Source organism: Polaromonas sp. P4_H1 (assembly GCF_056400945.1).
In genome coordinates this window covers 1-56,705 of the sequence record NZ_JBFUKG010000004.1, presented here as the reverse complement: position 1 = coordinate 56,705, position 56,705 = coordinate 1, and the positions used below count along the sequence as shown (strand labels likewise).

Below are 56,705 nucleotides of genomic sequence, written 5' to 3'. Positions count from 1 at the left end.
ATGGCACAGCGCCGGCACGTACCGTGTCTCCGACGGTCGCGGCGGCGCAGGGAGTGGCAACCAGCGCTTTGCTCCCCTGAATAGCTGGCCGGACAACGTCAACCTCGACAAGGCGCGCAGGCTGCTTTGGCCGATCAAGCAGAAGTATGGCCGCAAACTCTCCTGGGCCGACCTGATGATCCTCGCTGGCAACGTCGCTCTGGAATCGATGGGATTCAAGACCTTCGGTTTCGCCGGTGGACGTGAGGACATCTGGGAACCGGAAGAAGACGTCTACTGGGGCTCTGAGAACACCTGGCTGGGTGACAAGCGCTACTCCGGCGACCGGGATCTCGAAAATCCGCTCGGTGCCGTGCAGATGGGTCTGATTTACGTCAATCCGGAAGGCCCGAACGGTAACCCGGATCCGATCGCTGCGGCGCGGGATATCCGCGAGACCTTCGCTCGCATGGCGATGAACGACGAAGAGACGGTTGCGCTCATCGCTGGCGGTCACACCTTCGGCAAAACCCACGGCGCCGGCGATGTGAAACATGTGGGGTCCGAGCCGGAAGCTGCCGGCATCGAGGAGCAGGGCCTGGGCTGGAAGAGCGGCTTTGGCACCGGCAAAGGGGGTGACACGATCAGCAGCGGCCTGGAAGTTACCTGGACCAGTTCGCCAACAAAGTGGAGCAACAACTTCTTCTCGAACCTGTTCGGCTACGAATGGGAACTGACGAAGAGCCCCGCCGGTGCGCATCAGTGGAAACCGAAGCTTGGCGCGGGCGCCGATACAGTGCCGGATGCCCACGACCCGTCGAAGCGTCACGCGCCTTCCATGCTGACCACGGACCTCTCCCTGCGGCTCGACCCTGTCTACGAAAAAATTTCAAGGCGCTTTCATGAGAATCCGGATCAGTTCGCGGACGCATTCGCCCGGGCGTGGTTCAAACTGACGCACCGCGATATGGGCCCCCTGTCGCGTTATCTTGGCCCGCTCGTTCCCAAGGAGCAGCTGCTGTGGCAGGACCCCATTCCCGCAGTGGATCACAAATTGATCGACGAGCAGGACATTGCCGCCCTGAAGGCCAAGATCCTCGCATCTGGCCTGTCCATCTCCCAACTGGTCACCACGGCCTGGGCGTCTGCTGCAACGTTCCGCGGCAGCGACAAGCGCGGTGGAGCGAACGGCGCGCGTATTCGCCTGGCGCCGCAGAAGAATTGGGAAGTCAACCAGCCGGCTGAACTGGCAAAGGTCCTGCAGAAGCTGGAAACGATCCAGAAGGACTTCAACAGCGCACAGTCTGGCGGCAAGAAGGTTTCGCTTGCAGACCTGATCGTTCTGGGTGGCTGCGCAGCCGTCGAGGCAGCAGCGAAGAAGGCCGGCCAAGACGTGAAGGTTCCCTTCTCGCCGGGGCGCGTGGATGCGTCGCAGGAGCAGACCGATGTGGACTCGTTCGCCGTACTGGAGCCGGCCGCAGACGGGTTCCGCAACTACGCCCGCAAGGGACTCGAGGAATCGGCGGCTGAGCTGCTGGTGGACAAGGCGCAGTTGATGACGCTGACCGCCCCTGAGATGACGGTTCTGATCGGCGGCCTGCGCGCCCTGAATGCGAACGTCGGCCAGTCCAAACACGGTGTTTTCACCAAGCAACCCGAAACATTGACCAATGACTTCTTCGTGAATCTCCTCGACATGAGCACGAAGTGGCAGAAGTCCGCCACCTCTGAAGGCGTGTTGGAGGGGCGCGATCGGGCAACGGGCGAGCTCAAGTGGACGGGCACCATCGTGGATCTCGTCTTCGGTTCGAACTCCCAGCTCCGAGCCCTCGCGGAAGTCTATGCGTGCAGCGACTCGCAGAAGTCATTCGTGCGTGACTTTGTGGCGGCCTGGAACAAAGTGATGAACCTTGATCGCTTCGACCTTGCGTGATCTCAGAGGGGCGTAACGACGTACGAACATGAAAAATCTCCTTTTGAAGATGCTGTAGCGGGCGCTCTGCTTCAGAACGGATAGGCCATCCGTAGCATTGCAAAATGGCAGCTGCCTAACTGGGCCTGATCTCGACGGAACTCAACACGCCCGACAGGCCAAACGCGCTGTTGGGCTAACTGCCCGCGGTGATCAGAACGATCTTCGCCAGCTTGCTCTGGGCCGAGGGCGGTCAACGGGTCGGCGGTTGATTCTCCGCCTTATATGCGACCAGAAACGCGTCGGAAGCCACCTGATCGGCCAGGGCCCTCAAGTTCGCAGCCGAGGCAGACCCCAGAACGACCTCCACTTGGTCGTTTGCTGCTGCCCAGCGCACTATGCCTTCTGAAAGCCGGGTCTTGCCAAGCGAAGTGAGAACGCCGTGTTTGGTCCGCCGGTCTTGGGCGTCCTGACGCAGCTCAACAATTCCGTCGCGCACCAGAGGCCTTAGCGCATGGGTCAGGGCCGAAAGTTGGATGGCGAGCAGGGCTGCCAGATCCTGCAGCGTCGGTCCTTGTTGATCGGCGCCCGTGAGCCTGTGTATTCCTGCGATGAGCGCGAGCTGCGTGGCTTTGAGGTCCAACGGTGCCAGCGCTTCGTCATACAGCTGCTCAAGTCTGCGAGCCGCAAGGCGCAGTGGTGTGATCGTGCAGGCCCGTCCGCCCAAGATGTCCTGCTCATCTGCGGCGGGCTTATCCGGGCTGTTTTTCGCATCAATAAGATTTGAGAGATTTGAGGTAATACCCATAATTTCAAAATGGTTGAGTGCTGCACCATCGGCAATCCGCTGGCGATCAACTTTATACTTGAGCCCTCAACTTTTTAGTTGAGCCCTCAATTTTATTGGAAAACTATCAAATGACAAATACCAGTTCCAGGAAAGTCGCTCTTGTCACAGGGGCTTCTTCCGGCATCGGAGCCGTCTATGCGGATCGCCTTGCCGCGCGTGGATACGATCTTATCCTTGTCGCCCGGCGCGCTGACCGCCTGGAAGCCCTCGCTGCGCAAGTCTCTAAGGCACACGGCATCAAAGCTGAGCCCATCTCGGCCGATCTGACCCAAGACCAGGACTTGGCGCGGATCGAGAAGGTTCTGGCCACCAATGGGGATGTGCGCGTCCTGGTGAACAACGCCGGTATTGCGCGCCTGGCGCCGGCTGCGCAGACGTCTGCGAACGACGCGCAATCCCAAATCGCCCTGAATATCACAGCGCTGACGCGCCTGACGCAAGCTGCGGTGCCCGCCTTCGTGGCGAGGAACCAGGGCTTGATCATCAATATCGCATCCGCTCTGGCCGTCCACTCACTGCCAATCAGCGCCATCTACAGCGGCACCAAGGCCTTCGTATTGCAATACAGCAGAGGCCTGCAGGAAGAGCTGGCCGGCACCGGGGTGAAGGTTCAGCTGGTCTTGCCCGCATCCACAGCCACCGACCTCTGGGATCTGTCGGGCGTTCCGCTGGCTGCCCTCAACAAGAATACCCTGATGACGACCGAACATATGGTCGATGCGGCGCTCGCGGGCCTGGATCAGGGCGAAGCTGTCACATGGCCGTCGGTCGCCGATGCAAGTCTGTGGGACAAGTACGAGGCAGCACGCTCCGAACTGTTCGCGGGCACCCAAGCCGGAACGCCAGCCCCTCGTTACAAGATCGGTTGATTCCCGCTAACTGAACGTCACTGATCTTCCTTTCTCTCCTTTTCATTTCCCCAAGGACAGCCCATGCTTTTCGACGCCTTCTCCCTGCGTGCCACCCAGCTCAGCAATCGCGCGGTGATGTCGCCGCTCACGCGCAGCCGCGCAAGCGACAACAACACGCCCAACAGCCTGATGGCGACGTACTACGCCCAGCGCGCGAGCGCCGGCCTCATCATCACGGAAGGCACCTCACCTTCGCCCAACGGCTTGGGTTATGCCCGCATCCCCGGCCTGTTCAACGACGCCCAGGTGCAAGGCTGGAAGCTGGTGACCGACGCCGTCCATGCCAAAGGCGGCAAGATCGTTGTGCAGCTGATGCATACCGGGCGCGTGAGCCACCAAGCCAACCTGCCGGCGGGCGCCGAAGTGCTTGGACCTTCACCCGAGACCTGCCCTGGTGAGATGTGGACCGATACGCAAGGCAGCCAGCCGCACACGCCGCCGCGCGCCATGACCGAGCTCGACATCCAGGCGGTGACCGGCGAGTACGCAACGGCCGCGCGCCTTGCCATCCAGGCCGGCTTTGACGGCATCGAGTTGCACGCGGCCAACGGTTACTTGCTCGAGCAATTCCTGAATGCCAACATCAACCGCCGCGCCGATGGCTACGGCGGCACGGCCGAGGGACGCAACCGGCTGGTGCTTGAGGTCGCCCGTGCTGCCGTGAAGGAGATCGGCGCTGAGCGGGTCGGCATCCGCCTATCGCCTCACGGCGTGGTCAATAGCACCGGCGCATTCGAAGGCGTGGACGAACAGTACCTGGCGCTGGTGAAGCAACTCTCCGCGCTCGGCCTCATGTACGTTCACGTCCTGGACCACTCGGCCATGGGCGCCCCGCCCGTCCCGGCGAAGCTGAAGGCCGATTTGAAGGCTGCATTCGACGGCCCCTTCATCCTCGCCGGCGGACAGGACAAAGCCAGCGCACAACAGGCACTGAGCGAAGGCCGCGCAGACCTGATCGCCATAGGCAGGCCTTTCATCGCCAACCCTGACCTGGTCGAGCGCTTGCGCCAGGACGCGCCGTTGAACGCTCCTGCCCCGGACACGTTCTACACACCCGGCGCCAAGGGCTACACGGACTATCCGGTGCTCGCAGCTTAAGCATCCACCGTCCAGATTGGCAACCGGCCTCAGTCTCACTGTTGAATTGCGCTGAAGCTTGATCTAAGGGGGTGCGGATAAAAACTTGGACTTACGGCATAAACCAGTCCAAGTTTTTGTCCGCATCCCCGAGTTTTCCATCGAATCTTGACCCACATTCTTTGTGAGCACAGCGCGTATTCCGCGTAATTAAAGTCGTAAATGGCACCGTAGCATCCATGCGAGTTCGCGGCGTTTCGATTTAACAACATGACAGCATAAAGTCGGAAACAAGTTAAATTTACAGTTTGCACACGGCTAGCCAAGCTGAGTCGGCCGCATTCGCGGGCAGTAGCTGGACGGAGTGCTCGATCAGGCGTGCGCCGAGCCCACGGAAACTCCACGCGAGAGCAGTTGGCGGGGTTGGCGTAAAGCCTGCCTCGCTTCGAACCTCCGCGCGACGAAAGTAGTGGGCTCGTGATCATTGATCATGCCGCCTGCCTGCATCGAGGCATGACGGACTTTGCTACAGAGAGGTATGAAGAGGCTCGATTAAGCGACCGGTCTTGCCGCACGCGTTTCTCAAGAATCTCCTCATCCCCGTTTAGATCATCCTGCGTTGCCAGGCACAGGCGTGTTGAGGAGTTGCTGCTCCCACAGGAACGCAATACCGCTACCGCCGGCATGTTGCGTGATCACTTGCCTCAGTGCGGCAGCTTGTTCGGCCCTGGCCCAGTCGCGCTGCCATTCGGCAGCCAGCGCCAGCCAGGTCATCATGTTCGCGCCGGCTGCGATCATGCGCTGGATGGCGACCTGATGGGCCTCGATGGAAACGCCGCCCGACGCATCGGTGATCACGGTAACGTCCCAGCCTTCGCCGAGGGCCTGGATTGCCGGCATCGCGACACACACCTCGGTCCACAGGCCAGCGATGATCAGCTGTTTGCGCCCCGTCGCCTTCACCGCGTCCACCACCTTCTTGTCCTCCCACGTGTTGATGAACGTACGGTCAATCACCTCATGGCCGGGGAACACATCGGTGATCTGGGGAAAGAGGAGTCCTCCCCTTTCGGCGACCACTGACGTCAAGATGGTGGGGACGCCAAAGGCCTTGGCGGCCTTGGCCAGACCCGCCGTGTTGTTGATCACCATCTGCGGTTCATGGCTGTTCACGTTCGCGAGTTGGTAGGGCTGGTGGTCGATCAGAACGAGTACGGAGTCTTCCGGACGAAGAAGCGAAGCAAGGCCGTTGCGAAAAGTCATTGGTGAATCCTTTGTCGTGGTCGTGAGGGGTGGTTTCGGGGGAGATTGCGCCATCGGCGACGTCCCTGACGGCTATTTTGCCGTTCCCCTTCTCGATGCGGTAGTACCATTCCGTGGCGAGCTGTGTCGCGAAACGGGGAACGCCGAAGTGGACATCGAGGAACTGCAGACATTCGTGGAAGTTGCTGATGCCGGGGGAATTTCGCCTGCCGCACTCCGGCTCGGCGTCGCCAAGTCGATCGTCAGTCGCCGGCTCTTTCGGCTTGAAGCAGAACTGGGTGTTCAGTTGCTTGCGCGATCCACCCGCGGAGCTGCCCTCACAGAAGCCGGGGCCACGTTCCGGGACTATGCTGCGCGGGTCTGCGCGGAGATCGACGTGGCCAGGGAAATGATCCTGCCCGCAGGTGATCTTCGCGGACGCTTGCGAATTGCTGCACCGCTTTCTTTCGGCCCGACGCACTTTGCGCCCGTACTCGCGGAAATGGCTCGACGCCACCCTCAACTGCAGATTCAGACGTGCTACAGCGATCGCTTCGTTGATCTCATCGCGGAGGGTTACGATTGTGCGATACGGGTTGGCTATCTTCCCGACTCCAACTTGATTGCGAGACGCATTGGCCCGATCCATGGGAAGCTCGTCGCAAGTCCGGACTATGTCAAGGCGCATGGATCGCCTGAGACGCCTGAAGAGCTCGTCGCCCACGAGGCTCTCATGCAGGGCACCGAAGCCTGGCAACTCATGGATGGCGACAAGATCATTACGGTTCGTCCACAGGGGCGCTTTAAGGCCGACAACGGCACAGCGTTAGTCGCCGCTGCGGCAGCAGGACTCGGGATCGCCTACTTGCCCGATTGGCTCACCCATGAATATGTGGCCTCCGGGGCACTCGTGCCGATCATGCCCCGTCATCCACCGCCCCCGGCAGGTGCTTACGTCATCCGACCGCCAGGTCAGCATCCCGCACGGAAGATAAGGGTCCTCACCGAACTCCTGATCGAATATTGCGACCGCTTTCTGCCCCCCCTGCGGGAGCTACCCCTGTCTGAGCGGTGCACCGATCGTTGAATGGAGTGAACCCCATGGACTTGTTGAATTGGGGTGAGCCTCTCTGGTCCAGCCCGAGGGGGTCACCCCATACGGCGACAAAACATCCCGCAAACCCGCACCAATGCTAGAGCCGTGTTTACGACTTTAATAACTTGTTTACGACTTTAATTATTCTGAGCAATTAAAGTCGTAAACACGGGCCTAGCATCCATGCGGGTTTGCGGCGTTAAAAATTTGCAACAAGCAAAGCTGAAGTCGTAAACACGTTCGGCAGCCTGCACGTCTGTCTCGACGTCAACACCAAAAGACAACCGGACCCAACCGAGACTTCTCGCTGGAAAATGCCCTTCGCGGAAATAGGTGCAGTCGACGGTGTTGAAGGCCGAAGTTGGCCAAACCGCTCAGCCCGTCTCCCGCGCGGGGCCGGGCTGGCGGTTCCCCACCGTCACCCGGCGGCAGGCCCGGGCTAGATAGCAGGCAGTCGTGGTGCCGGTGACGCCAGCACCAGGACCAACAACTATGCCAAGTTCCCTTGGCAAAGGTACTTGGTGTGCAGGTACTCGTCCAGGCCCCAATGCGAGCCTTCACGGCCATAGCCGGATTCCTTTACGCCGCCAAAAGGAGCTGCCTGCGCGGCGATGGCACCCTCGTTGATGCCGACCATACCGGTCTCCAGCGCAGACGCCACGCGCCAAATGCGCTTGACGTCTTGCGAGAAGAAATAGCCGGCTAGGCCGTAGGGTGTGTCGTTGGCCTGCTCCATCACCTCCGCTTCGTCTGCGAAGCGGAAGATCGGCACCACCGGACCAAAGGTTTCCTCGCACGACAGTTCCATCTCGCGCGTGGCGTTGATGAGCACCGTGGGCGCGTAGTAATTGGGACCGCGGGCGGTTTCGTTGCGAACCCTTTGGCCGCCCACGACCACCTTGGCGCCTTTGGCCACGGCATCGTTCACGTGCCGCTCGATCTTGTCCACCGCACGGGCGTTGATCATCGGGCCGATCTCGGCCTCGGACCAGTCGGCCGGCCCTACCCGCAACGCGCCCACGCGCGCGGCCAGCTTGTCGACGAAGCGATCATGTACAGCGGTATGGACGTAGACGCGGTTCGGGCTCACGCAGGTCTGCCCGGCGTTGCGGAACTTGGCCGCCATCAGGCCCTCGACTGCGGCGTCCAGGTCCGCATCCTCGAACACGATGAAGGGCGCGTTTCCGCCCAGCTCCAGCGACAGCTTCTTCAGCGTCGCGGCGGAATCGCGCGCCAGCAACTTGCCCACTGGGGTGCTGCCCGTGAAGCTGATTTTTCGCACCCGTGGATCGGCCAGCCATTCGCCCACGACTTGCGGGGTACGTTCGCGCGAAGCCGACACGATATTGAGCACGCCCGGCGGCACGCCGGCTTCCTCGGCCAGCTTGACCAGGGCCAGCGCCGTGAGTGGCGTGTCCTCCGCCGGCTTGGCCAGCACCGTGCAGCCGGCGGCCAGCGCAGGCGCGATCTTGCGCGCGATCATCGCAGCCGGGAAGTTCCACGGCGTGACCACCGCCACGACGCCGACGGCTTCCTTCAGAACGATATATCGCTTGGAATTCACCGGTGCCGCGATCACTTCGCCGTTGGCACGCACGCCCTCCTCGGCAAACCATTCCACGTAGCCGGCGCTATAGGCGATTTCGCCGCGTGCCTCGGCCAGCGGCTTGCCCTGTTCGCGCGAAATCAGTTGGGCGAGCGGCTCCACGTCACGCTCGATCAATGCGTGCCACTTCTTGAGGATGAGGCAACGCTCACGCGGCGGGCGCGCCTTCCAGGCCGGCAGCGCCAAGGCGGCGGCATCCGCGGCCAGCCGCGCGTCGGCAGCGGCGCCTTCGCTCACTTGCGCAATCAGGCTGTCGTCGGCCGGATTGCGGACCTCGAAGCAGCGCTCGTCCTGGGCGGATTGCCAGCGGCCCGCGATGTAGTGTTGTGTGTTCATATTTAACCCTCTCTCAATAAATCAATAAATCAATAAAGCCAATGCCGTCGGCATCACGCAGTCACGGTGGAACGCGGCTTTACCCTGTCAGACAAGTTCTTCAGCATGTCGCGAACCGTCGCCGCAAGGTCGTACCTCGGAGCCCAACCCCAGTCGCGCCGCGCGCAACTATCGTCGATCGAATCGGGCCATCCGCTGGCGATCGCCTGACGAAAATCGGGCTCGTACACGATCTCGAAGTCCGGCAGGTGCTTTCGTATTTCCTGCGCGATCTCGCGGGGCGTGAAGCTCACACCGGCGAGGTTGTAGCTGCCGCGTTCGGTGATGGCCGAACTGGGGGCTTCCATCAACTCCAGGGTCCCGCGCACCGCATCGTCCATGTAGAGCATGGGCAGGGGTTCATCCTCGGCGAGGAAGCAGGTGTAGCGTTCCCCTTTGAGGGCCGCATGGAAAATGTCGATCGCATAGTCGGTTGTTCCACCGCCGGGGCTCGCCTTGTAGGAAATGAGTCCCGGATAGCGCAGGCCGCGGACATCCACACCATGGTTCTCGCAGTACCAGCGGCACCAGCCCTCGCCGGCCAGCTTCGAAATGCCGTAGACAGTACTGGGTTCCATGACCGTGCGTTGAGGCGTGGCATCAGCGGGCGTCGTCGGACCGAAGGCGGCGATGGAACTCGGCCAGAACACCTTGTCCAGCTTGTGTTGCCGCGCAACCTCCAGGACGTTCAACAGGCTGCCCATGTTGAGCCTCCACGCCCACTCGGGTGCGGTTTCGCCCGTCGCCGACAAGGCTGCCGCGAGATGGTAGATCTGGGTAATGCGATGCCTCTCGACTACTTGCGCGAGTTGGCCGCCGTCCGTGGCATCCAGCATCTCATACCGGAGATCGGCGTGTCGGCCCACCTCCAGACGGTCGCTGCCCACCACGTTGTCCGCGCCGTAGCACTCCGCCAAAGCGGCCGAGAGTTCGGTTCCCAACTGGCCGTTGGCGCCGATGACGAGAATGCGAGGTGATCCAGTCATGGGAGCACCCCCAGCTCTTTACCGGCCTGCGCGAAGGCGCTCAATGCGGCGTCCAGTTGCGCACGGGTGTGCTGTGCGCTGATCTGGACGCGGATGCGGGCTTGGCCCTTGGGCACGACCGGGTAGAAGAATCCGGTCACGTAAACCCCGAGTTCCAGCAGCCGACGCGCCAATTTCTGGGACAGCTCCGCATCGTGGAGCATCACCGGGATGATCGGGTGTTCGCCGGGTTTCAGCTCGAAACCGCATGCCGCGAGTCCGGCGCGGAAGTGCCGCGTGTTGTCCTCCAGGCTGTCGCGCAGCTCCGTGCCGGCTTCCAGCAGGTCGAGCACCTTCAAGGTCGCGCCGACGATCACCGGCGCCAGGCTGTTCGAGAACAGATAGGGCCGTGAGCGCTGGCGCAGCAACTGAACGACTTCCGCTCTGGCGCTCGTGAACCCACCGGATGCACCGCCAAGCGCCTTGCCGAGGGTGCCCGTGATGATGTCGACCTTGCCGAAGACACCCCGGTATTCGTGGGTGCCACGCCCCCGCTTGCCGAGAAAACCGGTGGCGTGTGAGTCGTCAACGCCCAGCACGGCCCCGAACTCGTCGCAAACGGCCCGGATTTCGTCCAGGCGGGCGATGGTCCCGTCCATCGAGAAAACCCCGTCGGTGAACACCAGCTTGTACCGGGCTCCCGCTTCATCCGCCGATTTCAGTTGTTCGCGCAGATCCATCACGTCGTTGTGCCGGTAGCGATAACGCCTGGCCTTGCACAAACGGATGCCATCGATGATGGACGCGTGATTGAGCTCGTCGCTGATCACCGCATCGTCGGGCCCGAGCAATGTCTCGAACAGCCCACCATTGGCATCGAATGCCGATCCGTACAGGATGGTGTCTTCAGTTCCGACAAATTGCGAGAGCCGCGCTTCGAGCGTTTTGTGGACGTCCTGCGTTCCGCAGATGAACCGGACGGAACTCAGGCCAAATCCGCGCGCAGCGAGCGCGGCGTGTGCGGCCGCTATGACCTCGGGGTGAGATGACAGGCCCAGATAGTTGTTCGCGCAAAGGTTAATCACTTCCCGCCCGTCGGTGGTTGCGATCCGGCTTCCTTGCGGGGATTGGATCGGGCGTTCGAGCTTGAGCAGGCCGGCGACCTGTATGTCCTCGAGTTCGTCCCTCAAGGAGGCGTAGAAATCTGTGGTGGTTCTCATGATGGGTGGTCAGGGCCCGGGTCAGCCCAAAGTCCTTTCTGGAAGATAGAAAATTCCCGCGCCGGCGGCATCGCTTATGCGCTGGCGCAGAACCTGCTCGAAATGGCTGGGGTCATGTACCTTCAAAACGGTGGCTTCGCGGGGTATGTAGCAGTCCCAGAGCCGCGATACCCAGAAGCGCAAGGCCGCGGCTCGCTCAAGGGCCGGCAACAGACGCCGTTCTTCAGCCACGAGCGGGCGCACCGACTGGTAAGCGGCCAGGAATGCAGCCCTTCGCACTGGGTCGATGCGTCCGTTCCCCAGATCCACGCACCAGTCGTTGAGACAGACACCGATGTCGAACAGGAAGGTGTCGCAACCCGCAAAGTAAAAATCGAGGAAACCGCTCAGGCAGCCGCCCTCGAACATAACGTTGTCGCGAAAAAGGTCGGCATGTACCGGCCCGCGTGGCAGTGCTGCGTAGTCGGGGGATGCGGCGATCCCCGTCTGGAAGTCCAGTTCGTCCAGCAACAGCTTGCACTGGTCCTCGCCGACGTATGGCAGCAGAACCGGCACGGTTTCAGTCCACCACGGCAGGCCGCGCAAGTTGGGCTGATGGCGGGCATAGTCCTTGCCGGCCAGGTGCATTCGCGCCAGCATTTCGCCCACTGCACCGCAGTGCCGAGCGTCGGGCGCCAGTTCACTCTTTCCTCGCAACCTTCCCACCACTGTCGCCGGCTTGCCCTTGAGACGGTGCAAGATGCGGCCTTCCACGTCCGGCGCCGGCTTGGGCACCGGAAGGCCGCGACTGGCCAGATGCTGCATCAAGTGGAGGTAGAACGGCAGCTGTTCCCACGCCAGGCGTTCGAACAGCGTCAGCACGTACTCGCCGCGATCCGTGTCCACGAAGTAGTTGGTGTTCTCAATGCCGCCACTGCAGACCGCCATGGCCTGCAGATTGCCGAGACCCACCCGCCGCAGGAAGGCGGCAGCCTCGTCGTAGGGCACTTCGGTGAAGACAGCCATGCTTCAATCAGGACAGGTGTGCGGCGACGAATGCCTTGACCCGCGCCGCGTCGGCCGGGAGAACCGTCACGCGCTTGGGCAGGTCTTCGATGCCCCGGAACCGCGCGGGCCGGTCCGGCTCGTGGCCCAAAGCTTCTACGATGGTTGCCGCGAACTTGATCGGCAGCGCCGTCTCCAGCACGATCATCGACACACCGGGCTGCACGAAGTGGCGCGCCACTTTCAGGCCGTCGGCCGTGTGGGTGTCTATGGTCGCGCCAAAGCGCCGGTGCGTGTCGCGTATCGTCGTCAGGCGGTCGGCGTGCGTGCTCTTGCCGCTGAGGAATCCGTAGCGCGCGCGGGCCAGCGCGAAGGCTGGGTCGGCACTCAGGTCGAAGCGGCCGTTCTTCGCAAGCGCCTCGCCGAACAGGCGCTTGACCGTCTCCGCATCGCGGCCCAGCAGGTCGAACACGAAACGCTCGAAGTTGCTGGCCTTGGAAATGTCCATCGACGGACTGGAGGTCTCGTAGGTGTCGGCGCCGCCGCGCATCCGATAAACACCGGTTCGGAAGAATTCGTCCAGCACATCGTTCTCGTTCGTGGCCGCCACCAGCTTGGAAATCGGCAGGCCCATCATGCGCGCCACATGGCCAGCGCAAATGTTGCCGAAGTTGCCCGACGGCACGGTGAAGCTTATCTGTTCGGTGTTGGATCTCGTGGCCTGGAAGTAGCCGGCGAAGTAGTACACCACCTGGGCCATGAGGCGCGCCCAGTTAATCGAGTTGACCGTACCAATTTTGTACTTGCGCTTGAAGGCCAGGTCGTTCGACACGGCCTTGACGATGTCCTGGCAGTCGTCGAACACGCCCTCGATCGCGAGGTTGTGGATATTGGCATCCTGCAGGCTGAACATCTGCGCCTGCTGGAACGGGCTCATGCGGCCATGCGGTGAGGTCATGAAGACGCGCACGCCCTTCTTGCCGCGCATGGCGTACTCCGCGGCGCTACCGGTGTCGCCGGAAGTAGCGCCCAGGATGTTCAGCTCCTCGCCGCGTCGGCCCAGTTCATACTCAAACAGGTTACCCAGCAGCTGCATAGCCATGTCTTTGAATGCCAGCGTGGGACCGTTGGAAAGGGCTTGCAGGTACACGCCCTCTTCCAGTTGCTTGAGCGGCACGATCTCCTTCGTGCCAAAGACTTGCTCGGTATAGGTCTTGCGGCAGATTGCGCGCAGGTCCTCGGCCGGGATGTCGTCGATGTAAAGCGAGAGGACTTCAAAGGCGAGTTCCGCATACGGCAGGTCGCGCCACTTGGACAGCTGCCCGGGCGTGACCTGTGGGTATTGCTCCGGCAGGTACAAGCCGCCGTCGGGCGCCAGGCCCTCCAGCAGGATTTCGCAGAAGTGCTTGCGGTCGGGGTGACCGCGAGTGGACAAGTACAGCATCGTAGGTTTCATTTCTTGACGAGGGTTCCGTTCAACGCAGGGCCATTTGCGCGACGGCTGTAAACCAACGCACGCCGCACGCCAGAACGTCGTCGTTGAAGTCGTACGAGGGGTGGTGCAGCGGGGCGGCATGGTTCGTGCCTCGCTGGCCGAGCCATAGGTAGGCCCCGGGCCGCTGCTGGAGCATGAATGCAAAGTCTTCCGATGTGAATGCCGGCGCAGCAGCCACTTGTACTTCCAGGCCGACGCTGCGCGCTGCTTCGAGTGCGAGCTGCGCGTGCTCAGGGCTGTTGACCGTAGCGGGGTAGTAGCGCGTGTACTCGACGTCGATCGTGGTGCCGCTTGCGCACGCGACACCCGCCGCGACGTCGCGGACCGCCTGCTCGATCGCGTCCTGCACGGCGGAGTCGAAACTGCGCACGGTGCCGGTCAACTCCACGACCGCCGGCAGGACGTTGTGCGATTGGCCTCCGCTGATGCGCGTCACCGACAAGACGGCGTTCTGCGTCGGAGGGATTCGCCGCGACACGATGGTGTGCATCTGCGCGACGAGCTGGCTCGCGGCAAGCACCACGTCGGGTGTCCGATGCGGCTGCGCTGCGTGGCCGCCCTGGCCACGCACGACGATGTCGAAGCGATCCGCCGCGGCCATGATAGCCCCCGGCCTTGTCGCTACCGTGCCCGCCGGCAGGTCGGGCCAGTTGTGCAGGGCGAACACGGATTCGCACGGAAAGCGGTCGAACAAACCTTGCCGCACCATCTCGCGTGCACCTCCCCGCCCCTCTTCGGCGGGCTGGAAGATGAAGGCGATGCTTCCGTCGAAACGACCGGCCCGCGCCAACTGCTGAGCCGCCCCCAGCAGCATGGCCGTGTGGCCGTCGTGGCCGCAGCCGTGGTGAACACCGGGGTGGCGGCTGACGTAGGGACGCCCGTCGTCCTCCCGCATCGGAAGTGCGTCCATGTCTGCACGCAAGCCCACCATGCGCGTCGAATTGCCCCTGCGCAGAACGCCCACCACGCCGGTCCCGCCGATTCCTTCGTGCACCTCCAGGCCACAATCGCGCAGCGCAGCCGCGACCACGCTGGAAGTGCGACGCTCCTCGAACGCCAGCTCGGGGTGCGCGTGCAGGTCGCGCCGCAACGCGACCAGAGCCGGCAGCAAGTCTTCGATGTCTTTGTTCATAGGTCTCAATAGCCCCGCGAACGATCGACCAGCCCGATCAACGGCTCGCCCGCCTCGTGCCGGCGGATGTTGTCGAGCACCTGTTCCACGGCCGTCTCCGGCTGCGTCATGCTCGCGATGTGCGGCGTGAGCAGAATCTTCGGGTGTGCCCAGAAGGGGTGGCCCGCCGGCAGCGGCTCTGGATCGGTGACATCGACGACCGCGCCCGACAGCCAGCCGGTCTCCAGCGCGTCGAGCAGCGCCTGGTGGTCGAGGTGCGCCCCGCGGCCGACATGCACCAGCGATGCGCCGCGCGGCAGATGCTGAAACAGGGTCGAGTCGAGAATGCCGCGCGTCTCCTGGGTAAGGGGCAGCAGGCATACGAGGATGTCCGTGCTGGCCAGCATCGCTGGCAGTTCCTCCTGGCCCGCGTAGCAGGCCACGCCTTCGACCTGGCGGCGCGTTCGGCTCCAGCCGGCGAGCGGGAAGCCGAGTGTGCGCAGCTGATCCAACACAGCGCATCCGAGCACGCCCAGGCCGAGGACGCTCACACGCCGCTTCGATGCGGGATAGACGCGGTGCGCGGCCCAAAGGCCCTCGCGCTGCTGCCGGATATAGGCCGGCAGGTCCCGGTGAAGCGCGAGGACCGCCATCGTGGCGTACTCCACCATGCCCGCGACGACGCCGGGCTCCGCCATGCGCACCACCGGCAATTCCGGCGGCAGCGCGGCAAGGTCGAACTGGTCGATCCCCGCGCCCGTGGAGAAGAAGAGCTCCAGGTTGGGAAACTGACGCGCTATGTCCTGCGGCGGCACCCACGCGGCAAGATAGCGCACGCGGTCCGCCTTTCCGGTGTCGGGCCAGATATGAAACGGAATGTCGGGCGCCTTGGTGGCGAACAAACGCGCCCATTCCGCGCCGCGCACGGGGTCGGCCTTGTACAAGAAAGACATGCAGCTTAGGCCCTCAGTGCGCAAAGAACTCGCGGATCGCGACGAGCGCGCGATCGACCCCGCCCGCATCCACATCCAGGTGCGTGACGAAGCGTAGCCGGTACAGCCCCGTGGCCAGGATGCCGCGCGCGTTCAGGTGCGCCAGCAGATCGGTCGCGCGCGACGCGGCACCACCCTCCAGGTCTACGAAGACGATGTTGGTCTGCGGCGTCTCGACGCGCAGGCCCTCGATTCCGGCCAACCCGACGGCGAGCCGCTGCGCCAGCGCGTGGTCGCTGGCGAGCTGGTCGATGTGGTGGTCGAGCGCGTGCGACGCGGCGGCGGCCAGCAGACCGGCCTGACGCATGCCGCCGCCCGCCATCTTGCGGATGCGGTGCCCCCGTGCGATCAACTCGCGCGATCCGCACAGCGCCGAGCCGACCGGTGCGCCCAGCCCTTTGCTGAAGCAGACCGACACGCTGTCGAAGCACTGCGCGATGCGTCGTGCCTCGGCACGCACGTCGGTCCCGAACGCCGCGGCCTGCGCCGTCGCGGCGTTGAAGAGGCGCGCACCGTCGAGGTGGCGCTTCAGGCCGCGCGACCGCGCGAGTTCGGTCGCCGCCTGCACGTATTCAAAGGGCAGCCGCTTGCCGCGGAGGGTGTTCTCGAGCGCCAACAACCGGGTGCGCGCGAAGTGCGCGTCGTCGGGCTTGATGGCCGCTTCAATCTGCGCTAGCGGCAGCGTGCCGTCGGGAGCGTGGTCGAGCGGTTGCGGTTGCACGCTGCCGAAGACCGCGGCGCCGCCGCCTTCCCAGAGGTAGCAGTGCGCCTGCTGGCCGACGATGTACTCGTCGCCTCGGCCGCAGTGGGCGAGGATCGCGCAGAGGTTGCTCTGCGTGCCGGTCGGCATGAAAAGGGCGGCCTCGAAGCCGAGCATCGATGCGATCTTTTCCTGAAGCGCATTGACACTCGGGTCAGCGCCGTAGACGTCGTCGCCCAGGGGGGCGGCAACCATGGCGGCGCGCATGGCAGGGGTCGGCTGGGTGACGGTGTCGCTGCTGAGGTTGACGGTGGCGTTGGGCATGGCTCAGGCCAGGAACGGGCTCATTGATACACGACCCAGATCTTGCGGGTCGTTTCGATGCAGCGCCACACGCCGGTGAAGTCGGGCTTCATCACGAACGCGTCGCCGGCCTGTACCCGCACCGGCGGCTTTCCGTCCTCGGTTACTTCCGACACGCCCGAGAGGATGTAGCAGAACTCCAGGGTGCCGCCCTTGATCGACTTGAAGGTGCCCGGTGTCGTCTCCCAAATGCCGGTGAGCACCTTGTCGTCGGAAGATCGTTCGACTTCCCAACTCCTGAATTGCGGGTTGCCTTCCATGAGGCGTTCCGGCAGCGGTGCCCTGTCCCGCGAGGGGCCCAGGTCGTCAAACTTGAAGAAGGTGAGATTGCTCATGAGAGGTGGTCCTTTTGTGAAAAGAGAAATTGATGGAAGCAGGCCGTAGGCGGGAAGTCGTCAGAAAGCACCGACGGTGACCTTCGAGCCGTCGGCAAAGCGCGAGAAGCGGAAGGGCGTCGGATCGACGGGTGGCTGCTCGCCTGTGACCATGTTCGCGACCAGCAGCCCCGTGGCAGGGCCGGTGCCGAAACCATGGCCGCTGAACCCGGCTGCGAGTACGAAGCCCTTGATGGCATCGACCGGCGAAATGACCGGCACGCCGTCCGGCGTGCTGTCGATGTAGGAAGCCCAGGCCTGGTCCACCGCCACGTCCTTCAACGCGGGGTACAGGTTCTGGAAGCAGCCGAGCAGGTTGCGGATCGCCTGCGGATCCGGCGCGGGATCGAGGACGCGGATCTGCTCGAACGGCGACACCTCGTCGAAGCGCCAGCTGCCCAGCGCCTCAGGGCCGCGGAAGAAGGAGCGGCCAATGCCGAACTCCACGGCCTTGATGCGCTTCATGAACATCGGCATAAATTCGCGTGCGTAGCGCAGCCCCTGCGGTGTGAGCTCGAGTTTCGCCTTGCCGCTGATCGCCAGGTTGTAGCCGCCTTGCAGGCGGCGCGTCAGCGAGCACTCCGGTGCAGAGAGCGCCGCCGGCAGACCCTCGATGGGACGGGTACGCAGGACGGTCGCGCGCACGCTCGCCTGCGGGAAGGAGATGCCGTGCCGGCGGCAGAAGGCCGACGCCCAGGCACCACCGGAACACACGACGGCGCTGGTCTTGATCATGCCGCGTTCCGTGATCACGCCAGTGACCGCGCCGTTGCTGATGTCCAGGCCGCGGGCCGCGCAATCCTGATGGACGGTCGCGCCAAGCGCCCGTGCGCCTTCGGCAATGCCCGGGGCAGCAAGGGCGGGCTCCGCCGTGCCGTCGTCCATCGAATGCACGCCTCCCAGCCACTGGCGGCTGCCGCTGCCTTTCATGACGTTAGTGGCTTCCGCCGCGTCGAGCATGCGGGTGCGGACGCCGCCGGGCCGTCCGACCTGTTGGCCCCATGTCTCCCAGGTGGAGAGTTGCTGCGGCTTGTCGGTGGCGTAGTACAGGCCGCAGCGGCGGAAACCGAGGTCCCGCCCGATGTCGCGCGAGAGTTCCTCCCAGAGCCGCAGCGCCAGCGTCGCGAGCGGCAGGTCGCGCGCGTCGCGGTTCTGCTGGCGGCACCAGCCCCAGTTGCGGCTGGACTGCTCCCCGCCGATGTAGCCCTTTTCGAGAAGCGCGACAGAGAGGCCGCGCTTGGCCAGGAAATAGGCCGTGGAAACGCCGACAATGCCGCCGCCGATCACCACGGCGTCGGCTCGTTCGGGCAGCTTGTCGTCGCTGCGTATGCGAAGAATGGGTGGAGACATAAGTTTCTGTTAGATATCGTCCCGGATGCACGCGGTCGCATGATCCCGTTCGACGAATCTGAGTTCGGGAACCCCGTTCGCGCACGCCGACTGGGCGTGTGGGCAGCGCGTACGGAACGCGCAGCCCGAGGGGGGAGACAAGGGGCTGGGAATGTCGCCCTTGAGCAGTTCGCGCGGGCGCCGCTGCCGCGGATCGAGGTTCGGCACGGCGGCCATCAGGGCGCGCGTGTAGGGGTGCCGCGGGTTTTTCAGCAACGATTCGGCGTCGGCGATCTCCACGAGGCGGCCCAGGTACATCACGGCGATGCGGTCTGAGATATGGCCCACCACCGCGAGGTCGTGGCTGATGAACAGCATCGTGAGGCCAAGCCTCTGCTTGAGCTCGAGCAGCAGATTGATCACCTGGGCCTGCACGGACACGTCGAGGGACGACACCGGTTCGTCGGCCACCAGCAGTTGCGGCTCGGTCATGAGCGCACGGGCGATGCCGACCCGCTGGCGCTGCCCACCCGAGAACTCGTGCGGATAGCGCGAGCGGTGCGCGGGGTTCAGCCCGACCGTCTTCAGCACGGCATCGATGCGGTCCCGACGCTCCTGCAAGGTCAGCTCGGGCATGTGGATTTCCAGCGGCGCGGAGAGCAGTTCCTCGACCGTGTGTTTCGGGTTCAGGGACGAGTACGGGTCCTGGAACACCATCTGCATCGCACGCCGCAGCGGCCGCATCTGGCGCCGCGTGAGGCCCACCAGGGGTTCTCCGTCGAAGTGCACCTCCCCTGCCGTAGGCGGGTCCAGGTTCAGGATGGCGCGGCCGACGGTGCTTTTGCCCGAGCCGCTTTCGCCCACCAGGCTCAGCACCTCGCCCCGGCGAATCTCGAAACTGACGCCGTCGACCGCCTTGACGTTCTGCGCCGGCTTGCCGAGCCAGCCGCCACCCAGCGGGTACCACTTGCGCAATCCCTCGACTTGCAACAAGGGGGGAGTAAGGGGTTTTTGTTGCATCACACGGCTCCTTCAATTTCCGGCCAACGGACGCATCGCACCAGATGGCCCGGCTGTGCGTTCTCCAGGACCGGCACTGCGGCATCGCAGCGGCCCGGCTCGAAATGGCCGCAGCGCGGCCCGAAGGTGCAGCCGGGCGGGTGCGCGGCTGGATCGGGCACATTCCCTGGAATTGCGAACAGCGGGGTTTTCCGGGCGCGGTTCGAATGCAGCCGCGGAACCGAGTGGATCAGGCCGCGGCTGTAGGGATGCCGCGGCTGCGTGAACAGCTCAACAACATCGGCCTGCTCGACGATTCGGCCCGCATACATCACCATCACACGGTCGGCAATCTCGGCGACAGTGCCAAGGTTGTGCGTGATGTAGATCATGGCCATCCTGGTCTCGGACTGCAGTTTTTCCAGTAACTCAAGGATCTGCGCCTGGATGGTGACGTCGAGCGCGGTGGTCGGCTCGTCCGCGATCAGTAGCGAAGGTTCACACGCAATCGCCATCGCGATCATTACGCGCTGCCGCATGCCGCCGGAGAGTTCGTGCGGATAGTTCGTCAGCCGGCGTTTCGGGTCCGAGATGCCGACCTGGTTCAGGAGTTCGGCGGCGCGGTCCGTGGCGGCACGCGCGCTCATCCCTAGGTGGATCCGCAAGCTCTCGCAGATCTGCGCGCCGACGGTGTGCACCGGATTCAGCGACGTCATCGGTTCCTGGAAAATCACCGAGGCGACGCCTCCCCGCACCCGCCGCATCATGCGCTCGGGCGTTCCGACCAGTTCATACGAGTTGCCATCGCGAGCCATAAGGCGCGCAGAACCCGTGATGGTGCAGTACGGCGCGGGCGGCGTGAGGCCGAGCAGGCCGAGGCAGGTCACGCTCTTGCCGGAACTGGTTTCCCCCACCAGCGCCAGTGTCTCGCCGCGGCGCACCGAGAAACTGACGTCGCGCACGGCATGCACCGTTCCAGCTGCTGTGCGAAAGGCGACGTTCAGATCGCGCACGTCCAGGATGTTCTCCGCTTCAACGGCGGCCTGGGCGTGGCGGATGTGGATTGGTTCGTAAAGGTTCATGTCAATCACCCGTCATCGATCGAGTTTCGCGTCCAGCGCGTCGCGCAGGCCGTCACCAATGAAGTTAAAGCTCGTGACGGTCAGCGTGATGGCCAGCCCCGGCACGATGGCGAGCCAGGGCGCGTTGGTCAGGTAGCTCTGCGCGTTCTCCAGCATGTTTCCCCAGCTCGGCGTCGGCGGCTGGATGCCGAAGCCCAGGAAGCTGATGTACGCCTCGGCCAGGATGGCGTGGGCGATGTTCAGCGTCGCAGCGACCACGATGGGCGCGACGGCATTGGGCAAGAGCTCACGGAACATGATGCGGCTGTCGCTGGCGCCGAGCGATTCCGCGGCGAGCGCGAAATCGCGTTCGCGCAGCGACCGTATCTGCCCTTCCACCACGCGCGCCACTTCCATCCAGCTTGCCACGGCGATCAGCACCACGATGGAGGTGACCGAGGGCTCGATCAGGGCCGCAATGGCCAGCAGCAGGAAGATGGTCGGGAAGCAGAGCATGGCGTCCACGAAGCGCATCAGCGCAGCCCCGATCGCGCCGCGGTAGAAGCCCGCCACGAGACCGACCAGGACGCCGACCACCACCGACAGCGCGGTGGCCGCGAAGCCGATGGACAGGGAGATGCGGCCGGCATACATCAGGCGCGCCAGGATGTCGCGGCCCAGCGGGTCGGTTCCGAACAGGTGCGGGCCCGCGAACGGCCCCGTCAGCCGCGCGCGGATGTCGGTGTCGGTGTCATTGAACGGAATCAGCCAGGGGCCCACAAAGCTGAAGAGCGTCATGAACAGCACGACGCCCACGCCCACGAGCGCCACGCGGTGGCGCAGGAAGCGCCTCAGGGCCGGATAGCGCTCGGCGAGCGTCCGGCGCGGTGGGGCTACCGATACGGTCTGGACGGCGCTCATTTCGACGCTCCTTTGATGCGCGGGTCCGCGACAGAGTAGAGAAGATCCGCGAGCAGGCTACCCAGCAGAACCATGCAAGCCGTGAACATCAGCATTCCCATCACCACGGGATAGTCGCGGTTGCTCACGCTGTCGAGAAAGAGCCGGCCCATGCCCGGCCAGGTGAAGACGGTTTCCGTCACCAGCGCGCCGCTCAGCAGCGTGGACACGTGCAGGCCGGTGATCGTTATCATGGGCAGCAGCGCGTTGCGCAGCGCATGGCGCAGAAGTATCTGCATGGCCGGCACGCCCTTGGACTTGGCGGTGCGGATGTAGTCCTGGTTCACCACGTCAAGCATCGAGGAGCGCATGTAGCGACTCCACACCGCGGTGGACACCAGCGCCAGCACGATGCACGGCGCCACCAGGTGCTGCAGCCGGTCGATGAAAGAGCCGTCACCGATCGTTTCGCGGTTGCCGGCCGGCAGCCAACCGAGGTTCACGGAAAACACATAGATGACAGCGAGGCCGAACCAGAACGTGGGGATCGACAGCGCGACCATCGCGCCCACGGTGGCCAGGTGGTCGAAGAACGAATAGCGCCGCACCGCACCCAGGATGCCGATCATGCCGCCGATGAACATCGCAAGCAGCGTCGAGCTCACCATGAGTTCGAGCGTCGGCCCGACGTGCATGCCGATCTTCTTCAGCACCGGTAGCTGATCCCGGTACGAGCTACCCCAATCGCCCAAGAGCAGGTTGCCGGCCCAGTCGAGGTACTGGATCGGCACGGGCCGGTTCAAGCCGTACTGCGCCATCAGCCGGTCGACGTCTTCCTGGCCGAGATTGCCGGTGGCCAGGAACTGCGCCAGCGGCCCTCCGGGCGCCAGATGCAGGATCGCGAAGGCGATCATCGAGACCAGCACGAGCAGCAGCAGCGACTGCAGCAAGCGGCGGATAAGATAGCGTGCCATGATGCGTCAGGCCGTCCAGCGCCAGCTGGCCGCGTTCCAGCTATTGGCCAGCGCGTTCACGTTGTTCGCGTAGCCGTCCAGGCCGGTCTTCGTGCCCTCGATCTGCACTTCGTAGAACAGCGGCAGGAATGGCAGGTCGTCCATGATCAGTTCCTGGACTTTGGCGTAGATCTCCTTGCGCTTGGCGGTGTTGTATTCCTGGCGGCCCCGGGCGAGCAGCGTATCTACCCCGCCATTTTTGTACTGGCTCACGTTCGAACCCGAGCCGGTCTGCTTCGGGATAGCGCCGCCGCCGAAACGGTGCGTGACATCAGGGTCTGAGGCGATCGTGTAGGTCGGCGCGGTCATCAGGCTGTCGAACTCGGAGTTCCTCCAGAACTCGGCCCACAGCACCGCCGCCACCAGGTTCTTGATCAGCATCTCGACGCCGATCTTCTTGAAGTCGTCGGCGATGAGCTGTTGCGTCTGCGCGCGCAACTGGTTGCCCGTGACCGTCGAATTCGTGAAGGACAGCCGCACACCGTTCTTGACGCGAATGCCATCCGCGCCGCGCACCCAGCCGGCCTGGTCCAGCATCGTGGCGGCCTTTTTCGGGTCATACGCCGGTTTCGGCAGGTTGGGGTTGTAGGCCCAGTGCGTCGGGACGAGGTAGTTGTTCGCCGGCTTGGGCACGCCGTAATAGACGAGGTCGCAGATCGACTGCCGATCGATCGCGATGTTCAGCGCCTTGCGCACCGCCTTGTCCCCGAGCGCCGGGTGCGCGAGGTTGAGCGTCAGGTTCTCCACCGCGCCGCGGTTCGCAGCGTGGACTTGGCGGCCCCGCAATGCTGTCGCTTCCTTGTAGAAGTTGGCGGGAATGCCCTGCAGGCCGATGAAGTCAAGCTCTCCGGTCTTGAACTGCGTGTACATGGCGTTCAGATCCGGTACGTACTTGAAGATGAGCCGGTTCAGGGTCGGAGCCTTGCCGAAGTAGCTCGGATTGGCTTCGAGGATCACGTGGTCGCCGGTCTTGCGGCTGACGAAGCGGAACGGCCCCGTGCCGATGGGCGCGGCGGCGAACTGCGGCGAGTTCGGATCCGGGTTCTGCGAAAGAATGTGCGCGGGAACGATGAAGGTCCAGCTCAGCACGGACGCAAGCGGCGCGTACGGCTCCCTGAGTTTCCACGTGATCACATTGTCGCCTTCGACACCCACGGAATTGATGAGCTCGAAGGCTGCACGGTTGCGGGCGCGGAAGCCCGGGTTCTTCATCAGGTTGATGGAAAACCTGACGTCCTCCGCCGTCATCGGCTTGCCGTCATGCCACTTCACGTCGCGCCGCAACTCGACACGCCAGGTCAGCCCGTCGGCCGAAATGCCGCCGTTCTCAACGGTGGGGATAGCTTTCGCCAGCACCGGCACGAACTTCCCTTCCGCGTCGATCATCCACAACGGACTGAAAAGATTCCACCAGACGCCCTGGTCCACCTCGTTGGCGGTCATCAGCGGATGCAGGACGGTCACCTCCTGCGAGAAGCCGAGGATGGCCTGGCCCGTCGGTTTCGCGGCCGGCCCGGCGGCGTGGGCACTCTCCGCCACACCCAGGGAAGCCAGGGCAAAGGTTGCCGCCCCGGCAAATACGGCGTCGCGCCGTGTCAGTTTGCCCATGAGGGCATCGCCAGTGTTGTGGGTCCGTTTCATGTGGGTACCTTTCAGTTCTCTGTTGGAATCATTCATGGTTGTCTCCTGGTTAGGGGTTGCGGGGCTGGCTGGATGGATTGGGGCGGGCGCTGCCTAGAATTCAGCGACCTTACCCCACGCGGAACTGCTGAATCGGCCGGGCCGAAATGGTGTGGGATCCACGATCGGTTCGGCGCCGGTGGCGAGGTCCGCAATCAAATGACCTGCGCCGGGGCCGATGCCAAAGCCGTGTCCTGAAAAGCCGGCGGCCAGAATGAATCCCGGCATGCCCGGCACTTCACCAATGCCGGGAACACCGTCCGGCGTGCTGTCGACGAAGCCGGCCCACGCGTGCGTGATCTTTGCGCCCTGAAGTTGGGGCAGCAGTTCGACAGCGCGGCGGTGGGTCTCTTTGATCGTGCTCAGGCAGGGCTTCGGATCGAGAATGCGCATCCGCTCCATGGGCGTCGGCGCATCGAGCCGCCACCGCCTCAGCGTTTCGTGGCCACCCCGGATGCCTTGCAGGCCTCCCGGAAGAAGGCTGCGCCAGCGCTTGGCGAACATCGGCACGAATTGCGGAGCGAACCGCATGAACTGCGGCGTAATGTCCACGCGCGCGCGGCCGCTGATGGCCAGTGCGTAGCGCCCGTCGTTGCGGCGCGTGGCCGACACTCCCTGCATCACCAGGGCATCGGGCAAGTGATGCTCCACGGGGGACACGCTGAGGATGGATTGGCGGATAGACGCTTGCGGGAAACGGATGCCCAGCTGGCGACAGAACGCGGATGCCCAGGCGCCGCCGGCGAGCACGGCCGTCCTGGTTTTGATGACGCCGGCTTCCGTGATGACACCGCTGACGCGCCCGCCTTCCGTTTCGATGCCGCGGGCGGCACAATTCTGGTGAACGCTGCCGCCCAGCTTCATGAGCGCAGCCGCCACGGCCGGCGCGGCCTTGCCGGGATCGGCGGTGCCATCGTTGGGCGAGAAGACGCCGCCCTTCCAGGCGCGGCCGGTAACATTCCCCCGCTCGGCAGCCTCGCGGCTGCTGAGCATGTGGCTCGTGACGCCGGAGGTCTTGGCAAAATCGCGCCAGTTGGCCCAGCCCGACAATTCAGCCTCGTCGTTACTAAGAAACAGCAGCCCGCAGCGACGAAAACCCGTGTCTTCGCCGCTGTCGATGGCAAACTGGTCCCAGAGTTCGAGGCTCTTGGTGGCCATGGGCAGTTCGCGCGCATCGCGGTTCTGCTGGCGGCACCAGCCCCAGTTGCGGCTGGACTGCTCCGCGCCTATCCTCCCCTTTTCGACCAGGGCGACCGAAACGCCGCGCTGGGCCAGATAGTAGGCGGCAAAGACACCGACGATGCCGCCGCCGATCACGACGACGTCAGCGGAGGCCGGCGGCTTGGGGGAGGTGTTGATGTGGACTAGCGGAGGGGACATGATGGATTTCGCTCGCCCGTTCAAGCCTGGACGGCCTGGACCACAAAGAACTTCGCCACGCGATCACTGCTTTCCCATCCGACCGATGCGCCTTTCGGCACGAAAAGCGCATCGCCGGTGTTTGCCGACAGCACGCTGCCATCGGGCGCGGCGAATCGCACGCTACCGGCCACGAGGTGCATGAACTCGTTCTGGCGATGCGGGCGGACGATCCGGTGGTAAGGGGTGGAATCCCAGGTGCCCGCGCGGTACTCCACGCTTTCCTCGGTAAAGACGTTGTCGCTGCGGCATTCCGGGGCCGGGCCCAGCAGCGCCTCTGGCGGTAGCGTGGCGGACGGCTTGAAGTCGGCGTCGGCGCGCAAGGGAACAAGGTTGTGTTTCGTCGGCTTTTCGCAAGCGGCCGCGCAAAACGAAAACTGCACGCGGGACGCGGCGTGGATGCGAAGCGCGGTGCCGCATCCGATGACGGCACCCGCTTGGGGACCGAGCACCAGCGGGGCCGCTCCGGCCGCCGTCAATGTCAGCTCTCCTTCCGCCACAACAATCGTTTCGATGTGGGGATAACTTGCGACTTCGAGCTCACCAATGAAGCTGGTTCGGCCCACGGCCATCGCGTCGGGTCCTTCCCAGGCGATTTCCCGATTTCGCGCAAAGGGGTCGTCCTTGCCGAACGCCGCCCGGCGGAAAGAGGTTGAAACAGGCGCGCCGTTGGCACGGTGCAGCATTAAGGCCACTGTCATGATTGCTCCTGCGCATTGCGCGATGGTTTCACTGTCGTACTGGGCATCGAGGCGTCCTGAAAACCAAGGATCGCCTTGGTCTCCAGATACTCCTCAAGGCCTTCGATGCCGTATTCGCGGCCATTGCCCGAGCGCTTGTAGCCGCCAAAGGGGGCATGGGGGCTCCAGGCCGGATAGTTGATGTGCACCTGCCCGGAACGGATGCGCGCCGCGACCGCCCGCGCCGCGGCGAGGTCCTGGCCCTGCACGTGCGCACCCAGGCCGTAGACCGTATCGTTGGCGATCTCCACGGCCTCGTCCACGCTGTCGTAGGCGATGATCGAAAGCACCGGCCCGAAGATCTCTTCCTGCGCGATCTGCATTTGCGGATGTACCGAAGAGAAGATGGTCGGGCGGCAGTAGAAGCCGCGCTCCAGGCCCTCCGGCCGGCCGGGGCCGCCACAGACGAGGCGCGCACCCTCGGCGATGCCGATGGCTATCATTTCCTGCACCCGATTGAACTGGGCGCGGTTGGCCACCGGGCCGTGCGTGGTCTGCGGCGAGCGCGGATCGCCCACGACGAAGCTCAAGGCCGCTTCGAGCGCGATCCGTTCAACCTCCTGGAGGCGCTCGCGCGGCACGATCATGCGGGTCGGCGCGCTGCAGGACTGGCCGACATTGCGAAAGGCGGCCGCCACGCCTGCCGGCACAGCGCGCGCGAGGTCCGCGTCCGGCAGGATCACGTTGGGCGATTTGCCGCCGAGCTCCTGGGCCACGCGCTTGACCGTCGGGGCCGCCGCCTGGGCCACCAGGACGCCGGCCCGGGTCGAGCCGGTGATCGAAATCATGTCGACGTCCGGATGCGCCGACAGCGCGGCGCCGACCTCCGGCCCGTTGCCGCTCACCAGGTTGAACACGCCCGGCGGAATGCCGGCGTCGTGCACCACCTCGGCAAAGAGCAAGGCGCTCAGGGGCGACAGCTCGCTGGGCTTGAGGACGACGGTGCATCCGGCCGCCAGGGCGGGGCCGACCTTGGCCGTGATCTGGTAGAGCGGCCAGTTCCATGGGGTGATCAGGCCGCACACGCCAATGGCCTCGCGCACGATGGCCATGTCCCCCCGGTGGGTGAGAAAGGGATAGCTGGCGAGATTGTCACGGGCCACGCGGATGTGCTCGGCCGCGACCGGCACCTGTGTGCTGCGCGCAAACCCGATGGCGGCGCCCATCTCCAGCGAGATCGCCTGGGCGAACAGTTCGGCCCGTTCGAGGATCAAGGCGTGGATGCGGCCGAGCAGCGAAGCCCGGCTTTCGGCGGAGCTGACGGACCAGCTCGCGAAGGCGGAGCGGGCGGCGGCCACGGCCGCAGCGACGTCTTCAGCGGTTCCCAACGCGATCTGCGCGACGGGCTCCTCGGTCGACGGGTCGATGACGCTGGCTCGGGATTGCCCTGAGGGCAGGACCCACTCACCGTCTATGAACAGGCGATCCAGACGGCCGGCGGCTTTGAGGCGTTCGACGATCAAGCCCACATGCACTGGGGCCAAAGGCGCGGGCAATTGTGTGGTCATGGTTAGGGGCGTCGGGTTGGTTGGAGTCATCGGAATGACTTGATGTCCCGGAGTATCGGAACGCCGCTTCATGCGGTCAAATATAAGTTTTGACTATATTCATACAAAATTGATATGTACTGATCTGATAGGCCAAAAGGATACGGGTAACCCCTGATAGGAGTCTGTAGACTGTGGGGCTGGCATATCAAATCGGAATGCATGGCCTCGGAATTTTTATTGGACTGCATGGGTCTGCATACCGATACTCGACCGCATGACATCCGCCTCCACCACCATCACGGTCAAGCACCTCGAAGCCCCCGCCACCACCGGTGCCGCCCGCCTGCGCCCGTTCGAGCCAGGCGACTTGCCAGCTGCGCACGCCTTATCCAGCACCTTCAATTGGCCGCATCGGATCGAGGACTGGCAGTTTGCGTTGTCGCTAGGGCAAGGCATGGTCGCCGAACGCGACGGGAAAGTATTGGGCACCGCACTGTCCTGGCAATTTGGGGCGAACTACGCCACCATCGGCCTGGTGATCGTCGCGCCCGAGCTTCAGGGCCAGCGCATCGGCAATCGCATGATGGAGACCTTGCTCGATCACCTGTCCCCACGAGACGTGCTGCTGCACGCGACCGTGGCAGGCCGCGGCCTGTATGAGCGCCTGGGATTTGTCCCCACAGGCGAACTCGACCAGCACCAGGGCGTGCTTACGGCCTTGCCGGCGCTGGCGGGGCGTGAGGGGGACCGCCTGCGGCCGCTGGCAGATGCTGACGTCGAATCTCTGATCGCGATGGACGCCCGTGGCGCGGGCATGCCGCGCGGCGAGCTGCTTCGCCGCTTGTTCGCCCAGGAAAGGACGGTTGTTCTCGAGCGCGGCGGCCAAGCCGCCGGCTTCGCTGTGCTTCGCCGCTTTGGCCACGGGCATCTCGTCGGGCCGGTGGCGGCGCCGGATTTCGATGCCGCACGCGTGCTGATCTCCGATTGCTGCCGTCACACCGAGGGGTTCGTGCGCGTCGACGTGTACACCATGAGCGGTTTGTCGCCATGGCTGGAGAGCCTGGGGCTGCCGCGCGTCGGCGGTGGGACCATCATGGTCCGTGGCCGCGTGCCGGGGCGGGGGCCTGCCCAGGGCGGCTGGGCCCTGGTCACCCAGGCGATCGGCTGACCTTCTTGCGAGCGATGTTTTCGGGGCCGCCCACCGCGATGCGCACGGCCTCGAGGAAGTCCGCGACGAGCGCCTGCGCCGGCTGCTGGCGGGCACGCACCACGTGGCAGTTGAAGTGGATTGCCGGCTCGAACTCCAGCGCATGCACGCCCGTGAGCGCAAGCTCGCTCAGCATCGCCGGATCCACGATGCTGACGCCCAGGCTCCGCGCCACCATCGCGCAGGCCGCCGTCGCCAGCGAAGTTTCGATCTCCAGCCTGCGCACCTCGGGATCGAAGACTCTGTCGATGGCCGCGCGCATCACGTCCGGGGACGCAAACGATATGAACGACTCGCCGGCCAAATCCGAAGGACCGACCTTGCGCTTGCGCCCCAGCCGGTGCCCCCGCGGCACGATGCACACGGCACGCTCCGAATACACGAGCTCGGTGTCGACCTCCTGCGGCAGCGCGACGTAGCCGACCAGGCCGAGCTCGTAATAGCCGGACGACACCCACTTGCAGATCGTCGCGGAGTCGGCCGTGTGAACCACGACCGGCACGAGCGGGCGCAGTCCGCGAAAGACCTGCAGGATGCGCGGCACCGGGCTGATGCTGATGCCGGGTGATACGGCGATTCGCAAGCCTTCAACTCCCAGCGTGCGGATGCGGTCCGCCGCCGCACCGATGGACTGCAGTCCCACGTAAACGCGGTCCACTTCCTTCAGCAGCGCTTGCGCTTCAGGCGTGGGGACCACACGCTGCCCGACACGTTCGAACAGATTCAGTTGCGTCTCGCGCTGCAGCAGCGCGATGGCCCGGCTCACGTTCGGCTGCGACGTGTGCAGCTGCGCGGCGGCAAGCGTCATCGAGCCTGTGTGCATGACGGCGCGGAAGCACTCGATCTGGCGGTAGTTCATGTCAGCCTTGTATTAATAGCGGCGAAACATGTATTTAACTGCATAAAGCCGCGCTCCGATACCGCGGATGCTTGCCAGGACCATGGGGCGCGCGACCAGCGCCTGGCGGGAGCCAAGCTAAGCAGTCGTGGTTGCCAGCAACACTTCAGACGCCTCCCCGTCCAAAGCCACCGCACAGTGCTCAACGCCATGCGGTACGACGATGAACTCTCCCGTCTCGACAATCTCTTCACGGTCGCGAAACCTCATAAGCAGGCGTCCCCGATGAACAAAGAACAGTTCATCGTCGTGCTGCCGAAATGACCAGGGAGAGCTTCCCTCGAACCTGGCAACCCTGAATTGCAGGTTGTTGACCTGGCCCTCGGCTTCGCCGGCAGGCGCAGTTGACAGGTTCTTCTTGCGAATCGGCGAAAGGTGTTTGTTCAGGGCCGCGACGTCGCGAATGATGGCGGTGAGCTGGCTTGGCACGTCCTTCCCGTTGGCCGGGTATTTGCCGTCCAAAGCCGCGGTCCCGATCGTAAAACCCGCTGCGCCGGCATTCTGGACGACGGCAATTCGTTCAGGGGTATCGATCGAACCCGCCATGAAGACAGGTTTGGAGACTGCCGCGCAAACGGCCTTCATCAACTCGGGCACGTTTTCCGCCGAACGGTATGCCAACAGGTCCAGACCATGCACGCCGTCTTTCGCTGTGATCGTCCTGGCACTTTCGACAATTTCCTCGATGCTGCCTTCCAGCACGCTCGGATGGCCGGTAATCCGGCCGGCGAACGGGAAGTATTGGATTCCGGTGCCCTTGATGATCGGCAGCACGTCGTCGACGCGCGTGCCACCCAGAAGAACGTCAACGCCGATTTCGGCGGCTGCCTTTGCCGAAACAATTTCGCTTTCGCGGTCCAGCGACACGACTTCCAGATAGGAGGTTGCCCCGCCCGCCTTGATGGCCGCATTGAGGCCCTTCAGTTGCTCGATTGGCAAGCCGATGTCCTTGAACCCCATGTGCCGTACGCCTAGGCTGAGCGCAGTCTGAAGTTGCTGCGACGCATCCGGAACCGTGCGGTCGTTGCGGGTAAGCATGAAGATGAAACGTAGACCCATGATGGTGCTTCCTTTTTGAATTAGTTCGTCTTGGTTTGCGCGGCGACGAGGCGCTTTGCGTAGGCAAGCGCCGTTTCCAGGCTTGCGTGGTCTGCGACACCCTTGCCCGCGATGTCGAATGCCGTGCCGTGATCCGGGCTGGTGCGGACGAAGGGCAGGCCCAGCGTGATGTTCACGCCTTTTTCCAGCCCGAGGTACTTCACAGGGATCAGCCCCTGATCATGGTACTGGGCCACGACAACGTCGAATCGGCCCTGGCGCGCCTGCATGAAGACCGTATCGCCCGGATAGGGGCCGGTGGCATCGATGCCCTCGGCTCGGGCCGCGTCGATTGCCGGCCGGATGATCCTGATCTCCTCGTCCCCGAAGAGACCCCCCTCACCCGCGTGCGGGTTAAGACCCGCCACGGCGACACGCGGGGCCGCGAAGCCGAGAGCCTTTCCACCCTCGTGGGCAAGCCGGATGGCGGACATCTGGGCGTCGAAATCGCCTTGTTCGATCGCTTTGCGCAGCGACGTGTGGATCGTGACAAGCACCGTGCGGATGTCGTCATTCGCAAGCATCATCGCCACGCGCTTCGCACCGCCGTAGTCGGCCAGGATTTCCGTATGGCCGGGGTAGCGGATTCCCGCGCTGGCCATCGCCTCCTTGTTGATCGGCGCCGTGACGACGCCGCTCACTTCTCCGGCCTTCGCCGCCGCGATGGCTGCAACGATGGCATCGAAGGCGGCCTGCCCGGAGATCTCGCTGATCTGCCCTACGGGCGGCGGCTCGGTGATGCGGGTGGCCTCGATGACTTCAATGACCCGCGGCTGGAACTGGGCCGCATCGGGCGCTTTGATGCGCCGCACCTCAATGTCCAGCCCGAGCCGGCGCACGGCGTCATGCATGACGACATGGCTACCGAACACGACGACACGTTCGCCGCCCTTCGCAAGTACCTTCGCCACGATCTCCGGCCCAATGCCGGATGCGTCGCCCATGGTCAGGGCAAGCGGGGGGGGAATATTCTTCACAGTGAATCCGTTCATAAGGTTTGGGTTGCTCCACGTATCCGCACGACAGCGCGCTCCAGGGCGTCATCGCCGCCAAAGCCACCGGCCTTCATGGCGAGCAGGAGCGAGCGCCCATCGCCAAGCCTGGCGCGGCCCAGCGGGAATCCGGGATCGAGTTCTTGCAGAATCTCGAACTCACGGACATTGAGAAGGTCCAGGACGGCTTCCATCGTGTCGCCGCCGGTGGCGACCAGCGCGCCGAAGCGTGGGTCCTGAAGCTGCCCTGCCGCGTCTTCCGCAATACGGCGCAGCACCGCGGCCGGGTCCCGCTCGCGCGTCCTGGGTCCGCGCAGCAGCATGACGCCGCCGGCCTGCTGGAGTTGGTCGGCCTGTATGTGGCTGCGCAGGTTCGCGCTCCCGATGACGACCAGGACATCGTTGCTGATGCCATCGATCGATGGCGCCGGGGTCTTCGCCGGCGCAAAACGCCGCGACAGCGCCGCAGCCATCCCGGGAGAGCCAACCCAGAGGACCGACTCCGGCTCCTCGATGGAAGCAATCTGCGAGTCAAGTTCTTCCTGCGTCAGCGCATCGAGCAGCGTGACATTGGTGATGCGCTTCGGGACCAGGTCGGCCAGCGCGGAATGCCGCGCGGGATGTACGGGGTCATGGCCATACGAACTCTCCGAGACCGGTATGCCGTCAACGAGCTGGATGCCGCCCACCGTCGTACGCCCGGCTTGGGGGAAGGCCGGTGCAAACACCATGGATTTGCGGCCGCTCGCTGCAAAGCATGCTTCAAGCTCCTCCGCGATGTGGCCGCGCAGCGTGGAGTCCACCGTTTTGTAGAGCAGGTCCCGGCCGGCAAGCTGGCCGGTCAATCGGGCGACCCGCTCGAATGCCTGCGACGAAGTCGCGGACCGCGAAGCGCTGTCGACTGCAACCACCCCGGCCGCCTGGCGCGGAAGCTGGCCCCTTCCGATAGCCGCCGTCAGGCCGCGAGCGACGAAAGGTGCCGCGCCATCTGCCGCGCTGGTCAGGTCGTCGGCGAGGATCGCTATGCTGGGCTGGTAATTGGTGCGCATGCATCAATTATCAAAACCTCATCAAGCTATGAAAAGCGATAATTTCTGAGGGATACCGGTGATATATTGTCACCAATGGATCGTTCAGACATACCTTCGCTCGACGACCTGCGAGCGTTCGAAGCCACAGCGCGGCTGGGCTCGGTCCGGCTTGCCGCAGACTCGCTTGCGCTCACGCACGGCGCCGTCAGCCGCCGTATCACCAAACTCGCCAATGACATCGGGGTCAGCTTGTTTGAAAAGAGTGGGCGAGGCCTGCGGCTCACACCGGCCGGCGAGACACTCAACCTCACCCTCAGCAGGTTCTTCGGTGAGTTGGCCGCCACCGTGCAAAGCCTGCGTGCTACCAGTGCTGGGAAGACTGCCCTGGTGCTCTCCTGCGAGCCTTCAGTTGCCGTGCGGTGGCTCATTCCACGGCTGGGGGGGTTTCAAGTGGCGCATCCGGACATTGCCCTCCACCTCTCCGTGGGTGGAGGGCTTGTGGACTTTCGCAAGAATCAGGTCGACCTCGCTATTCGACGGCTGGATTTCGCGGTGCCCGCGGCGTGGAACGTCCGGCCCCTTTTCGCCGAAAGAGTCGGGCCTGTGATGAGGCCGGAATGGGTGCCGAGCTTCGAACACGGCGACTATCTCGCTCTCGGGTCGAAGACCCGGCCCGATGCATGGGCGCAATGGCTGAAGACCCATCCGTCGGCGCGCCGACCCACGGAGATCCGCTACTACGACCATCACTCGCTGATCGTCGAGGCCGCAGCTGCGGGCCTGGGTGTCGCCCTGAGTCCGCTCGTACTCGCCGTTGACGATGTGGAACGGGGAAGCCTCGCGGCGCCCGCCGGCTTTGACCCTGATGGCAGTCAGTATGGCTTGATATGGCTGGGGGCTGGTGAACTGCAAGGCGTGGAGTTTGAACTCGCCGAGTGGCTTCAAGCGCAGTTCAGCCGCCTAAGCTGTTGAATTGCGCTCAAGTCTGACCCGAGGGGGGTGCGGACAATAACTTGGACTGGTTTATGCCGTAAATCCAAGACTCTCTCGGTATTCGATGGGGCTACCCGCCATGTTTGCAGACGATGGCGTCACAACGATGATGACCGAATCCTGGAAATCAGATCCCAGCAGATCCTGCAGTTCTTTTTGGTAGTCCTTAAGCCGGCCTTCTGGTGCGTATCCGGAGTGAATGACCGAAAGCCCGAAAATCGCAAAGGACGCGCTGGCTTGGGTCACCAGCAGATCACCGAATCCTGGAAACCCTGTATCGCCCAAGTACGCCCTGGGATTGTTTAATAAAGATGGGTACCCTACATACCGCGATTCTTTGAAGTGGAAATTCTTTTCTTCATACAGAAAGATCACCTTTTTAATTTTCTCGGTGGCAGAGAAAGTTTGCACTGATTGCAGTGTCGGCTCACCGGCAAACCCGCAAAGAGCAAACAACAGCAGAACAACGCCGATAAGGCACTTAGTGAATTTGGCAAAGGTCATACAAGTCTTCGTTCAAAAAAGGACTTCCCAAGATTTGGTAAACAGTCCGGGCCTATTATTGAAATTCCCACGAAAACGGTCGCTCGGCCTCTCACATTTACAAGCGTGTTTACGACTTTAATAACCTGTTTACGACTTTAATTGCGCGGAATAATAAGCGCTATTCCGCGCAATTAAAGTCGTAAACATGGGCCTAGTATCCATGCCCCTTCCGAGTGTTCCGATTTCGCAACAGTCACACTTAAAGTCGTAAACAGCTTTAGACCTGAGGGTTGAGGTCAAGTGTGCAAGCCCGCTCAGTGTTTGCCGGGAGAGTCGCGTAAGCTCACCGACCTTCTGGTGTCGGCCGCTATCTGCACTGCGCAAGTTACTTCAAGCGTCCGCAATCCGTCGCGACCGGTACACAGAGGAACCTCAATTCCCTCAACCACTGCACGGAAGTGACGTAACTGTTCCATATAAGGGTCGACTCGATGAAGCGCCATGCGCTCTTGCGTCAAAGGGTCCTGCCAACCGCGCGCGCCTTCGTAACGCCAGATGTCGAGCCGCGGAAGCGCTAGCGAACCATGTGTGCCACTAATGTAATAAGAGTTGACGTCCTGCTGGACGAAGTAGTCCGACTCCCCAGCGGCAAGGTCCCAGTTCCACGGTGATACCGCCGCATCTGACACGCTCATCGCTGCGATAACGCCGTTGGCGAAAGTGAGCATTACGGCGGCCGTGTCTTCAACCTCGAATCCGCGCACCTGATTTGACATGGTCGCCTGCACACTCACCACGTCACCGAGCAGGAAGCGGAGGACGTCGATGTCGTGAACCAGATTTATCAGCACCGGCCCGCCACCAGCCTCGCGGCGCCACTCAGGCTCGAAGTAGCTATCTGGCTTGAACCATACGGCCATGGCAGTGGCGGATACCAGGCGGCCGAGCACACCGTTCGCAATCAGTTCGCGCGCCCGTTTCAGAATCGGATTGTGCCGGCGCTGGTGACCGACAAGAAGCGGTATTCCGAGCTGCTCTCCTCGCTCACATAGTCGTTGGGCCTGCTCTACGCTTTCGGCCACCGGCTTTTCCATCAACACGGGTACGCCAGCGTCAAAACATGCAATGCCGATGTCAGCGTGGGTCGCATTTGGGGTGGCCACAATGGCTCCGCCGATGCGGCATTTAGCCAGCATCTCATGATGGTCGGGATAGCACGGTATGTTCAGCGACAAGCCATAAGCGCGCGCCTCGGGTGTTGGATCGACAATTGCTGCGACTTGCACTGCATCGTGCCGCAGTGCGCGCTCCACATGCTTGCGTCCGATGGCGCCGGCGCCGATTACCGCGATTGGAAGCTTTGCGCTCGGTGGGAACGAAGTCATCACACTTCCTAATGATTTGTCGACCCGGACGACGACGCAGCCTCCTTGCGGCGGGCTATTCCGGGAATGCGGTCCAGGACCGAAAGCGTCAGCCCCCCATCCACCATGATGTTTTCGCCGGTAATGTATCGATTGTCCGGATCTATCAGGAAATCGACTGTGCGAGCAACGTCGCTTGGGGCCCCGATCCGCTTTAAGGGAACGATAGCCTCACGCTGCCGCGTGATAGCCATGTCTTCATAAATTGATCGAGTCATCGGCGTCATGATCATTCCGGGAGAAACACTGTTGACGCGAATGCCGTGTTCTCCCCACTCGAGCGCCATCTGCTTGCAGAGCATGATGAGGGCCGCCTTAGCCGCGCTGTACGCGCCGGTCTGCCGGTGCGGATGAACGCCAGATTGCGATGCGATGCCGACAAAGGCGCCTTGTGACGCCTTGAGGTGCGGGAAACCCGCTTTGGCGAAAAGCCAACTTGCGCGGCATGTCAGCGCAAACATGTCTTCCCAAACCTCAAGCGACATGTCCTCCAGCGAGGTCGGATCAACGGCCCCCGCGTTGGAAACGATTGCATCGAGCCCCTTGAACCTTTCAGCGGCGGTGTTAACGAAGCGTTCAGGTACTGCGGGATCTCGAAGATCGCCCTCCAGAATGAGTACATCGCAACCTTCATGTCGTAGCTCTTCGGCGAGTGTTTCTATCGGCTCGCGAATTTTTCGTACGCACATTGCGATCGCCGACTCAGGCCTCCTGGCAATTTGCTGGCAGATTGCGCCACCAATGCCCTCGCTTACTCCAGTCACAAGAACTCGCATTCAGATTCCTCGTTGTTGCACTATGACGTTTCAAAGTAGGTCGCCGCCCCGCTGGCGGGGTCTATGCAGCCTTGCCCGAATTGGTTCCACCATGGCGACGCACCTCTGGCTCCAGCCAGGGCGAGACGTAGCCGCGATCCGCCTCCTCAATCAGGGCACCAGGAGGGATGAGCGCATCGATCTGGTCGAGGATCGACGCATCAAGTTCCGTGTCGAAGCCAGCTTTCATCCCATTGAATTGCTCGATCGTACGAGGGCCCACGATCACAGACGTCACTGCTGCGTGTGCCAGTGGAAACGCCTGTGCCATGTGCATGAGAGACAGACCTGCTTGCCGGGCGATTGATTCGAGTTCGGGTAGCAATTCAAGCTTGCGGCGATTGCCCGGTCGCTCCATGTCGAAGCGGGATTGCAGAATGGGGTAGTGCTTTCCCCACTGACCTTTGACACGGTCCGCCCGGGACCCGGTCAGGGCCGTGCCGCCGGCGCTGTACTTTCCGGTCAGCCATCCACCATTCAAGGGGCTCCAGGCGGTGAACCCCATCCGGTAGTGTTGAACGGCCGGCAATGTCTCTCGCTCAACGGCACGCTGGAAAAGAGAGTACGGCGAGGTCTCGTTGACAAAACGCGACAGCTTGCTTAACCGACTGACCGATTGTGCTTCTGCGAGATACCAGCTGGGAAGCGTCGAGCATCCGAGGTACCGGACCTTGCCCTGCGTCACCAGATCGCTGAGTGCGCCAAGTGTCTCCTCAAGATCGGTGTGCAGATCCGGGCGATGCATTTGATACAAGTCGATATGGTCGGTCTTGAGCCGCCGCAGGCTGTTTTCGACCTGCTTCATGATCCAGTAGCGCGACCCACCCTGGTCGTTTCGACCCTCGCCCGCCGACAGTCTGAATTTGGTCGCGAGGACAACTTTGTCGCGGCGACCGGCGAGTGCTTTGCCGACTATGTCCTCCGCTTCACCGTGAGAGTACGTGTCGGCGGTGTCGATGAAATTGATTCCGCTGTCGAGCGCACCATGAACAATGCTGATGCATTCGCGCTCATCGGTGTTCCCGTCGGCGCCGAAACTCATGGTTCCAAGCATGTATTCGCTGACCTGAACGCCCGTCCGACCGAGATAGCGATATCTCATGAGTGAGATCTCCTGGTTAGTTCACCGACGGGCGCCAGAGGTTGCAATAAGCGGCACAAGGGTTTGCGGTGCCCCGTTTTGCTTGGCCGAGGCGTATGCCGCGTCCATGACTTGCATCACAGCTTCGGCATCTCGCAATGAGGCAATTGGTTTGGCTCCCGTGCGACATTCAGAAAGAACCTGCTTCACGAACAGTGGGTAGTACACGTCAGTTTCGAGCCGGAGGCGCAGGCTCCGGGTACCTCCGCTGATATCTTTCCGATCCCGAATCTCAATCCGGTCTGGGCCGGATTTCGCATACATGCGGTCGGATGAAAACGTGAATGAAAATTCACGCTGCTCGTCAGCAGTGCTGGGAAAGCTATATCCCGTTTCTACAAGCCCGGTAACGCCATCTTCCGTTTGCATTGTGAGCAGGGAATAGTCCTCGACATCACCATGATGGGTTCGGGAATTCATGATGGCGGAGACTCGAACGACGTCCTTACCCGTTATCAATCTGAAGAAATCAATGAAATGAGTGGCGACATTGATAGTCGATCCACCTCCAGAATATTTTGGATCGATTGCCCAACCCGAACCGGAGGAGGTATAACGGTCCGGCCCACCAACTATGAAGCGAACCGACATGTAGTTGAAGGCCGAGGGAATAGTGCCCTCGATTCCTTTGACAGCGCCAAGCAAATCGCTGATGCGGAAAATGAACGGTACAGCGCAATAGACGTTTGCCGCTTCGGCCAATTCACGTAGCCGCGTCACCTGAGACATGTTGATGCCGCAGGGCTTTTCAAGCGCAAACGGAATTCTTCGTGCGATCAGCTCTTCCGCAAGCGCGGGCATTTCAGAGTGCCGACCGAATGCAAAGGCGAAATCGATCGTCTCGCTGTCGAGCAGTTCGCGGCTGGATGCGTAGAACCTGGTCTTGAAACGCGTCGCAATGGCCTGGCCCTTGACGGTGTCCGAATCGGACACTGCCACCACTTCAATACCGTTTGCTTCAAGCGAATCGAGATAGAGCGGGACGTGCCAGTGGTTCGCCTCGAGTATTGCAACTTTCATACATGTTCTCCTGGTACCGAATTCGTGATTCATTCATCCATTCGAACGATCACGATGTGTTTTCATGGCTTAAGGCGTAATGGCTTTAGATGGTGCAGAACGCGGTTCAAGACCTCTGAATTGACCTGCCTTCAGGCACGTAACCGAAGCCCAGGAAGCGCAAGGCGTGCACTGCCTGCCCTTCGTGCATCGGACGTCCGCTTTGGGTACGACACCCCCGTTCACTGGCAGCACGACAAAGGGGTGTAGCTTCAACGGAATTGACGATGTCGACGACGATGCTGCCGGGGGCAAGGCGGGCGGCATCCACGGGCATCGGATCGCCGGGCTTCATCCCCAGCGCTGTGGCATTGATGACGACTTCGAACTCGTGTGGATCTGGCGCGCCGAACTTCGCCGGGCAATCGGTTGCGACGGCGACAGACCTGGCCAGGTCCTCAGCGCGAACCCGGTCAACATCGAAAACGGTGAGGGACCGGGCACCCGCAGACGCGACCGCGAACGCAATGGCCCTGCCTGCTCCTCCGGCGCCGATGAGCAGCACGGATTTGTTTGCGGGATGGAGCCCCTCCCACTCCATACCGAGAACGCAACCCAGGCCGTCAAATATTGCGCCAACCCAGCGACCGTCAGGGTTACAGCGGATAACGTTGATGGCGCCAACTTCACGCGCGGTCGGATGTAGCTCGTCGACATAGTCGAGCATCCTTTGCTTATGAGGCATGGTGACCAGCAAACCGGAGAGATTTCCTACCGTTCGAGCACCCGTGACAAAGGCGGCGAGCTCATCAGCCTTGACGCCAAATGGGACGCAGACCGCATCTGCGCCCTGCTCCGTAAACAGCCGGTTCAATAACTCGGGCGACTTGGCTGTGGTCAGCGGATCGCCAACCAAACCATACAGCCGCGTGGTTCCCGAGATATGGGGCATCACGTCTTGGCGAGCGCGTCTGTGTACCGGGTACGCATCTCCAGCGCCACAGACGCCGGCTGCAGGTCACGCAGGATCATGCGCTGGAAAGCTTCGCCGCAGATCTGGTTGAAGGTGGACTGGATGACTGAATAGTTCACCATCCGGCCGCGTGACTCCACCAGCGCCTTCCAGCCCAACTGGTCTTCGGCTTCCGGCGACTTGAAGTACGCATCCTTGTAGGCGCTGGCGCGGGCTACCACTTCACCGCCGCGCGCGGCGATCGCCTGAGCTGCGGGGCTGGCCATGAACTTGACGAACTCCCACGCGCCGCCCTGGCGTGGCGAATTGCTGTTGATGCACAGCTGAAAACCATACACCGCGTGCTTGTCGTTGGCTGCCACCGATGGCGCTGGCGCCCAGGCCAGGTCGTTGGCCACGGCAGCCTTCAGGCCGCGGTAGCGGAACAGCCCGAAGGTGGCCGAGGCGACGGTGCCCGCGCGCAGCCCGTCCTGCACCTCGTTGTAGGAGAACTGCAAGCTGACCGGCGTTGCAGCCTTCTTCGCGTACAGGTCCTTCACGACGCTGGCGGCCAGCAACAGCCGCTGCTCGCTGAAGCCCATCTCGCGGCCACTCGGCACGAAGAAAGGCTCGCTGTTTCCCGCTACCAGGGAGCTGACCATGAACTCCACCAACGCCTGCGCCCCGCCGATACCGCCGGCTGCACCGACAGGCACGGCGTAGGCCATCTGATTCCCTTTGGTCAGCACCTTCCCGAGTGCGGCAGCCTCCTGGTAAGTACGCGGGGGCGCAACCTTCGCTTCTTCGAACTTGCTCTTGCGGTAGACGAAGATCGGGATGCGAAAGTCCTGCTGAAGGCCCCATAGCTTGCCGTTAAAGCGCGTCTGATCCATGCTGATCAGCCAGTCCTTGGTGTCTACCTTGTCGCGGGCGACCAGCTCGTCGATCGAGAGAATCGAGCCGGTGGATACGTATTCGGGAATCTGGAAATTGGTGACCCGGATGACATCAGGGCTGTCTGCTTTGGAACGCGCTGCGCGAACGCCGTTTTGGCCGGAAGGGTCCACCACCACGCGCACCTTCACGCGCGGCTGGCTGGCCTCGAAGGCCGCGATCATCTGCGTTTGCGCCACTGCGCGCGGATCGTTGAGGTTACCTGGATCGAGGAAGGTGTTGTAGGTCACGGTCTCGGTGGTCTGTGCAAAGGCCCGCCCCCCGGGTACGCCCAGCGCTGCGGCCACTCCGGCCACACCAGCGACAAATGTGCGTCGGCTCGTGCCAGGCGCTGATTGCTGTTCGTTTATGTTCGTGCGTTTCTGCTCAGTCATGTCGTCTCCTAAGTGATCAAGTTATGTGATTCGAATGCTTGGCTTTTTGGTCAGCCCTTAACCGCGCCAGCCGTCAGGCCGCTGATGAACCATCGCTGTGCCAGGATGAATATCGCGACGATGGGGATGGAACAGACTACGGCGAAGGCCATGACGTAAGACCAGGTGATGCCGATGCTGTCGAAGACCTGATTGACCAGAGCAACCTGCAGCGTCCGGTAAGCCACTTCGGGTGCAAATGCCGCCACGGTGATGTAGTCGTTCCATGTGGTGATGACACCAATCACGGCGCTGGCAGCGATGCCCGGCCGAACCAGGGGCAAGATGATTTTGGTGAACGTCTGCCAGTGATTGGCGCCATCAACCTGCGTCGCCTCGTCAAGTTCCCGCGGAACGGCATCCACAAAGTTCTGCATGAACCAGACGGTCTGGGGTACCAGTCGAGCGGCCTGCAGCACGATGATGACCACGGGATTGTTCAACAAGCCCAGTTTGTCCAGCAAATAGTAAGTTGGCACCAGCAAGGCGACGGCAGGGATCATCGACGTCGACAAAATCAGCAGCATCACCGCGCGTTTTCCCCGGAACTCGAAGCGGGACGCGGCGTAGCCCGCGGGCGCGGAAAGCAGCACAGCGAGAGCCACCGCGGCGAGCGAATAGAAGACCGAGTTGAAGAGATCGGAGGCGAAGGTCTGGTTCAGGAACACCGTCTTGTAAGCAGACAGACTCGGGTCAGTGGGCAGGAAGGTGGGCGGGTACGCCATGACGCTGGCCTCACTCTTTAGCGAGGTGAAGACTGCCCAGGATAGTGGAATGAGCACCGTGAGCGCCAAAACGGTCACTACGGTCCAGGAGAGAACTTTTTCCGAACGATGAATGTGCATGATGTTTAGCCCGCGACTCGGCCAGTGAGCCGGGAGTAGAGATAGCCGAGGAAAAGGTTGACGATCAACACCACGACGGAAATGACGGATGAGGGCGACAGATCCACGGAACGAAACGCGCTGGAGAACACTTCGAAACTCCAGGTGGCAGTCGTGCCAATCGGCCCGCCACCCGTCAGCACCAGGATCATCGTGATCAGGGTGAGATAAACGATGCCCAATGTCAGCGCGGTGCTGCCCAGCGTGGGCGCGATGTGCGGCCAGACCGCGTGACGAAGGCGCGCGCGCAAACCGCCACCATCGATGTCAATCGCTTCGTACAACTCTGCCGGGATGCTTTGCAGCGACGCGCTCATCATCACCATCACGTAGGGGAATGACCACCATGCGGTGACCAGGATGACGAGAATGAGTGCCAGCGATGGTTCACCCAGCATAAGTCCGGGCTCGACGCCCAGCGACCGCATCAGATAACTGATGGGCCCGTACGAGGGGTTAAGCAACCATAACCAGAAGCAGCCCACCACACCCATAGACAGCGTCCAAGGGAGCAGGAGCAATGTGCGCACGAGCGCTGCGGAGCTGGCGAGGTTCTGCAGAGCCAGTGCACTGGCCAAACCCATCGGCAGCACCAGGGCCAGCGCCCCGCTGACATATAGAAGCGAGTTGAGGCTGAGTTCAAGGAAAGCGGGCGATGTGAGGACGGTAACGTAGTTCGCCAGACCCACGCCCGCCACCACTTCGTAGAGGCGCGTGCGGTGGACGCTCAACCAGAGGACCATGCCCGTCGGATACAAGGTGACGGCCAACAGCATGGCGACTGCTGGCGCGAACCATAAAAATCCGGCCCAGAAGCCTGGCGGGCGAGGACCAGGTTGCGTCGCGCTTGCGATGTTGCTAGAGGATGTGGTGCTCATGACGGTTTCTTTTCTGGAACAGTGATCCACTTTATTCGCCTCATGAAGGCGAGTCACTGGGGAAAACCCGGTATATCCATGCCTTTCTGAGCGATAAACTGGGACATCGTTCTAGAAAATGGAGTTTTAATGGCTACTGGTGACATGGTTGAGCGCACGCTGGACATCCTCACGCTGCTTGCCGACCACCCCAATGGACTGCCGATCAGCGATATCTCGCGTCGGCTGACCCTGCCCAAGAGCGCGGTGCACAGGCTGCTGACCATCCTGGTTCAGCGCGGGCTGGTCACGCAGGACGAGTACAGCCAGCGCTACCGCATGACAGTGAAGTTAGCCGCGATTGGCTTTCGGTTTCTTGCAGCATCGGGCATTACGGAAATTTGTCAGCCGTCGTTGGATCGATTGGCCGCGCGCACAGGTGAGTTGGTTCGCCTGGCACTCGTGGAAAACGATGCGTTGATCTGGATAGCCAGGGCTCAGGGTTCGATGTCCGGTTTGCGATACGACCCTGATATGGGGCAAACAGTCGTGCTGCACGCCACGGCAACGGGCAAAGCCTGGCTCGCGACCTTGGAGGAAGCGCAGGCCGTGGCACTGGTAAAGACGCGCGGCTTCGTCGTGCCTACCCGATTCGGCCGGCCGGTCGTGCGTGACGAGGCTAGCTTGCTTGCGGAGCTCGCGCTGACGCGCGAGCGCGGCTACGGCACTTCCATCGAGGAAGGGGAGCCAGGCACGTGCGCGGTAAGTTGCGCCATCTTTGACCCGCAAACCCGCCGCGCGATCGGTACGGTCAGCGTAGCAGGTCCCGTGTCCAGGCTCCCGGCAGCGCAGCTTTCCGCTATCGCGCCTGACGTGAAAGCCACGGCGGCGGAAATTGCCGACCTATGGCCCAGCCGCAAGATCATGGAAACGATGGGGCTGGCTCCATCGAAAGCATCAAATGGCTGAAGCAGTCTTTAGCCACGTCGATACCGGTAGGGACTACGCCAATCTCGCTGCCCGCGCTAGCACTGCTTCCCGTATCTTTTTTGGTCGTTCACATACAGGCGTCCATCGTGCACGGCCCGGTGAACGACTGCAGTGTGTTTTCGAAGGGATCGGTAACGTCGCGCTCCACGTGCGCAACACCGGTTTCGCAACAACGTCCAAGGAGAATTTAAATGCTGGCAGGTGAAGGTGCAGTGGCCATCTGGAATGACATCGCCGAGGCCGGCCGCGCAGAGTTTTACGCCTGGCATCTGCACGAGCACATGCCCGAGCGCGTCGGCATTCCCGGCTTTGTGCGGGGGCGCCGCTATCGGGCAGCCGACGAGGCGACGCAGCCAGAGTTCTTTACGCTCTACGAAACATCGACCTTTCAGGTCATCCAGAGCAGCGACTATCTTTCGCGCTTGAACGAACCCACGGCCTGGACGCGTGCGACCACCGCACATTTTCAGACGACCACGCGCTCTCTCACGCGCGTGGTGGCCAGCCACGGCGTGGGCTCGGGTGGCGCGCTGATGACCATGCGATTTGACATCGGAGACGATGCTCAACAGAGTTCGGTATCACTTCTCACGTCGACGCTGGAGGCGGTGGCCCAGATGCCACGCATCAGTGGTGCGCATCTTCTGGGATCGGATGCTGGCGTTTCAAGCCAGTCAACCGCCGAAAGCAAGGGCCGCAAGGACTTGCTGACACCCGCTCGCTGGGTGCTGTTGCTGGAGGGATGCGATGTCCAGGCTTTCGATGCCCCCCTGGAGCTGCTGAAAAAGACCAATGCACTACGGGAGGCTTCGGTCGGCCGCTACCGGCATGAATACACGCGACTCAAGACCGCCTGGCAAGCGGGATGAGCGATCACAACTCCCCGTTAGACCGGAAACATGTGCAGCAGCACGCGGCTGACTTCTCGCGATAACAACTTCACTTTTTGAAAGATGAGACACCAAAATGGCAACAGTTGAAATCCAGGACGTAGCGAAGTCCTTCGGCAGCACGCAGATCATCCGCGGTGTGAGCATAGCCATTCGCGACGGCGAATTCGTCGTGCTGGTCGGCCCCTCAGGCTGTGGCAAGTCCACTCTGCTGCGCATGATCGCAGGTCTCGAAGGGATTGATGGCGGCGAAATCCGCATCGGCGGGCGCCGTATGAATGACTTGCTTCCCAAGGATCGCGACATCGCCATGGTTTTTCAGAACTACGCGCTGTACCCTCACCTCACGGTCGCAGACAACCTCGCGTTCTCGCTGAAATTGCGCCATGCGCCGCAGCAGGAGATCGAGGAGCGCGTGTCTCGGGCAGCAAAGATCCTCGGGCTTGAGCCACTGCTAACCCGGCTACCCAAGCAGCTTTCCGGCGGCCAGCGCCAACGCGTCGCAATGGGCCGTGCCATCGTGCGCGACCCGCAGGTCTTCCTCTTTGACGAACCGCTGTCCAACCTGGACGCCAAGCTGCGCGTTGCAATGCGCGCCGAGATTCGCGAGCTGCACCAGCGCCTGAAGGCGACGACGATCTATGTCACACACGATCAGATCGAGGCCATGACCATGGCGGACAAAATCGTGGCTATGCACGACGGTATCGTGGAACAGGTGGGCACACCGCTCGATTTGTTCGACCGGCCGCGCAACATCTTTGTTGCCGCCTTCATCGGCTCGCCGTCGATGAACCTGGTGCCTGTCAAGGTGAATGGCCAAGGCGTTATAGACAACGCGGGCAACCACTGGAACGTGCCCCACGTGCCCGCCACGAGCGGCCAGGCCCTCACGCTGGGCGTGCGGCCTGAGCACCTGCGGCTGAGTGATGCAGGCGTAGAGGCCCGAGTACTGGTGGTGGAGTCCACCGGCTCGGAGACGCACCTCCTCGTTGACTCAGGCGGCATAAAGCTCACCTGCGTGCTACGAGAACGGGTCAGCGTGCGCCCCGGTGACCACGTGCGCCTGGGTGCGGACAACGCGCATTTGCATCTTTTTCACGGGGACTCGGGTGAACGGCTCGAGACGGTGCACTAAAGACTGCACTCTTCTCAATGTCTCAGTTCACGCCTAGCCTGGAGGCCCTGATTCAGGACCGCACAAAGCGCCTTACTGACTATCAGAACGCGGCCTACGCGCAGCGCTTCGAAGCCTATGTTCGCGAGATTGCGGCTGTTGAAGGGAGTTCAACTGGCGGAGATTGCCTTGCTCGCGAGGTGGCGACCAGTCTTTACAAGCTTATGACCCACAAGGTCGAGTATGAGAACGTTGGTCACCGCGTGCTTTCGCGGACACGTCGGCTTCGGCGCAGCATCTTCGCCATGTTCGAATGTACCGAGAAGCGAAGCGTCGAGAGGGCAGCGATCGGCGAGTACGAGGCCACGATGCGAGACGTCGTCGAGCACCTGACGTCGGAGCGCCTACCAACGGGTCTGCACATTGCGCGCCTCCCCCAGACAGTGCTCGGGTTCGGTCATGTGAAGACCAGGAATGCGGCGGCAGCAAAGGTGCGGCGAGATGCACTGTTGCGAGAGTTCGACACTGGCTTGGTAGCCGAGTCGAAATCCAGACGACGCCAGTTCGAGCGCGCTGTGAGTCATGACATTCCCTGGGTGCACCCAGGGTAACGGATCAAAACACTTTCACTCATCAGAAGTAGACGGACAAATGAACGGTATCCAGATCAAATGTGTCGATGGCCCGAGCGGCGCTTGGACTGTTGCGACGAAATCAGCGCAATCCTTTTCAGTCACGGCGTGCTGCGCAGTTCTGGTGAATGCAGCAGGACAGGTGGGACTGGCGGCACGATCATGAATCCAACCGCTATCGAAACCGCCGCGCGTTACCTGCACGCACTTCAGTCGGCAGGACGCTCTGGCAAAAGGCTGGAAACCAGCATACGACCGGCAACTCCAGAAGACGGCTGGCGCATCCAGCGGCGCATCAGCGAAATGCGCGGCAGTCCGGTAGCGGGCTGGAAATGCGCGCTACCGCCAGCTAATCTCTGGATTGTCGCCGCGCTGCACGACGTGAGGTCATCCGGCGGCGTTGCAACCGCGCCTGCAGGTCCTAAAGGTGCGGCGCGTGTCGAGCCCGAGCTGGCATTCGAGCTCAAGCAAAGCCTGCCGCCACGAGACGCTCCCTACACCCCTGCTGATGTCAATGCCGCCATCGGCGGTGTGCGTCTTGCCGTCGAGGTGCTGGGCTGTCGCTATGCCGATCCCGCGGAGGCGAGCGGCCCTGAACTGATGGCCGACAGCTTGTGGAACCAAAGCGTGGTGCTAGGGCCAAGAGTCAACATCGATCTTGCCCAAGAACCCTTCCCGGGTCCTTTCCAGATTGGGCTCTCCGTGTCGGGCGGTGAGGACGCTAAATATGAAGCCACCCACCCCAATGGTGACCCGCGCTTGCCGCTTTACTGGCTCGCCGAATTTTTGCGAAGCCGAGGCACAGGCCTGGAGGCCGGGCAGGTAGTCATTACCGGCTCGCTGGCGGGCGTGATTGAGCTCCCATTTGAATGCCCGGCCGTGCTGCGCTACGGAGACTTTGGCGAGCTAGCACTGAGCATTGAGCAGCTTTGATAACGCGTTAGACATACAACACATTTTTTAAAAGGACTCCCATGCGTCTCGTTCGATTCGGTCCCCGCGGCTCCGAAAAACCCGGCCTCATCGATACCCAAGGCACTTTGCGCGATTTGTCTTCCGTTGTGAGCGACATTCACGGGCCAACGCTTTCGCACGAAAGCCTTGCAAAGTTGCGCGCCCTGGACACGTCCAGTTTGCCCGCCGTTCCTGCTGATACGCGACTTGGCGCCTGCGTAGGCCAGGTCCCGAACGTCGTCTGCATCGGCCTGAACTACTCCGACCACGCGGCAGAAACCAACACCCCCATTCCCGGACAGCCGATCGTTTTCAACAAGCACACCGGCGCGCTCGCTGGCCCCAACGATCCGGTCATCATCGCGCCGGGCTCAGTCAAGCTTGACTGGGAAGTCGAACTAGCCATCGTGATCGGGCGTCCGGCATGGCATGTCAGTGAAGCAGAAGCGCTGCAATATGTGGCTGGCTACTGCCTGTGCAATGACGTGTCGGAACGCGCGTGGCAAATCGAAATGGAGGGCCAGTGGACCAAAGGCAAAAGCCACCCCGGCTATGCGCCGCTAGGCCCGTGGCTGCTGACGGCTGACGAAGTGCCGGACCCGCAAAACATCGATCTCTGGCTCGACGTGAACGGCACTCGCAGACAGACCGGCAATACACGCACCCAAATTTTCGGCGTCGCCACCATAGTGGCTTACCTCAGTCGCTTTATGGCGCTTCAACCTGGAGACGTGATTCCAACGGGGACGCCTCCAGGTGTAGGCCTCGGCCAAAAGCCGCCAGTGTTCCTGAAGGTCGGCGATGTGATGACCCTGGGCAGCACACTGCTGGGCACGCAACGACAGCAAATCGTTGCCTACGAGGACGCGATGGGCGCTGCCTGGCGCGCGGGTAGACTGCCGGCATTCTGAAGTAAGGTAGGGCCGGCTTGCGATCTTGCGACCTAAGTAGATCGGCCTCAGTGCCGACTGGCGCGACGACCCTAAGCAGCCATGCCGTCGCGCCAGTCGCGAGGAAATCGCGCGTCAGTCCAACTTCACGCCGATAGTTTTGACAAGGTCACGGTTCATGACGGCATCATGGGCAATCACCGTTTTGAAGTCGGTTCTCCCCTTCGGCACCAGGACAATTCCTTGCTTGTACAGTTTTGAGCGCACTTCTTCGGTTGCACAGATCGCGAGCAGCTGTCGCTCAAGGTTCGCAATCTCGGCTTCCGGCATTCCCGCTCTACCAAGCACGCCGATCCAAGCGCTGTACTCGTAGCCCGGAAAACCAGATTCCTCCACCGTCGGAACCTTCGGTAAATCGGGCCAGCGTTCTTTGGCAGTCACCGCAAGTCCGATGAGCTGCCCCCCGGCGACGAAGGGTTGAGCCGCAACAGTGGAGATGACGCCGACCGGTAACTGACCGCCCACCAGATCAGACGTGAGCGGGCCCGAGCCCTTGTACGGAACGTGCTGCATGGAGACCTTGGCGCGGTCCTTCAGCAGCTCGGCCGCGAGATGCGCCGGATGGCCATTGCCGCCGGTTCCGAACGAGATCGAGTTCGGCTTGGCACGGGCCACGCTCAGCATGTCAGCCAATGTCCTGAAATTGGTTGAAGGATGCGCAACGATCACAAATCCCGAAACACCGATCTGCGCGATCGACGCAAAGTCGTCGAGAGCATATCCCGGCTTTTGATACAGGGAAAGGCATTACATGAAGCTTGGGGGTGCGGACAAATACTTGGACTTACGGCATAAACCAGTCCAAGTTATTGTCCGCACCCCCAGTGGGTCAGATTTCGACGGAATTCAACACCTCGTCCTGATATTTACTGAAAATTCGGCCTATGGCTGCGTCGGCAGAAGCCCCACCGCGCGATAGTTGGCTATCAACGCGTCAAAGATCGAGATATCCGAGCGGCTTCTCGCGAAGAGTTGAGCACCGGCGAGGGCGGCGAAGATGGCGCGCGCGCGCTGTTCACTGTCCTCGGGACGGACCAGGCCCGCAGCGGAAAGTGCCTTGCTCAGCCAAGCCACGTTGACATTTGCAAAAACCAGGACCTCCTTCTTCACCGTGTCAGGCAGGTCTTCGGTTTCCGCCCCCATGAAGCTGCTGAGGCACAGTCGGTTGTCGCTTGCTAGCGACCTGCGAAAAATATCGGGGTATTTGCGCACGCAGTCGAGCGGGTCGGGGTTCTCGGCCGAAATGGCCTCCAAGGCAGCCGCTCCGTCCTCCCAATAACGCTTGGCGACGGCTGTACCGAGGTCGGCCTTAGTCGGGAAATGGTAGTGAATACTCGCGGACTTGATGCCCACCTCCTGGGCGAGATCGCGAAAGTTCAGGCCGTTGTAGCCACGAGATTGCGCAGCTCTTCGGGCGGCCGCCAAAATAGCTTCCCGCATGTTCGAGTTCACTTCAATGCCTTTCCTGTCAACTAAGGGGCGTTGACGACAATTCCAATAGTCAGAACTAACCTACCAACTAACTCGTAGGGTCAAGATCGCATTATAGGTCAAGAGCTACCTTGTGATAGGTAGATTGGCGGCTGGAATTTCGCCGCCCGTCGTCTTGATGCCACCAAGCTTGCTGAATTGAATTGGTCAGCAAACGCGAGATCTCGCAGGTCAAAGTCGCGCGGGCGCACCTCAACCGCAGTCTGTGGAAAGCGTCTGCGTTGCGAGTAAACAGCTAGCGGTAGCGATTCGTGGCCGGGGACCAAGGTCGTTGCCCGTCGCTTGCAGGGCTTCATGATTGGCAGCGGCAAGCGTCTTTCTTCTTTACAATTACTTACCTATCAAGTGACAGATAGTTCTTGACGTCGTGCGTGTTGGCCACTATTCTTCATCTATCTACTAATTGGTAGGTAAAAAATGCAAGCATCATTAACCAGCTAGGAACTATTAACATGACGACCAAACTGAACCTCTTTACTTCGCCTTCGGCGTTCCCGAACCCACAGCGCCTGCGCCTGTTCATGCATGAAAAGGGCATCGCCAATCAGTTCGATGAGACCATCTACGATATGGCGCCGGTTGGCGAACAGCGGGGATGGCGCCACTTGAACATGAATCCGTGGGGCGAGACTCCTACTCTCGAGCTGGCCGATGGCAGCTTTATTTCCGAGACGGCCGCAATCGTGCGCTATCTCGACCAGGCCTACCCAGGGCGCAAGATCATGGGCGAGAACGCGCTGGAGCAAGGTCTCGACAACATGTGGGACAACCGCATCTGGGTACACATCCTCTACCGGATCGTCACGGCGTTCCATGTGCTGCATACCGGGCTTGGATTCAAGCTGGAACTGACCAAGAACGAGGCCTGGGGTGAGCACTGCCGCAAGGAAGCGCTGGCGCACGCCGCCCTGGTCAACCGTCATCTGTCCGACGGTCGCCAATGGCTGCTCGGCGGGAGCGAGCCCACCTTCTCGGACATGACGCTGGCAACCGCGATCGCGTTCTCCAAGTTCCCGGTCAACGCCACACCGCTGGACGAGCGTTTCGAGCATCTGGATGCGTACTGGAAGCGCTGGCAGCAACGCCCCAGCTTCCAAGCTGCCTATGCCGACGGCAATAGCGGCGTGCCTGAGCTGGATTATCTGGGAAAAAAGTAAGCGTCTCGGTCTCTTAGCCTCGGTTCCGCCGACTCGTCACCGCCTCGTGACGAGTCGGCGGCCGAGCCTCCTGAGCTTCTCAGCTCCACTGCCAATCGCAGACTCACCGATATCGTGGTGGAAGAAGGCCCGCCCGAGGCCGTGTTGGCGAATCCGCAGCATCCGCGGACCCGGGCGTTTTTGAGTCGCTTCATCGGTGGAATTTGATGTGTGCAGCAGTCGTGGCCGCTCAGATGCAAGTTCCGCTACGGCGACCGGAAGCCCCAACTGCTACCGAAGCAGATTGGTTTCAGCTACTGCTTCAACGGTCAAATCGCGGAACCATTTGTGCGAAGGATCGTTTTGCATGCTGGGGGACCCGAGTACAGCCACTAGGCATGAACTCGATTCAACGAAAAATCCCGCTCAACCTAATAGCGCTACTTCGCTTTTCGGTCGTGGGGAGCCATTGCTAGAAAAAGAGCTCCTTCGAATGTACGTGTTTACGACTTTAGAAATCCGTCTCGAATATCCAACAGCCCGGAAACCCGCATGGATGCTAGAGCCGTGTTTACGACTTTATTAACCTGTTTACGACTTTAATTGCGCGGAATAAGCGCTTGCGCGCACCGTGACCGTCATTCGACGGTCACGCTCTTTGCAAGATTCCTCGGCTTGTCCACATCCGTCCCCCGCGCACACGCCGTGTGATACGCCAGCAGCTGCAGCGGCACCACGTGCAGCAACGGGCTGAGCGCGCCGTAGTGCTCGGGCATGCGGATGACGTGCAGGCCCTCGCCGCTTTCGATGTGGCTGTCGGCATCGGCCAGTACGTAGAGCACGCCGCCGCGGGCGCGGACTTCCTGCATGTTGCTTTTGAGCTTTTCCAGCAGGGCATCGTTGGGCGCGACCGTGACCACGGGCATGGCGCTGGTCACCAGGGCCAGCGGGCCGTGCTTGAGTTCGCCGGCCGGGTAGGCCTCGGCGTGGATGTAGCTGATCTCTTTCAACTTGAGCGCGCCTTCCAGCGCAATCGGGTAGTGCAGGCCACGGCCGAGAAACAGCGCGTTTTCCATCTTGGCGAAATCTTCTGACCAGCTGATGATCTGCGGCTCCAGTGCCAGCACGGCCTGCAAGGCGGCGGGCAGGTGGCGCATGGCCTTGAGGTGTGCCGCTTCGGCTTCCTCACTCAACCGGCCCTTGCTCTGGGCCAGCGCCAGCGTCAGCAGAAACAGGCCGGCGAGCTGGGTGGTGAAGGCCTTGGTGGAAGCCACGCCAATTTCAACACCGGCGCGCGTGATGTAGGCGAGCTTGCATTCGCGCACCATGGCCGAGGTGGCCACGTTGCAGATGGTCAGCGTGTGCTGCATGCCCAGGCTCTGCGCGTGGCGCAGCGCCGCCAGCGTGTCGGCGGTCTCGCCGCTTTGCGTGATGGTGACCACCAGCGACCTGGGGTTGGGCACCGAGGTGCGGTAACGGTACTCGCTGGCCACTTCCACCTGGGTGGGGATGCCGGCGATGGATTCGAGCCAGTACTTGGCCGCGCAGCCGCTGTAGTAGCTGGTGCCGCACGCCAGAATCAGCACCGAGTCGATCTCCTTGAACACGCGGTAAGCCCCATCGCCAAAGAGCTCCGGAACAATGCCGTGCACGCCTTCGAGCGTGCCGGCAATGGCGCGCGGCTGCTCGAAAATCTCCTTCTGCATGTAGTGGCGATACGGCCCCAGCTCTGCGGCGCCACTGTGCGCCTGCACGGTTTTTACCTCTCGCTGCACGGCCTTGCCCTGGCGGTCGAACACCCAGTATTTGCCCAGCTGCATGTCGACCATGTCGCCCTCTTCCAGGTACACGATCTGGTCGGTCACGCCGGCCAATGCCATCGCATCGCTGGCCAGGAAGTTTTCGGAGTTGCCCTTGCCGACGCCAAGAATCAGCGGCGAGCCCGCGCGCGCGCCCACCACGCGGTGCGGCTCGTCCTTGCAGAAGGCGGCAATCGCATAGGCGCCATGCAGCCGGGCCACGGTCGCCTTCAGCGCTTCAAAGAGGTCGCCGTCATACAGGCTGTCCAGCAGGTGCACGATGACTTCGGTATCGGTCTGGCTGTCGAACACGTAACCCTTGGCCTGCAGCGAGGCGCGCAGTTCGTCATGGTTTTCAATGATGCCGTTGTGCACCAGCGCCACCTTGCCGGGACGGCCGGCGGGGTTGGCGCCGTTGCCGTGGCTGAAATGGGGATGGGCGTTGTGCACCGCGGGCGCACCGTGCGTGGCCCAGCGGGTGTGGGCAATGCCTGTGTTGCCCTGGAGGTGATCGTGGTCGACCTGGCTTTGCAGCTCGGCCACGCGCGAGGTGCTGCGCGCGCGCTTCAGGCCATCGGCATACACGGCGATCCCGCAGGAGTCATAACCCCGGTATTCCAGCCGCTGCAGGCCCTGCACCAGGATGGGAACAATATTTCTTGTCGAAACCGACGCAACGATGCCGCACATGGAAGTCTCCTCCTGAAAACAATGTCTCGATGCTACGTGCTTGTTGTTTTCTTATGTGATTGATTTTTATCAGAAAATGGAATTTAATTTCGCAACAGTCATGTATTTAAATTTAATTTCATTTACATTAATTTAATGGAACAAATATCCATTGAAGAAGTAGACCTGAAGCTGCTGGAAAGCCTGCAAACCGATGCATCGCTGAGCAACCAGGCTTTGGCCGAACGCGTTCATATCTCGCCACCCACTTGTTTGCGCCGCGTCAAGCGCTTGCGCGATGCGGGCCTGATCGAGCGGGAAGTGGCCTTGCTCAGCGGCGACAAGCTTGCGGCCCTGCTGGGGCACGGCCTGACCGCCATTGTCGAGATCACACTCGACCGGCAAGGCGCCGAGCATCTGGACGCATTCGAGTTGCGGGTCGCGGCCGATGAGGCCGTGCAGCAGTGCTACCGGGTGTCCCCGGGGCCAGACTTTGTGCTGATGGTGCATGTGGCCGACATGCCCAGCTACCTGGCGCTGGCACAGCGGCTTTTTACCAGCGACGCCAATGTGCGCAACGTCAAGGCCTTCTTCAGCACCAAGCGGGCCAAGTTCGAACCCAAAGTGCTTCTAGCCCAACAACAGCAGGCGCAAAAAGCCATCAAGCAGCTATCAAATAGATAGCGAAATGGCACGATCTCAAGCCTTGCTCTGCGCTTCGGCCAAGTCCCAAAATGCACGTGCCAGCGGCGACAGCCTGGCCGCATCCAGACAGGCAAGCCCGACCGTGCGCGGCTGCGCGGGCAGCAGGGGTCGGTAAACCACGCCTTTGGGTGCGTCAGGCAGCGCCAGGCGGGCCGCCACCGATACCGCCAGACCGCGCTGCACAAACTGCAGGATGGAGATGACCTGCGTGAAGTGATACAGCACCTTGGGCAGTGCGATGTTTTTCTGGAGGATGGGCACGATGACCGGGCCGCAGCCGGCCTCGGTCAGCACGAAGTCCAGGCCGGTGAGCGCGCTGATGGGTACGGCCTTGTGTTTGGCCAGCGGATGCCTTGCCGGCAGGATGGCGACGAACTCATCCTGCACCAGCGGCAGCACTTCAAAACGTTCGTCAGGCACCACAACAAAGCCCAGCTCCACGCGCTTTTGCAGCAGCCAGTCGTCCACCACCTCGTCGCTTTCTTCCTCTATGCGCACCTGCGCACCCGGGTGGCGCTTTTTGAACGCCGCGAGCAGGGGCGGCAACAGGTTCACGGTGGAAGTCGGGCCAAACGAGCCGATGCGCAGTGTGCCGGTTTTCAGCTCCCGGGCATCGCCCAGCTCCTGAGTCATGGTGGCCGCCAGGGCCGTCATCTCGCGGGCACGCAGCAGCAGGCGCTCACCGGCGTCTGTCATGGCCACGCCGGAGGCGTCGCGCAGCGCCAGCTTCACGCCGAACTGCGTCTCCAGTGCGCGCAGGGCGTGGCTGACGGCCGATTGCGTCGTGCCCAGACGCATGGCCGCGCGCGAGAAGCTGCGGCATTCGTCCAGGGTGATCAGTACTTCGAGTTGGGCCAGGGTCATGATTTCATGATGAATGAATGCTCATTTGATAGTGAGCAATTTAACAATTAATCTCATGTATCAATTTACTCCATTCACCCCCTTCACCGCTTTCCACCAACAAGAACCACCATGACGACTGCCACCACCCCACCCGCTGTGGCTTCCACTGCTGCCGCCGTCGCGCAACCTGCCGCCACATACGGCGCGGCGCCTGCCGGCACCAAGCTGCTGGGTATTTACCTCCGTTTGACTTGCGTGCCCATACTTTGGGGCGGGACTTTTATCGCCGGCCGCGTCATCTCGGCCCATCTGCCCCCGGCCACCGCGGGCTTCGTGCGTTTTGTGTTTGCCACCCTGGCCTTGCTGGTGGCGCTGCATTTCACCCAGGGCCTGCGCGCCATGACGCAGGTCACGCGCGGCCAGCTGCTGGGCACCCTGGCGCTCGGCGCCACCGGGATCTTCATCTACAACCTGCTGTTTTTCACTGCGCTGTCGGTGCTGCCGGCAGGCCGCACCTCGCTCCTCATCGCGCTCAACCCGGTGGTGACGCTGCTGCTTGCCGCTGCACTGTTGGGCGACCGGCTCTCGGCAATGCGCTGGCTGGGTGTGGGCCTGGCGCTGCTGGGGGTGTGGGTGGTCGTCACGCGCGGAGACCTCTCGCAAATCATGCAATCGCTGGGCAAGGGCGAGTTGTCGATGTTTGGCGCGGTGTGCGCCTGGGCCGTCTACACCTTGCTGGGCCGCAAACTGCTGCAGAGCTTGTCGCCCCTGCTGGCCACGCTGTGGGCGGCCATCTGGGGCACGCTGTTGTTGGGGCTGCTGGCCTTGCGCGACATCTCCAGCGTGCATGCCGGGTCGTTCACCCCGGAGGTGTGGGCAGGCCTGGTCTTCCTCGGCGTGCTGGGCACGGCGGTGGCTTTTGTCTGGTACTACGAAGGCATACGCCAACTGGGCGCGGCGCGCACCGTGGTGTTCAATAACCTGGTGCCGGTGTTTGGTGTGCTGCTGGGGTGGCTGATTTTGGGGGAGCCTTTGAGTGCCAGCTTGCTGGCCGGTGGGGGGTTGGCTATTTTTGGGGTGTTTTTGGTGAATCGGGTAAAGGAGTGAGTTTGTTGCGGGCTTTTGGTTTGCTCCGGGTTCGCTGCTGAGGGCGGCTGGCCGGGGGTAGCCCGGCGGCTACTCACTTTTCTTTTGCTTCGCCAAAATAAAAGTAAGCAAAAGAAAAGGCGACCCTGCTGTCTGCGTCCCTTCGCTTCGCTGCGGGCAGCCTGCGGTGCTTATATGGACGCCTTCCGTGAGGCAAGTGCTGATTGGAAGTTCTGGCCGGGCGGATTGACTGCTTGCTTATATCCGGCCTTTTCGTTGCAAAGCGGCTTTCAGAACCCTCGCCTTGCTGGCCCCTATGGTGATTCGCGAAGTCGGGGCTTATCTCGGTAAAGGACTTCGCCCCAGGCGTGTCCAAGCACCGCACCAGCTTTACCGACCCACGGTCCGACCGC

Annotated in this window: 52 protein-coding genes (1 of these 52 running past the window's edge); 15 read left to right on the top strand and 37 right to left on the bottom strand. The window is 62.3% G+C overall.

Annotated elements, in window-relative coordinates:
- Positions 1-1,912: the 3' portion of a catalase/peroxidase HPI gene (gene katG / locus AC1DS5_RS07240; protein ID WP_477717581.1), read on the top strand. It extends 284 nt beyond the left edge of the window; 1,912 of the gene's 2,196 nt are visible here — the last part of the coding sequence; its start codon lies beyond the left edge, outside the window; its stop codon occupies positions 1,910-1,912.
- A gap of 232 nt (positions 1,913-2,144) precedes the next feature.
- Here the strand turns inward: katG and AC1DS5_RS07235 are convergent, their stop codons facing one another.
- On the bottom strand, positions 2,145-2,699 hold the full coding sequence (locus AC1DS5_RS07235) for a MarR family winged helix-turn-helix transcriptional regulator (protein WP_477717580.1): 555 nt from the start codon (positions 2,697-2,699) through the stop codon (positions 2,145-2,147).
- Positions 2,700-2,809: 110 nt separating this feature from the next.
- On the opposite strand from AC1DS5_RS07235, the gene AC1DS5_RS07230 reads away from it, so the two are divergent.
- Both AC1DS5_RS07230 and AC1DS5_RS07225 read left to right on the top strand, forming a co-directional pair.
- A complete protein-coding gene (locus AC1DS5_RS07230) occupies positions 2,810-3,610 on the top strand; it encodes an SDR family NAD(P)-dependent oxidoreductase (protein WP_477717579.1) in 801 nt (266 codons plus the stop codon).
- 63 nt (positions 3,611-3,673) lie between these two features.
- Positions 3,674-4,750, top strand: a complete 1,077-nt coding sequence (locus AC1DS5_RS07225) for an alkene reductase (protein ID WP_477717578.1) — start codon at positions 3,674-3,676, stop codon at positions 4,748-4,750.
- 588 nt (positions 4,751-5,338) lie between these two features.
- Here AC1DS5_RS07225 and AC1DS5_RS07220 read toward each other — a convergent pair.
- Positions 5,339-5,992, bottom strand: coding sequence for a hydrolase (locus AC1DS5_RS07220; protein ID WP_477717577.1), 654 nt, complete (start codon positions 5,990-5,992; stop codon positions 5,339-5,341).
- On the opposite strand from AC1DS5_RS07220, the gene AC1DS5_RS07215 reads away from it, so the two are divergent.
- Positions 5,979-7,058, top strand: coding sequence for a LysR family transcriptional regulator (locus tag AC1DS5_RS07215; protein ID WP_477717576.1), 1,080 nt, complete (start codon positions 5,979-5,981; stop codon positions 7,056-7,058). The genes AC1DS5_RS07220 and AC1DS5_RS07215 overlap by 14 nt on opposite strands.
- 499 nt (positions 7,059-7,557) lie before the next feature.
- On the opposite strand, the gene AC1DS5_RS07210 is transcribed toward AC1DS5_RS07215, so the two are convergent.
- Genes AC1DS5_RS07210 through AC1DS5_RS07125 form a run of 18 tightly spaced genes read right to left on the bottom strand, consistent with a single transcriptional unit; the run spans position 7,558 to position 27,901 of the window.
- Positions 7,558-9,009, bottom strand: coding sequence for an NAD-dependent succinate-semialdehyde dehydrogenase (locus tag AC1DS5_RS07210; RefSeq protein WP_477717575.1), 1,452 nt, complete (start codon positions 9,007-9,009; stop codon positions 7,558-7,560).
- 53 nt (positions 9,010-9,062) lie between these two features.
- The gene (locus AC1DS5_RS07205; protein WP_477717574.1) at positions 9,063-10,034 is read right to left on the bottom strand and encodes an NAD-dependent epimerase/dehydratase family protein; all 972 of its coding nucleotides are present in this window, start codon (positions 10,032-10,034) and stop codon (positions 9,063-9,065) included.
- Positions 10,031-11,233: a glycine C-acetyltransferase gene (gene kbl / locus AC1DS5_RS07200; protein ID WP_477717573.1), complete on the bottom strand. Its 1,203-nt coding sequence runs from the start codon at positions 11,231-11,233 to the stop codon at positions 10,031-10,033. Before kbl ends, AC1DS5_RS07205 begins: the two co-directional genes overlap by 4 nt.
- A 21-nt stretch (positions 11,234-11,254) precedes the next feature.
- Positions 11,255-12,238: a homoserine kinase gene (locus tag AC1DS5_RS07195; RefSeq protein WP_477717572.1), complete on the bottom strand. Its 984-nt coding sequence runs from the start codon at positions 12,236-12,238 to the stop codon at positions 11,255-11,257.
- A 7-nt stretch (positions 12,239-12,245) separates the two neighbouring features.
- Positions 12,246-13,661, bottom strand: a complete 1,416-nt coding sequence (thrC, locus tag AC1DS5_RS07190) for a threonine synthase (protein ID WP_477717571.1) — start codon at positions 13,659-13,661, stop codon at positions 12,246-12,248.
- A 31-nt stretch (positions 13,662-13,692) separates the two neighbouring features.
- Positions 13,693-14,844, bottom strand: a complete 1,152-nt coding sequence (locus AC1DS5_RS07185; protein ID WP_477717570.1) for a M20 aminoacylase family protein — start codon at positions 14,842-14,844, stop codon at positions 13,693-13,695.
- A 5-nt stretch (positions 14,845-14,849) separates the two neighbouring features.
- Positions 14,850-15,776 (bottom strand): 2-hydroxyacid dehydrogenase, encoded by a 927-nt coding sequence (locus AC1DS5_RS07180; protein ID WP_477717569.1) that lies wholly within the window; start codon positions 15,774-15,776, stop codon positions 14,850-14,852.
- 13 nt (positions 15,777-15,789) lie between these two features.
- Positions 15,790-16,839, bottom strand: coding sequence for a low-specificity L-threonine aldolase (gene ltaE / locus AC1DS5_RS07175; protein ID WP_477717568.1), 1,050 nt, complete (start codon positions 16,837-16,839; stop codon positions 15,790-15,792).
- Positions 16,840-16,859: 20 nt separating this feature from the next.
- Positions 16,860-17,213, bottom strand: a complete 354-nt coding sequence (locus tag AC1DS5_RS07170; protein ID WP_477717567.1) for a cupin domain-containing protein — start codon at positions 17,211-17,213, stop codon at positions 16,860-16,862.
- 60 nt (positions 17,214-17,273) lie between these two features.
- A complete protein-coding gene (locus AC1DS5_RS07165; protein ID WP_477717566.1) occupies positions 17,274-18,602 on the bottom strand; it encodes an NAD(P)/FAD-dependent oxidoreductase in 1,329 nt (442 codons plus the stop codon).
- A 9-nt stretch (positions 18,603-18,611) separates the two neighbouring features.
- Positions 18,612-19,601 carry an ABC transporter ATP-binding protein gene (locus AC1DS5_RS07160; protein WP_477717565.1) on the bottom strand — a complete coding sequence of 330 codons (990 nt, stop codon included), beginning with the start codon at positions 19,599-19,601 and terminating at the stop codon, positions 18,612-18,614.
- On the bottom strand, positions 19,601-20,662 hold the full coding sequence (locus AC1DS5_RS07155) for an ABC transporter ATP-binding protein (protein WP_477717564.1): 1,062 nt from the start codon (positions 20,660-20,662) through the stop codon (positions 19,601-19,603). Before AC1DS5_RS07155 ends, AC1DS5_RS07160 begins: the two co-directional genes overlap by 1 nt.
- Before the next feature lie 12 nt (positions 20,663-20,674).
- Positions 20,675-21,562 carry an ABC transporter permease gene (locus tag AC1DS5_RS07150; protein WP_477717563.1) on the bottom strand — a complete coding sequence of 296 codons (888 nt, stop codon included), beginning with the start codon at positions 21,560-21,562 and terminating at the stop codon, positions 20,675-20,677.
- Positions 21,559-22,515, bottom strand: a complete 957-nt coding sequence (locus tag AC1DS5_RS07145; RefSeq protein ID WP_477717562.1) for an ABC transporter permease — start codon at positions 22,513-22,515, stop codon at positions 21,559-21,561. The genes AC1DS5_RS07150 and AC1DS5_RS07145 overlap by 4 nt, the downstream gene beginning before the upstream one ends.
- A 6-nt stretch (positions 22,516-22,521) precedes the next feature.
- The gene (locus AC1DS5_RS07140; protein WP_477717561.1) at positions 22,522-24,231 is read right to left on the bottom strand and encodes a peptide ABC transporter substrate-binding protein; all 1,710 of its coding nucleotides are present in this window, start codon (positions 24,229-24,231) and stop codon (positions 22,522-22,524) included.
- A 57-nt stretch (positions 24,232-24,288) separates the two neighbouring features.
- Positions 24,289-25,614, bottom strand: coding sequence for an NAD(P)/FAD-dependent oxidoreductase (locus AC1DS5_RS07135; RefSeq protein WP_477717560.1), 1,326 nt, complete (start codon positions 25,612-25,614; stop codon positions 24,289-24,291).
- Between the two features lie 20 nt (positions 25,615-25,634).
- Positions 25,635-26,354, bottom strand: coding sequence for a cupin domain-containing protein (locus AC1DS5_RS07130; protein WP_477717559.1), 720 nt, complete (start codon positions 26,352-26,354; stop codon positions 25,635-25,637).
- Positions 26,351-27,901 (bottom strand): aldehyde dehydrogenase family protein, encoded by a 1,551-nt coding sequence (locus tag AC1DS5_RS07125; RefSeq protein WP_477717558.1) that lies wholly within the window; start codon positions 27,899-27,901, stop codon positions 26,351-26,353. The genes AC1DS5_RS07130 and AC1DS5_RS07125 overlap by 4 nt, the downstream gene beginning before the upstream one ends.
- A 256-nt stretch (positions 27,902-28,157) precedes the next feature.
- On the opposite strand from AC1DS5_RS07125, the gene AC1DS5_RS07120 reads away from it, so the two are divergent.
- On the top strand, positions 28,158-29,051 hold the full coding sequence (locus AC1DS5_RS07120; protein ID WP_477717557.1) for a GNAT family N-acetyltransferase: 894 nt from the start codon (positions 28,158-28,160) through the stop codon (positions 29,049-29,051).
- On the opposite strand, the gene AC1DS5_RS07115 is transcribed toward AC1DS5_RS07120, so the two are convergent.
- The 4 genes from AC1DS5_RS07115 to AC1DS5_RS07100 all read right to left on the bottom strand — a co-directional run bounded on the left by AC1DS5_RS07115 (position 29,032) and on the right by AC1DS5_RS07100 (position 33,127).
- Positions 29,032-29,949, bottom strand: coding sequence for a LysR substrate-binding domain-containing protein (locus AC1DS5_RS07115; protein ID WP_477717556.1), 918 nt, complete (start codon positions 29,947-29,949; stop codon positions 29,032-29,034). The two genes, AC1DS5_RS07120 and AC1DS5_RS07115, sit on opposite strands and share 20 nt — an antisense overlap.
- A 117-nt stretch (positions 29,950-30,066) precedes the next feature.
- Positions 30,067-31,047, bottom strand: coding sequence for a cupin domain-containing protein (locus tag AC1DS5_RS07110; RefSeq protein ID WP_477717555.1), 981 nt, complete (start codon positions 31,045-31,047; stop codon positions 30,067-30,069).
- Positions 31,048-31,067: 20 nt separating this feature from the next.
- On the bottom strand, positions 31,068-32,078 hold the full coding sequence (pdxA, locus tag AC1DS5_RS07105) for a 4-hydroxythreonine-4-phosphate dehydrogenase PdxA (protein ID WP_477717554.1): 1,011 nt from the start codon (positions 32,076-32,078) through the stop codon (positions 31,068-31,070).
- Complete coding sequence (locus AC1DS5_RS07100) at positions 32,075-33,127, bottom strand: four-carbon acid sugar kinase family protein (protein WP_477717553.1); 1,053 nt, start codon at positions 33,125-33,127, stop codon at positions 32,075-32,077. The genes pdxA and AC1DS5_RS07100 overlap by 4 nt, the downstream gene beginning before the upstream one ends.
- Before the next feature lie 75 nt (positions 33,128-33,202).
- Between AC1DS5_RS07100 and AC1DS5_RS07095 the strand changes: the two genes are divergently transcribed.
- A complete protein-coding gene (locus AC1DS5_RS07095; protein ID WP_477717552.1) occupies positions 33,203-34,081 on the top strand; it encodes a LysR substrate-binding domain-containing protein in 879 nt (292 codons plus the stop codon).
- Between the two features lie 51 nt (positions 34,082-34,132).
- Here the strand turns inward: AC1DS5_RS07095 and AC1DS5_RS07090 are convergent, their stop codons facing one another.
- The 9 genes from AC1DS5_RS07090 to AC1DS5_RS07050 all read right to left on the bottom strand — a co-directional run bounded on the left by AC1DS5_RS07090 (position 34,133) and on the right by AC1DS5_RS07050 (position 43,048).
- Positions 34,133-34,606 (bottom strand): hypothetical protein, encoded by a 474-nt coding sequence (locus AC1DS5_RS07090; protein ID WP_477717551.1) that lies wholly within the window; start codon positions 34,604-34,606, stop codon positions 34,133-34,135.
- A gap of 296 nt (positions 34,607-34,902) precedes the next feature.
- Positions 34,903-35,973: a Gfo/Idh/MocA family protein gene (locus AC1DS5_RS07085; RefSeq protein WP_477717550.1), complete on the bottom strand. Its 1,071-nt coding sequence runs from the start codon at positions 35,971-35,973 to the stop codon at positions 34,903-34,905.
- 8 nt (positions 35,974-35,981) lie between these two features.
- Positions 35,982-36,788, bottom strand: coding sequence for an SDR family NAD(P)-dependent oxidoreductase (locus AC1DS5_RS07080; protein WP_477717549.1), 807 nt, complete (start codon positions 36,786-36,788; stop codon positions 35,982-35,984).
- Between the two features lie 61 nt (positions 36,789-36,849).
- On the bottom strand, positions 36,850-37,929 hold the full coding sequence (locus AC1DS5_RS07075; protein ID WP_477717548.1) for an aldo/keto reductase: 1,080 nt from the start codon (positions 37,927-37,929) through the stop codon (positions 36,850-36,852).
- A 21-nt stretch (positions 37,930-37,950) separates the two neighbouring features.
- Positions 37,951-38,988 (bottom strand): Gfo/Idh/MocA family protein, encoded by a 1,038-nt coding sequence (locus AC1DS5_RS07070; RefSeq protein WP_477717547.1) that lies wholly within the window; start codon positions 38,986-38,988, stop codon positions 37,951-37,953.
- A 106-nt stretch (positions 38,989-39,094) separates the two neighbouring features.
- Positions 39,095-39,919 carry a shikimate dehydrogenase family protein gene (locus tag AC1DS5_RS07065; protein WP_477717546.1) on the bottom strand — a complete coding sequence of 275 codons (825 nt, stop codon included), beginning with the start codon at positions 39,917-39,919 and terminating at the stop codon, positions 39,095-39,097.
- Positions 39,919-41,247 carry an ABC transporter substrate-binding protein gene (locus AC1DS5_RS07060; RefSeq protein WP_477717545.1) on the bottom strand — a complete coding sequence of 443 codons (1,329 nt, stop codon included), beginning with the start codon at positions 41,245-41,247 and terminating at the stop codon, positions 39,919-39,921. Before AC1DS5_RS07060 ends, AC1DS5_RS07065 begins: the two co-directional genes overlap by 1 nt.
- 50 nt (positions 41,248-41,297) lie before the next feature.
- The gene (locus AC1DS5_RS07055; RefSeq protein WP_477717544.1) at positions 41,298-42,131 is read right to left on the bottom strand and encodes a carbohydrate ABC transporter permease; all 834 of its coding nucleotides are present in this window, start codon (positions 42,129-42,131) and stop codon (positions 41,298-41,300) included.
- Between the two features lie 5 nt (positions 42,132-42,136).
- Entirely contained in the window at positions 42,137-43,048 is a 912-nt protein-coding gene (locus tag AC1DS5_RS07050) for a carbohydrate ABC transporter permease (protein ID WP_477717543.1), read from the bottom strand.
- A 129-nt stretch (positions 43,049-43,177) separates the two neighbouring features.
- Here AC1DS5_RS07050 and AC1DS5_RS07045 point away from each other — a divergent pair, with 129 nt between their 5' ends.
- From AC1DS5_RS07045 to AC1DS5_RS07020, 6 genes are all read left to right on the top strand, one after another.
- The gene (locus AC1DS5_RS07045) at positions 43,178-43,996 is read left to right on the top strand and encodes an IclR family transcriptional regulator (protein WP_477717542.1); all 819 of its coding nucleotides are present in this window, start codon (positions 43,178-43,180) and stop codon (positions 43,994-43,996) included.
- Between the two features lie 212 nt (positions 43,997-44,208).
- Positions 44,209-44,886 carry a hypothetical protein gene (locus AC1DS5_RS07040; protein WP_477717541.1) on the top strand — a complete coding sequence of 226 codons (678 nt, stop codon included), beginning with the start codon at positions 44,209-44,211 and terminating at the stop codon, positions 44,884-44,886.
- Between the two features lie 97 nt (positions 44,887-44,983).
- Complete coding sequence (locus AC1DS5_RS07035) at positions 44,984-46,045, top strand: ABC transporter ATP-binding protein (protein WP_477717540.1); 1,062 nt, start codon at positions 44,984-44,986, stop codon at positions 46,043-46,045.
- 17 nt (positions 46,046-46,062) lie between these two features.
- Positions 46,063-46,635, top strand: a complete 573-nt coding sequence (locus tag AC1DS5_RS07030) for a DUF6537 domain-containing protein (RefSeq protein WP_477717539.1) — start codon at positions 46,063-46,065, stop codon at positions 46,633-46,635.
- Positions 46,636-46,818: 183 nt separating this feature from the next.
- Complete coding sequence (locus AC1DS5_RS07025) at positions 46,819-47,589, top strand: hypothetical protein (RefSeq protein ID WP_477717538.1); 771 nt, start codon at positions 46,819-46,821, stop codon at positions 47,587-47,589.
- 41 nt (positions 47,590-47,630) lie between these two features.
- Positions 47,631-48,521: a fumarylacetoacetate hydrolase family protein gene (locus AC1DS5_RS07020; RefSeq protein ID WP_477717537.1), complete on the top strand. Its 891-nt coding sequence runs from the start codon at positions 47,631-47,633 to the stop codon at positions 48,519-48,521.
- Between the two features lie 114 nt (positions 48,522-48,635).
- Here AC1DS5_RS07020 and AC1DS5_RS07015 read toward each other — a convergent pair whose 3' ends face one another.
- Together AC1DS5_RS07015 and AC1DS5_RS07010 are read right to left on the bottom strand one after the other, a co-directional pair.
- Positions 48,636-49,298, bottom strand: coding sequence for a tripartite tricarboxylate transporter substrate-binding protein (locus AC1DS5_RS07015; RefSeq protein ID WP_477717775.1), 663 nt, complete (start codon positions 49,296-49,298; stop codon positions 48,636-48,638).
- 144 nt (positions 49,299-49,442) lie between these two features.
- A complete protein-coding gene (locus AC1DS5_RS07010; protein ID WP_477717774.1) occupies positions 49,443-50,000 on the bottom strand; it encodes a TetR/AcrR family transcriptional regulator in 558 nt (185 codons plus the stop codon).
- A 503-nt stretch (positions 50,001-50,503) separates the two neighbouring features.
- Between AC1DS5_RS07010 and AC1DS5_RS07005 the strand changes: the two genes are divergently transcribed.
- On the top strand, positions 50,504-51,208 hold the full coding sequence (locus AC1DS5_RS07005) for a glutathione S-transferase family protein (RefSeq protein ID WP_477717536.1): 705 nt from the start codon (positions 50,504-50,506) through the stop codon (positions 51,206-51,208).
- 617 nt (positions 51,209-51,825) lie between these two features.
- Here the strand turns inward: AC1DS5_RS07005 and glmS are convergent.
- Entirely contained in the window at positions 51,826-53,676 is a 1,851-nt protein-coding gene (glmS, locus tag AC1DS5_RS07000) for a glutamine--fructose-6-phosphate transaminase (isomerizing) (RefSeq protein ID WP_477717535.1), read from the bottom strand.
- A 135-nt stretch (positions 53,677-53,811) separates the two neighbouring features.
- Here glmS and AC1DS5_RS06995 point away from each other — a divergent pair, with 135 nt between their 5' ends.
- Positions 53,812-54,339 carry an Lrp/AsnC family transcriptional regulator gene (locus AC1DS5_RS06995; RefSeq protein ID WP_477717534.1) on the top strand — a complete coding sequence of 176 codons (528 nt, stop codon included), beginning with the start codon at positions 53,812-53,814 and terminating at the stop codon, positions 54,337-54,339.
- Between the two features lie 15 nt (positions 54,340-54,354).
- On the opposite strand, the gene AC1DS5_RS06990 is transcribed toward AC1DS5_RS06995, so the two are convergent.
- A complete protein-coding gene (locus AC1DS5_RS06990) occupies positions 54,355-55,224 on the bottom strand; it encodes a LysR family transcriptional regulator (protein WP_477717533.1) in 870 nt (289 codons plus the stop codon).
- Between the two features lie 111 nt (positions 55,225-55,335).
- On the opposite strand from AC1DS5_RS06990, the gene AC1DS5_RS06985 reads away from it, so the two are divergent.
- Entirely contained in the window at positions 55,336-56,313 is a 978-nt protein-coding gene (locus AC1DS5_RS06985; protein WP_477717532.1) for a DMT family transporter, read from the top strand.
- Positions 56,314-56,705: the final 392 nt, after the last annotated feature.

Bases quoted from the DNA above. Each gene is read 5' to 3' on its own strand.
- AC1DS5_RS07145 (WP_477717562.1), bottom strand. From the start codon at position 22,515: ATGGCACGCTATCTTATCCGCCGCTTGCTGCAGTCGCTGCTGCTGCTC.
- AC1DS5_RS07010 (WP_477717774.1), bottom strand. From the start codon at position 50,000: ATGCGGGAAGCTATTTTGGCGGCCGCCCGAAGAGCTGCGCAATCTCGT.
- AC1DS5_RS07045 (WP_477717542.1), top strand. From the start codon at position 43,178: ATGGCTACTGGTGACATGGTTGAGCGCACGCTGGACATCCTCACGCTG.
- AC1DS5_RS07195 (WP_477717572.1), bottom strand. From the start codon at position 12,238: ATGGCTGTCTTCACCGAAGTGCCCTACGACGAGGCTGCCGCCTTCCTG.
- AC1DS5_RS07125 (WP_477717558.1), bottom strand. From the start codon at position 27,901: ATGACCACACAATTGCCCGCGCCTTTGGCCCCAGTGCATGTGGGCTTG.
- AC1DS5_RS07090 (WP_477717551.1), bottom strand. From the start codon at position 34,606: ATGACCTTTGCCAAATTCACTAAGTGCCTTATCGGCGTTGTTCTGCTG.
- AC1DS5_RS07055 (WP_477717544.1), bottom strand. From the start codon at position 42,131: ATGCACATTCATCGTTCGGAAAAAGTTCTCTCCTGGACCGTAGTGACC.
- AC1DS5_RS06990 (WP_477717533.1), bottom strand. From the start codon at position 55,224: ATGACCCTGGCCCAACTCGAAGTACTGATCACCCTGGACGAATGCCGC.
- AC1DS5_RS07085 (WP_477717550.1), bottom strand. From the start codon at position 35,973: ATGACTTCGTTCCCACCGAGCGCAAAGCTTCCAATCGCGGTAATCGGC.
- ltaE (WP_477717568.1), bottom strand. From the start codon at position 16,839: ATGCCCAACGCCACCGTCAACCTCAGCAGCGACACCGTCACCCAGCCG.
- AC1DS5_RS07100 (WP_477717553.1), bottom strand. From the start codon at position 33,127: ATGCGCACCAATTACCAGCCCAGCATAGCGATCCTCGCCGACGACCTG.
- AC1DS5_RS07095 (WP_477717552.1), top strand. From the start codon at position 33,203: ATGGATCGTTCAGACATACCTTCGCTCGACGACCTGCGAGCGTTCGAA.
- AC1DS5_RS07110 (WP_477717555.1), bottom strand. From the start codon at position 31,047: ATGGGTCTACGTTTCATCTTCATGCTTACCCGCAACGACCGCACGGTT.
- AC1DS5_RS07220 (WP_477717577.1), bottom strand. From the start codon at position 5,992: ATGACTTTTCGCAACGGCCTTGCTTCGCTTCTTCGTCCGGAAGACTCC.
- AC1DS5_RS07130 (WP_477717559.1), bottom strand. From the start codon at position 26,354: ATGACAGTGGCCTTAATGCTGCACCGTGCCAACGGCGCGCCTGTTTCA.
- AC1DS5_RS07030 (WP_477717539.1), top strand. From the start codon at position 46,063: ATGTCTCAGTTCACGCCTAGCCTGGAGGCCCTGATTCAGGACCGCACA.
- AC1DS5_RS07035 (WP_477717540.1), top strand. From the start codon at position 44,984: ATGGCAACAGTTGAAATCCAGGACGTAGCGAAGTCCTTCGGCAGCACG.
- AC1DS5_RS07040 (WP_477717541.1), top strand. From the start codon at position 44,209: ATGCTGGCAGGTGAAGGTGCAGTGGCCATCTGGAATGACATCGCCGAG.
- AC1DS5_RS07025 (WP_477717538.1), top strand. From the start codon at position 46,819: ATGAATCCAACCGCTATCGAAACCGCCGCGCGTTACCTGCACGCACTT.
- AC1DS5_RS07165 (WP_477717566.1), bottom strand. From the start codon at position 18,602: ATGTCTCCACCCATTCTTCGCATACGCAGCGACGACAAGCTGCCCGAA.
- AC1DS5_RS07005 (WP_477717536.1), top strand. From the start codon at position 50,504: ATGACGACCAAACTGAACCTCTTTACTTCGCCTTCGGCGTTCCCGAAC.
- AC1DS5_RS06995 (WP_477717534.1), top strand. From the start codon at position 53,812: ATGGAACAAATATCCATTGAAGAAGTAGACCTGAAGCTGCTGGAAAGC.
- AC1DS5_RS07140 (WP_477717561.1), bottom strand. From the start codon at position 24,231: ATGAATGATTCCAACAGAGAACTGAAAGGTACCCACATGAAACGGACC.
- glmS (WP_477717535.1), bottom strand. From the start codon at position 53,676: ATGTGCGGCATCGTTGCGTCGGTTTCGACAAGAAATATTGTTCCCATC.
- AC1DS5_RS07150 (WP_477717563.1), bottom strand. From the start codon at position 21,562: ATGAGCGCCGTCCAGACCGTATCGGTAGCCCCACCGCGCCGGACGCTC.
- AC1DS5_RS07070 (WP_477717547.1), bottom strand. From the start codon at position 38,988: ATGAAAGTTGCAATACTCGAGGCGAACCACTGGCACGTCCCGCTCTAT.
- AC1DS5_RS07050 (WP_477717543.1), bottom strand. From the start codon at position 43,048: ATGAGCACCACATCCTCTAGCAACATCGCAAGCGCGACGCAACCTGGT.
- AC1DS5_RS07180 (WP_477717569.1), bottom strand. From the start codon at position 15,776: ATGTCTTTCTTGTACAAGGCCGACCCCGTGCGCGGCGCGGAATGGGCG.
- AC1DS5_RS07075 (WP_477717548.1), bottom strand. From the start codon at position 37,929: ATGAGATATCGCTATCTCGGTCGGACGGGCGTTCAGGTCAGCGAATAC.
- AC1DS5_RS07185 (WP_477717570.1), bottom strand. From the start codon at position 14,844: ATGAACAAAGACATCGAAGACTTGCTGCCGGCTCTGGTCGCGTTGCGG.
- AC1DS5_RS07080 (WP_477717549.1), bottom strand. From the start codon at position 36,788: ATGCGAGTTCTTGTGACTGGAGTAAGCGAGGGCATTGGTGGCGCAATC.
- AC1DS5_RS07120 (WP_477717557.1), top strand. From the start codon at position 28,158: ATGACATCCGCCTCCACCACCATCACGGTCAAGCACCTCGAAGCCCCC.
- AC1DS5_RS07225 (WP_477717578.1), top strand. From the start codon at position 3,674: ATGCTTTTCGACGCCTTCTCCCTGCGTGCCACCCAGCTCAGCAATCGC.
- AC1DS5_RS07155 (WP_477717564.1), bottom strand. From the start codon at position 20,662: ATGAACCTTTACGAACCAATCCACATCCGCCACGCCCAGGCCGCCGTT.
- AC1DS5_RS07020 (WP_477717537.1), top strand. From the start codon at position 47,631: ATGCGTCTCGTTCGATTCGGTCCCCGCGGCTCCGAAAAACCCGGCCTC.
- AC1DS5_RS07115 (WP_477717556.1), bottom strand. From the start codon at position 29,949: ATGAACTACCGCCAGATCGAGTGCTTCCGCGCCGTCATGCACACAGGC.
- kbl (WP_477717573.1), bottom strand. From the start codon at position 11,233: ATGAGAACCACCACAGATTTCTACGCCTCCTTGAGGGACGAACTCGAG.
- AC1DS5_RS07230 (WP_477717579.1), top strand. From the start codon at position 2,810: ATGACAAATACCAGTTCCAGGAAAGTCGCTCTTGTCACAGGGGCTTCT.
- AC1DS5_RS07170 (WP_477717567.1), bottom strand. From the start codon at position 17,213: ATGAGCAATCTCACCTTCTTCAAGTTTGACGACCTGGGCCCCTCGCGG.
- AC1DS5_RS07060 (WP_477717545.1), bottom strand. From the start codon at position 41,247: ATGACTGAGCAGAAACGCACGAACATAAACGAACAGCAATCAGCGCCT.
- AC1DS5_RS07160 (WP_477717565.1), bottom strand. From the start codon at position 19,601: ATGCAACAAAAACCCCTTACTCCCCCCTTGTTGCAAGTCGAGGGATTG.
- AC1DS5_RS07065 (WP_477717546.1), bottom strand. From the start codon at position 39,919: ATGCCCCATATCTCGGGAACCACGCGGCTGTATGGTTTGGTTGGCGAT.
- AC1DS5_RS06985 (WP_477717532.1), top strand. From the start codon at position 55,336: ATGACGACTGCCACCACCCCACCCGCTGTGGCTTCCACTGCTGCCGCC.
- AC1DS5_RS07210 (WP_477717575.1), bottom strand. From the start codon at position 9,009: ATGAACACACAACACTACATCGCGGGCCGCTGGCAATCCGCCCAGGAC.
- thrC (WP_477717571.1), bottom strand. From the start codon at position 13,661: ATGCTGTACTTGTCCACTCGCGGTCACCCCGACCGCAAGCACTTCTGC.
- pdxA (WP_477717554.1), bottom strand. From the start codon at position 32,078: ATGAACGGATTCACTGTGAAGAATATTCCCCCCCCGCTTGCCCTGACC.
- AC1DS5_RS07135 (WP_477717560.1), bottom strand. From the start codon at position 25,614: ATGTCCCCTCCGCTAGTCCACATCAACACCTCCCCCAAGCCGCCGGCC.
- AC1DS5_RS07235 (WP_477717580.1), bottom strand. From the start codon at position 2,699: ATGGGTATTACCTCAAATCTCTCAAATCTTATTGATGCGAAAAACAGC.
- AC1DS5_RS07205 (WP_477717574.1), bottom strand. From the start codon at position 10,034: ATGACTGGATCACCTCGCATTCTCGTCATCGGCGCCAACGGCCAGTTG.